Source organism: Tenacibaculum sp. ZH5_bin.1 (assembly GCF_042865525.1).
Classification (GTDB): domain Bacteria; phylum Bacteroidota; class Bacteroidia; order Flavobacteriales; family Flavobacteriaceae; genus Polaribacter; species Polaribacter mesophilus.
In genome coordinates this window covers 1-57,671 of the sequence record NZ_JBEGIO010000002.1, presented here as the reverse complement: position 1 = coordinate 57,671, position 57,671 = coordinate 1, and the positions used below count along the sequence as shown (strand labels likewise).

Below are 57,671 nucleotides of genomic sequence, written 5' to 3'. Positions count from 1 at the left end.
AACTATTAAAAAAAGTAACCATAAACCAGCAGCAGTAATGGCTGTTAATGAAGAATTCTTTTTCAAGCTTATTAAAAGAAACATTAAGGCAAACCAAAAGCTGAAATAACACAAGACTGCTAATAACCATAAACAAGCACTTAAAATACTTACTTTTTCAGCAACCGTAAAGGCTATTATAGACAAAAGGATTCCTAATCCTAAAACTAAAACATAATAAAAAGCAATTCTAATTAAGAGGATTTTTCTTAGCCCTATAGATTGTAACCTTAATAAGGGTAACATTCCGTTTTCCTTCTCCTCTGCATATAATCCATAAGTAAAGGTTATGATAAGCAATGGAAACAAATAAACAAAAACAAACGATAGGTCTAAATTTCCAACATAGAGTTTAAGTGGATTTGCTAATTCATTTTCAAACAATTGATAATATAAGCTCATTCCCGTTAACTTATAGTAATAAGGTTCTATATCTCTTTGTCCTAAAGACATGTGTGCTAAACCATGAGGAGGTAAAATTGCATGATATCCATGTCGATACCATGCATAAGCAGGCTTAGAAGCTATGTCAAATAATTGTTTATCTTTTAACGAAGTATGATTGGTATAAAAACTCTCTTTATACTGTTCAAATTCTTTCTTTTCAATATGTTTAACATTCTCAATTATTTTACGCTGCTCCGTTATTTTTGAATGCCCGTAATAAACAGCATAAATACCCAATAAAAATACGATGGTAAGCAAAATTATTTGAAACGTATTTCTAACGATTGAAATACCTTCACGCCTCCATAATAATATTGTTAATTTCATATCAATTTATTTTTGTGAGAAGAAGGTATTAGTAAGAACATTATTAAAACCCAAAAAATTAATGACATTAATTCTATTCTGTAATTTTTAAAGGTTTTCATTACACTAGGTGTACGATATTCTAGCCCAGAAACCGTTTCCCATAAATTTCTTCCTGCTTTGTATTCATAAAACTCGCCATAACGTGAATTTACAGCCATATCATAATTCATTTTTCTCATTAGTTTAAGACGGTATGCTTTTGTTTTTTCTTGAAAATCATTAAAACTGTACCCGTCTGTTGCAGCAAAAGCCATTGAAAAATTTCTTACTGAAATGTAAGGTGCAACAAACCCTATTATACTTCCTATTCTATTTTGATATTCAAACCTTCTGTTAAGAAGAGAATCATGAACTTTTTGTACTTTATAAGCATATTCTTCTCCTTCTTGCATTCGTATTGCTTCAAAATTTAGTGGTAATTGATGTAAAGAGTCTACTCCATATTCTTTTAAGTACTGTTCCTTTAATTTAACAAGTCTCTCTTCTTTAGAGCCATCCATAGGCAACCCCTTATCTATATCCTTTTTAATTTTCTCTTTATATGCTTTAAGAGATGGTAAAGGATATAAACTCTCTCCTATATTAGCCGAGGTTTTTGGAATAATAATACCAGTCGTAATCCAAAACATTAATAAAGTTAGAAGAGAGTTTCGCGCATTTGAAGACTTAAAAGAAACCCAAACAGAAAAGTTTGTAAAAGCAAATAAATACCCAACGTAAAGAAAAAAGAGAAATAAAACTCGTAAGCCTACATCTTGCATTACTAAGCTATCATCTTCAATTATTCCTACAATATAAAGTCCTGTAAAAAATAATATTAATATAAGTAGGACTATTAAAAAATAAGCCAAAACTTTACCTAAATAAATGGACCTCATTGAAACTCCTTGTCCTATTAACAACTTCAAGGTTCCCGTTTCTTTTTCCTTACTAAAAGTTTGAAAAGTGATGAATATAATAAGAAGTGGTAATAATAACTGAAGTACCAAAGCTGCACTCAATTCTCCAAAACGAGCCATGTTACCATATCCTTGTACAGGTCTAAACATAAACTCATGGGCATAATGTGCTTCTAAATAAACGGAGGTTCCTGTATACGTATCCAATCCAAAATCAAAAAGACTTAAAAGCGTTTTAGGCTTAAAAACATATGTCCCGTAATGAGCCGCAATATGCGGATGCTTATTTCCTTGTTCTAACCACTCAGTTCTTCTTTCTTCTTGAGCCTTTTTCACCATATCCATTTCCTGTTTATAAGCTATATGTCCAGCATAAAGTGAAAAGCCTAAGAGGAACAAAATAATAGGAAACAAAATTTTTAAAGCATTTTGCCTTGCTATACTGGTAAGTTCTTTTTTAGCTATTAAAAATACTTGATGTATCATCTGTTTACATTTTTATTTTTTAGATGTAATAACTTATTACATACTATTCATGCATGTGTTTTAAGTACTTTTGTTCTAAATCATGAAAAGAAACTTGATTTGATTCCATCTTTTCAACCAAAACTCCTTCTTTCATAATACCAATATGTGTTCCTGTATCTTTAGCTCTAAAAAGATCGTGTGTTGCCATTAAAGTGGCTACTTTTTGTTGCTTCATGTTAAGTAGAAGCTCAGAAAACTCATTACTTGCTTTAGGGTCTAACCCAGATGTAGGCTCATCTAAAAGTAATACCTTGGCTCCTTTAGCTCTCGCTAAAGCAATCCCTACTTTTTGTCTCATTCCTTTAGAGTAACTACGAACTCTTTTCTTAATAAAATCTTTTTGTAAACCTGATTGTATTAATAAGTTTTCTAATGCTTCTTTTTCTATATCCACACCTTGTAGACCACAGAAAAAGTGAAGATTCTCCAGTCCTGTCATATATTGATACAACTGGAGATTTTCAGGAATATAAGACAACCATTTTTTTGTTTCTTGTGGGTTCTTTGTTACATCTAAATCATTAACAAAAGCACTACCAGATGTAGGCTCAATAAAATTTAAAAACAAATTAATAGTTGTTGATTTTCCCGCACCGTTAGCTCCGAGCAAGCAAAAAATATCTCCTGCTTTAATATTTAAATTTAAACTATTCAAGGCGGTAAAATCACCATATTTTTTTGTGAGATCTTGTGCTTTTAACATGGTGTATTCTATTCGTTATTAAAATCTTCAAGACCTGATATGTAACCTCCTGTAGACGTAAACATTTTACTAGATGTATTTGAACTAGTGTCAAAACTAAACACAGCATTTTCATCATTCGTTGCTGTTGTAAATAATAATTTTTGGTCTTTATAAGGAAGAATAATCATACTACGAGATCCATATGTGGTAGGAAGTCCTGATACAGCCCCTAAACTCGACTTTTTTTGAACATCAATCTCAAAATATTTAAATTGCGGTTGTCCCGTTTGATACTCATAAAAATCACTTACTTCCTCTACTCTTGCTGTAAAACTTCTTCCATTAGGCGCATGATAAATTCCATAACATACATTTCCTGTTATTTCTTGCATATTCATAAAATAATCTGGGTCAAAAGAAGTTTCTCCATTAGGTATTTTTAGCAAACCACTAGGGCTACTTCCACTACTCATTGTAGTTCCTAAACCTTGTACATAAATATCCCCATTAGTAGTTTTAATCATTCCTGCATTTGCTGCATGTCCGCCAAACACCATTCCTGTTCTTTTATCCGAAATTATTTTTTCTACCTTTTTCTCTTTTAAATCAATTACCGCTACATATGCCCAATCGTTTACTGGAGCAAAATTCTTCTCATAATGCACTCCCATAAACAACTTTCCATCGCGTTCAATCATATCTGTATAATAGGTACGTGTAGCTTCAGGAAATTCTTCTTTAATTAATGTTAAAGCTACTTCGTCTGTAATACGCATCGTAGTTGGATTGAAAATAATAAGCTTTGAAATTCCCCCTGCTACTGAAGCATACGCTACCTCCTCACTTTCAAAATAAAGGGCAGAAAAAGTATTTGCTCCAGGAACAACAATACGTTGATCTTCAACTGCATTTCCTTCTTCATTAAATGAATATTTTGCAAGAGTTGCAGGTGCTCCAAAAGGCAATGCATACAACTCTTTATTATAAGAAACTGTTCTTGTATTTCCAGTTAATTCTAACGCCTTGTCATTTCCTATCGTTGAAAATTCTAAACTTGATTTTCCTTGAATATAAGAGGTCTGATTAGGAAATGCTCCACTTACTGTTGTAATCCCAAAATTAATAGTTACTGGATCGGTTCCAACTGGTGAATTATCATCGCTACTACACCCTATGAATGTAAAAACTAATACAAATGTGTAAAGTGATACTAAACTTATTTTTTTTAAGAATTGTGTTTTCATTTTTTATTTATTGATGTTTATTTTTAATTTATAAATGTTCTAAGTGTTATATAAAATGCTCTTCCAGGACGTTGTACACTAAAGTTATCGAATACTTTTTCGTTACATATATTGGTTGCTTCGGCAGTAACCGTCCATCTATTTTCTGGACGAGAAAGAGTAATCCCTAAATTTTGAGTAAATTGAGATGGAATGGTGTTTTTTAAATCTTTATTACCATCTACAGCCCAAAACAGATAAAATTCATTTACGTAGTTTGCAGACCACCATACTGAAATAGTATTTTTTGTGTGCAAGAAATTTTCTTTGTGATAACGTACTTCTGCATTTCCAAAAAAATAAGGAATGTTAGGTAGTCTTGCATTAAAATAACGATTATCCACAGCACCAGTAATACTTTTCGGTGAACGATTTCGTAAATCTTGATAAGTAGCATTTGTTTTTATATCAAGAAAATCAACCGGACGATAGTGCAGCTCCATATCAACCCCAAGCGTACGTGATTTTAGTAAATTTTGATATTGGGAATAAAACTGTGAGGTTCGCAACCAAATAACATTGTTTGTTCCTCGATAAAAAAGATTCGTATCCCAATTAACCTTTTTTGTTTTTAGCTGAAAACCTAAGTTAAGATTATGACTTTGTTCTGGCTCTAAAAATGGATTGGATTTTATTAAGGTAAAGTCTCCAAAAAGCTCCACTTCATCAGGAAGTCTCGTAGCATACTCGTAAGAAGACTTTACTAAAAAAGATTTTGTAAGATGGTAACGAAGCGATTGTAAAAATCCAAAATTTGATGTTTCTTGCTGGTTAGGAACAAAATCAAGGTTTTTTATTTCATACCCATCCGCATCTAACCAAAAATGTTTTGCTGCTGTATAACTCGTTAAATTTTTTGAAAAACGGTGCTCATAAGCTATTCCTAAAGCATTTTTAAAAAGCTGGGTTGGATTCTTAAAAAAGTCTTCTCCATAAAACTCAGCCGCAATTGAGTCTTCTCCTACTCTTCTGAACCAAGATGAAAAAAGATTCAATGTAAACTTTCCTTTTTTCCAAGGATGGTAGTTTAAATTAACTCGATTTAAAACACTTTGAGAGGTTAATTTTAAAGAATTTCGTGAGGTAGAAATTTCCCCACCATCTGTCCGTTTACGATATATTTTACCATCCCAAGTATAGGCATTCAGGGTAGTATCAATAAAATGTCCTCTGGTACGGTTATAAGCACTATACCATTTCATGTTCATTTTCTTTAAAATATTCTTTTTTTCATATTCTAAAGAAGTTCCAACGGTTGATTCACTATAAGTGGCTTCCCCATAAGGTTGAGCCATAATAGCATTGTGCTGTATATCATCGTCAAGTCCTGAATAACGCGCACTGAGAACCAATCGATCTGCATACTTTTTATCTAAAACTCCTGCATAAATGTTTAAAAGATGGTTAGAGTATTTATCGTGAAAGCGTTTAACTCTTGCTGGTTTTGGGTTTCCTTGTTCGTTTGGTATTTCGACATCTACTTTATAGCTATTGTCAGAGTGATTAAAAAATGAATTTACCCCAAACATCCATTGATTGTCTGAACTCATCAATTGCGCATTTACGCTCATTTTATGGCTATTAAACGATCCTGCTGAATAGGAAACATCTAAATAATCTGAATATGATTTTCTAGGAACTATATTAATCGCTCCTCCAAGAGCATCTGCTCCTAAGTCTACAGGTACTACTCCCTTATAAACTTCAATTTGTTCTATTAAGTTTGAAGGCAATACATTTAACCCTAATCCCGCTCCAAAATATGATAAAGGAATTCCATCTAGAAAAAAGGGCACCGATTTTCCAGTCATCCCATTTACATAGATTTTTGCATCACTACCAAAGCCTCCTGTTTGTCGTACATTTACCCCTGAAATTTGTTTTACAATATCACTTGTATTAATGTTCCTCTCTCGAAACTTTTCCATTTGTAAAACTGACACGTTAGCTGTACTCTCCCTTAATCTTTGAACTGTTGATTTTCCTTCAAGAGTTACCTCATTTAGCTGATTTTGCTCAGGCTTTAATTGAATCGTAAGTTTTATATTCGTTTTTTCATCTAAAACATCTATCGTCTGGTAATTTGTTTTAAAACCTATATAAGATACTTTTAAGCTATATTTTCCTTTCGGAATCTTTTTAAATGTAAATTTCCCATCTTCATTGGTTACTGCATTTTTATTAAGTTCTTGTATTTGGAGATGAGACTGAAATAAAGGAATTCCTAAATTGTCAGTTACTACTCCTGAAACTTTTACTGTTTGCGAATACAAAAAACTACTTGTTAACAGGCTAAAAAATAGTATGCATATAACTTTTTTACTTCCTACTTTTTCAAAGTATAACATCTCTGATTTAAAATAATTTTTAGCCATTATAACCTTACTTGCTTTATCAGTCCTTCTGCTTCCATTTCTTTAAATACCTCTAATTCTTTTTTTGATAAACTGTTTTTAGTGAGTAATCCGTCGGCTTTATCCCATAATTCTTTTGCTTCTGATCTAAGAGAAAAAGCTTCATCAGTATCCTTTTTCATGAGGTAATTAAGTTCTGGTGATTTACTAACTAATAGTATTTCGTGATTCTTTATTAAGTGTGCGGGGTTCTCTTCTAATAAAGGCACTATTTCTCGTTCTTCATTGTAGAGTAAAAAAGTTTTTCCTGTTGAAATTGAAAGTGATTTTGTTTCATTTGGATTCATTTCAAAAGCTTCCATTTCTGTTTTCATACAACCTTCAGAGTTGATAAAGCACCTTACTGTTTTTACTGGAGTTTTCTCTTCTGAATGATTGTAAACCATTGCTATTTTTTCTTCTTTTTTTACATTGATTAGCGAAACTTTTTCTACCCAAAAATGATCGTCTAAGTGAGTTTTTGAGTACTTTATATTTCCATTATTATGTACCTCAGATACGAGAGTATATTTTCCTAAAGGAGCATTATCGGGTATATTATATGTAAAATAATAATGGCGACCCGCCTGTATATTTGTAAGAATTTCTACAAGTTTTTCACGTTTACAAGCTCCTTCTAAATATGAAGCCAACACTAAAAGCGGAGTGTTTTTGTTTAAATATTTTAATTTTTGTGGTACTACTTCCTTGTTTTCATTTTCTTCTGGAAAAGCAACAACATGATTTTCAAAAAGCATTGTTACATTACCTTTGGGATCTTTTACTCCTATTTTTACCAATGGACATAAGTGTTTATCTTTTAAGTGTACTGTATTAAAATTCCAATGTATAGTAATGGTTTTACCTTGAATGGTTCTTTTGGGAAAAATGCTCATCCTTATTTTTTCAATCTTTTAATATTTTCTTTGCTGTATTTTTGAGGATATACTTTAAACCATTTTACCATGGTTTCTTCACCTAAATAGTCGTAGGTTGTAGACAACAAAAATTCCAATTTCTTGAGGTACTCTTCTTTTGCTTCATCTGGTGCAATTCTCATAGCCTCACTTCTTTCATCTTTTTCTTTTTTAGTTGCAGGAAGATGATGAAAGTAAGGGGTGTTTAAGTATTCTTTACTAAACTTATGGTAAAGTGGTGTAAACAGTATAAGGTTGTGCCACATTTCATCTATAATTAATAAATCATCTGGAATGAAGACTCCTGGAATTTGACTTATATACAAAAACTTCAACGTTTCCATTAATATATCTTCAGCTTCAGTTTCTGTAACATCATACATATCTAAAAACCTAGATATTACATTTTCATCACTAAAAGTTAGGAGTTTATGTAATTGTTCTTCTGTAACTTTTCCTTCCATTATATTTAACTGTTTTTACTTTTTAAAAAGCGGTAGGAATTTATCCTACCGCTATAAATTTGCAGACTATAAAGTGTTAACACAGTGCCCACAATTACTACAATGTGTAGTTCCAGCTGCTTGCTTAGACTTATCAGCTAAAATTTCTGAAATCATTGATTCTTTGGTTTTCATAATTAAAAATTTTAAAGTTTGGCCTACTCTATTCTATAAGGTTTTCAGCATTCCCTTTGTTGCAACTTCTTTAATATTATGGTATACAAATCCAATAGAATTCCTAGGCTTTTCAAAATGAGACTTAGTCTTTTGAAAAACTGAAAGATTTCTGTAAAGATTCTTTTGAAATTTAAATTTTAGTAATAACCTATGCTCTAGTATATTTAGGTACTCTTCTTACTTCTTATATTATATCTAATGCCTATAACTGTTTAAAACCCTTAAAAACACGTAAAGACATCTAAGCTGCTATAATATATTTTAGATAAGATAATCCTGCATCTAAATATACTACGAGCTATTCCTTTAAAACAATAAAGAAAATAGGTTATTAAAATAAAAACAAAGCGGTGGTAAGAGCTTTTAAGCTAGTATTTTCTCTCCTCTTTAAAACTGAGATATCACAACAACCTATCCCTTATTCATCACAAGCATTATTTAAGCTAATACACTATAACAGCTCAAATACTTGAATTAAAAAAAGTTAATAAGAAAAAGATTAAATGTAAAAATAAAAACTCTTACACTAAAAAAGGTGGAGGTCTAGAAAAAAGTTGCTCCGCAGTAATAGTACCTGAAATAATAAAATTATAATCTTTAATTACTTCCCTCAAAACAATATATTCATTGCTTTCTATTGAAAAGTCTAAAGTATCAGGAGTAACTAACGGAGTTAAATCACTTGCAACTGCATGATCACATATCGTACAGTGTGATGTATGGTCTTTATCGTCTGTATGGGATAGCACGTGCAACCCGCCTACTTTCATTGATAGAAACAGGACAAGAAATAAATATGCAATGCTATTTTTTAAACGATTACTTTCCATTTGGTTACGAATATAATAAATTAAATTATATAAACACATATTTTTTTACTACTTAAATTTTATTACAAAACTCTCGTAGTTAAACTAACTATATTTATGGAAAACTATGCATAGTGTAAAGCAACATCTTAACAACAATTTTTAATTTACTGAAAACAAACCCACTATCCTCTCTCCTATTTTTTCGTTAATAAAAAGCTAATAAAAACTATTTTTTCACCCGTTGAATATAGTATTTTCGCACCCTTTCTTACAGAAAAAATCACATTTCAAGGGTACGAGAACAACTATGAACGACGAAAAAAACTGGTTACAATATTATAAAAACAGCTTATCTGATAGTGAAAATTTAGCTATCGACATTAGTAAAATAAAAAACCTTTTTCATCAAAAATCATCCGATTTAAGTAACGCACTCATCAACTCTAAACAAGCAGGTCAACTATTAGATGTTGAAGAACGTAGAATTAATCGGTTAAAAGGAATTACTAAAAAAGACAACCCTAAGTGGCATAAGGTAGAAGAAACTAAAATATTAATAGCACCTTTTCATTTAGTATATCAAACCGACAACACTAAATTCAAACAGCGCACCATTCATCCTTTTTGGATTAGTGCTATTGTAAATCGTTCAGGACAATTATCTGCTCCAAAAGATGGCTTTCCTTTAATTGTTCGTAACTATCTAACACCTATGGCAGATGTTAAGAATGATTTTATCTTCTCTTCTATCGACACCGTTTTAGATGCTAAAGACCTAGATGCTCCCGATTTTGAAAACAGCGAAGAGCCTATACCTTGGGATGAATACTGGAACTATATTAACGAAGTATTTTCTGCGATAACTTTTAGCAACCTATACCGTTATCAAGTAGAACGCTATACCACACAATATGAGCTTACTTATTTCGCATTAAGTTCTAAAATTTCTACCGCAAAAAGTATTCTATTTCTGTACGAAAATCTACTTAAAAATACGGATGAGTTACCTGTACTCTCTAAAATCATCAATCCATATACTAGAGAACGACAAGAAGCCATTACCGATAACGGATTTTTAGTGTATAACCATTTGCATTTAGGACAAATGTCGAATAAGTTCCCACTTTCGGTTAGTCAGCGAAAAACATTACTATCGTATTTAGTAGCCGAAGAAAATGCAGTTACCGCTGTAAACGGACCTCCAGGAACTGGAAAAACTACCCTATTACAAAGTTTAGTGGCTACCGAGTTTGTAAAAGCCGCTATTAATGGTGAAGAAGCTCCTATAATTTTAGCCTGCTCAAACAACAACCAAGCAGTAACCAATATTATTGATAGTTTTATCAACTCTGAAAGTACTATGGGAGAATTAGCCAACCGTTGGATTCCTGATTTTAACGGATATGCTACCTACCTCCCATCCAGTTCAAAAAGTGAGAAAAAACTAGCCAATATCAATTACTTAAAAGGAAACTTATTTGGTCATGAAGGAACACTTTGTAATCTGGAAAATGAAAAATATATCTCTGAAGCAGAATATTATTTTTTAACAAACTACTGTCAGTATTTCAATACCCAAACAAATTCACTTGACGATGTATGTAACCATCTACAAGAAGAAATTATAGGTATTCAAAATATTTTAGCTGATGGTGTTGACTTCTCTAGAAACTATATAAATGCTGTAAACTACATCAACAGCATACTTGTACACGAAGAAGATTTTGTTCAAAAAAGTACGTTTAAAATCTCCAAACTACAAGAATGGAGAACTGTTTTAAACGATTTAAAAACAGCTACAAAAGACACTGATTTTATTGATAAAGTAAAACACTATTTTATTGATGAAGCTCAGTTTGAATCAAGAAATGCTGAACACATTTTTAAAGCTAACGCTGAAACATTGTTGAATGCTAAAAAAGCAGCAGCATATATAAAAGAATGTACAAACAATGTAAATCTGCTACTGCAATCACATTTAAGCCTAAAAAATTGGAAGTATGAAAATAACATCAAAGGATTTCCTTTTGTTTCAGAAGAACAAATGTGGGCGTATGAATATGAAAAAATAAACTCTAATGATGCAACACAGCGTTTCTTTTATGATGAATTAGATATTGATTTACGCCATAAAGCATTCTTATTAGCAACCCATTATTGGGAAGCGCGTTGGTTACTAGAAACCAGAGAAATGTTAGAGGAAAACACCGAAAAAGGAACAGGAGAATATGCTATTAAAGCAAAATGGAAACGAAGAGCTATGCTTACCCCTTGTTTTGTAGCTACTTTTTACACAGCTCCAAGTCACTTTTTATACAGTCAATTTCAAGGAGAAAACGAAAACGGAAAACCTATTTTTGAATACTTACCACTATACAACTTTTTGGATTTGTTAATTATTGATGAAGCTGGTCAGGTTACTCCAGAAGTAAGCATCCCTGTATTTTCATTAACTCAAAAAGCCTTTGTAGTAGGTGATTTACAACAAATTGAACCTATTTGGTCTATCCCTAAAAAAATTGACCAAGGAAACTTAACAAGTCTTGATATTATTGAAAATCAAAATGACACACATTTAGATGAGTTAGGTTTTTTAGCGTCTAGCGGAAGTATTATGAAAATGGCTCAAAATGCTTGCGAATTTGAAACACCATTACCCGCTAAAAAAGAACAAGGATTGGTTTTATTGGAACATAGACGATGTAATGATGAAATTATTAGTTTTTGTAACGAATTGGCATACGATGGTATTTTAAAACCTATGAAAGGAAAGGCGAAAGAAAATCAAGCATTTCCATCAATGATGGCATATCATATAGAAGGAGTTAGCGAACGCAAATACAACAGTCGTCAAAACATTAGCGAAGTAAAAGCTATTATTTCTTGGTTACAACAAAACAAAGAAACCATTCAAGAAGCATACGATGTAGACGCTATTGAAAGTGTTTTAGGAATTATTACTCCTTTTGCTAGTCAGAAAGGAGAATTATCAAAAGCCTTAACCGATGCGGGTTATAAAGTAAGCGACATTAAATTAGGTACTGTACACGCATTACAAGGTGCAGAACGAAACATTATCTTGTTCAGCTCCGTATATTCTAATGACGACGAAGGAACCTTGTTTTTTGAAAAAGACAACAAGCCTAACATGCTAAATGTAGCGGTTTCTAGAGCCAAAGAAAGCTTTATTCTTTTTGGAGACACTCGAATTTTTGATGAAACCAAAAACACGCCTTCAGGAATTTTAAAAAGACACTTAAACATTTATGAAATGGCTAACTAACTACATTTTTATACATTATATTTTATTAGTCTTGCCTATAACTTTTCTTTTTTTAGACCTTTTACCTACTTAAAATACGTCTGTAAAATTCTTAACTAAAAATTAATTTGAAGTATTATAATTTATATAATTCACTTCTAAATCTTCTTAAAAATACTTACTTCCCTTTAAAATATCAACTCCTATCCCATTACCCAATACCTTTAACTAATAACCAAAATCCTAACGCTTAAGAGTTTCTTAAAACCAACTCTAACTTATATTCCTTATTTTTAAAGGTATATAATGTCAAACTAAAACTAACCAAAAAATGACAAACCCCTCACAAAATCAATCTTCATCATGCTGGAACTGCGATGGAGACATTACCCAAGTTACACAACGTTTAAAAGAAATGTTTGTAGAAATGGGGCAAAAAACCCGTATTGAAAACGGACAACAACCTGCCGAGAGAGCTGTATTTAGAAAACAACATGGTATCGCTTACGGTCGTTTTGTAGTAAACAAAGACATCGAAGAACAATTCAAAATCGGAATTTTTGCTGGTGATACTTACGAATGTGCTGTTCGCTTTTCAAGTGATACTGGACCAACTTCTCCCGATTTACATTCCACCTTAGGAGTCGGCTTGAAACTCTTTGGTGTGGAAGGTCCTAAATTGTTAGGAGACGGTACCAATACCGATTTTATCTTTCAAAACATCGACCGTTTTTTTGCACGTGATGCACAACAGATGTGTAGCTTTACCACTGCTGGTGTTATTGACCGCGATTATGATTCATACATAGCAAAGCACCCTGAATTAGCCAGTATTCTAAAAGCAATGACCAAAGAAGAAGCTAGTGTACTAAGTGCTAGCTATTGGGCAATTCTTCCTTTTAAATTAGGTGATTCACAAATTGTAAAATATCGTTTAGTTCCTGAAGACACTTATAAAGGAACTCCTTTTAACGATAACAATTACTTAGGTATCGATTTACAACAACGTTTGTTAACCAAAGAAGCGACCTTCCGTTTCGAAATACAATTACGTACTAACGATGCTACCATGCCATTAGATGATGCTCAGGTAGTTTGGAGTACAGAAGAAAGTCCGTATATCTGCATTGCTAAATTACACTTGCCTCAACAAGATGTAGCTAGTATTGGACAAGCCGAGTTTGGAAGCAACTTAGCGTTTAATATTTGGAGAACCTTACCGCAACACGAACCATTGGGGTCGATTGCACAAGCTAGAAAAGTGGTGTATGCGGCAAGTGCCGAAGCACGTCATCAAGCCAACGGACAGCAATTACAAGAACCTAAAGAAATCAATCCACAGTTTGAAGGTAACACCGATGAAAATAGTGACTGTATCGTAAAAGCAGGTATCTACCCTCCTATTGGCGTGATGCGTGTAGGAAATAGTGAAAACGAATACTTTATTGGTCCACTGGTTGACAATCCTGAACCACAAACCGATCCCTATGCATACAGAGATAAAACAGGAGCCTTAAAAAGACAAGCAGCACAATTTAGAATCTACGGATTCAATGCTGCTGGAAAAGCGGTAAAGGAATTAACGGCTGAAAATGCAAAAATTACATGGCATAGCCATTTAGCCAATCAAAAATCGTCTTGGTATCAGTTCAACATTGCCTTAGATATTCCTGAAGCTGCTGATATGCCTCCTTCTATGTTACGTAATATTGATGTAAAAGACCGTAACTCTTTATTAATTGATGGTGGCGCAAAATCTATTACCGGAGCCAATGTTACCAAAGGTCCTTTCTTTGAAGGGGAATTTCTTTCGAAAAAAGTGTACTTAGGTGAAATGCGTACGGATGAAAAAGGACGTCTAATCATGTTAGGTGGACACGGAAAATCGGAAAACATCAACGGCGATATTGCCATTACTTTTGCCAATAACGAAGGTTGGCACGATGATATTTCGGACGGACCTGTTACTGCGGAAGTAGAATACGAAGGAACAAAATTAAAAGTAGATCCAGCCTGGGTTATTTGTGCACCACCAGATTATGCACCAATGCAAAAATCGGTACGTACGATGTGGGATTTAATGCGTGATGTAGCTGTAAAATCTAAAATGTTGGTACGTCCTGTAAGACCATCGTTTACCAAAGATATATTACCAATTTTCCAACGTATGACTGATTTACAATGGGTAAATGCTGGTTTTGCTGGAGCTTTTGGTTTTGGCGGTCAGTTCAACTACACCACTAATGAGTGGATAAAACGATTAGGGAATCCGTCACCTGCCTATATGGAAATGCGTAGAACGATTTCTAACAACTTCCGTCGTTTTGACATATCAGGAGCAGAAGCACCTCAACTATGGCCTTGGTTGTATGGTGATGCAATTAGTATTCCTTCCACAGGCTCTGTACGTCAACATGCTACGTTATCTGATTTACAATTAGAATTTTTAGATCAATGGGTACAAGGTGATTTTGATGCTGATTATGTAGACATGACTGGATGTCCGCACGTACCTAAACCACCAACGATAGACGAACTTCCTGTTTCAGAACAACCAGATATGTTAACTAAAGCAGCTATGGAGTTTTGTTTAGCTGATGCTTTTCACCCTGGTTGTGAAATGACGTGGCCTATGCGTTCATCTGGAATGTACATGGCTCCTTTTAGAATTAAACATGCACCTAAAACACCGCCTGTTAATACTACGTATTATGGTCCAATGATGAATAACGATATATTACCATTGGCAAAAGGACCTATTTTAGGCGGACAAGTAGCTGGGGGAATTACTCGTTGGATGGCGATTCCTTGGCAAACAGATACCGCTAGTTGTAGAGATGGATACACTAGTGAATACGATCCATATTTACCTACGTTTTGGCCTGCTAGAGTACCAAATAACGTTTTAAATGAAGAACGTTATAAAGAAACAATGGATTCGAATTTATCTGAAGAAACCCGTATTCAAGCCTTTAATTTCCGTTCCGATTGGTTAGACAACCTTCCCTTAGATGGTGAAGCACCAACTTATACAAATCAAATTAATAGCATGATTAAGTATTTTGATAAATTAGCCGTGGTTCAAAAGCGTCCAGGAGTTCAGCATGATCCTAATTTCCCTGAAGAAATGCAGGTGGGGATTACTCCTACTCCAGAACAAGAGGCAACATTATTAAAAGCTACCATACAAGAATTACAAAGTGTTTTAACTGCTAAACATGCGTTAAAGAAAGGACTTCAAAATACAATAGATACAGCCGTAGAAAAACTATCACACGATAATTTATTAAACGAGCAATTTGTTTTGGAAGATGCTCAGCGTAGTTTATTAAGCTTAACGGAAGATGAACTAGAAAAAGACTTTAAAGCAACACCAAATGTTATTAAAACCATACATTTAATTGCTTCTAAGTTACATCATATGAAACAGTCTGATTCGCATCAAGAAGCAGCTCCTAAAAGAGTTGAAGTTGGTATTCCTGAGAAGATGACACGTTTTTCAAGATATATTCCTAAATAATATACGAATTGAAAGAATATAATAGTACTACTGACATACTAATTATAGGTGGTGGCATTGCAGGTTGCATTGCCGCCATTTCTTTAGTTAATTATTATAATGTTACATTGCTAGATAAACTAGTTGAACCTGTTGATAGAATTGGAGAATCACTAGCACCTGCTGCACAACGAATTTTAAAAGAGTTAGATTTATTAGAAAATGAATCGGAAGCCATAAAACAAACCATATTTCGTAATAATTTAGGAATGCAATCCTATTGGGGAAATAGTCAACTTCAAATTGTTGACCATATGAGGAACCCCGATGGATTCTCTAGAAGTTTAGACAGAAAGAACTTTGAAGTATATCTAAGAAAGATTGCTGCTAAAAGAGGAGTTAATTGTATTTGGGGAACACGCCTTTCTAATAGCTCTTATGAAAATAATTACTGGAAAGTAACCACAAAGTCTGATGACTTAAAAAACAGAACCACACATACTATTCAGGCAAAATTCGTAATTGACGCCACTGGTAGGCAATCTCATTTCACCAAAAGCTTAGGTATTCAACGTACACAGTACGATAAATTGATTTCTTGTTGGATGAGCTTACCTAATACCCAAGAAAATACCATGAGCACCATTGCTACTGATGATTTAGGTTGGTGGTATAGTGCTGTAGTTCCCGATAATAAAAGGGTCATCGCTTTTCAAACGGATCCTGATTTAGTGGATAGAAACACTTTTAAGCATGTAAATACATTTTTATCCTTTGCCAAAGAACACAAACTCATTCAGCCTTTAATTGAAGGTAACGAAACTACTGTTAACTTTCATGGTACGGTAAGTGCTAACTCTACTCGTTTAGAACAAGTAACAGGTAAACAATGGGTTGCTTTGGGTGATGCAGCTATGAGTTTTGATCCGCTTTCTTCTCAAGGAATGTTCAACGCTATGGCAAATGCAATGCAGCTTCAAAAACTACTTATTAAGTATGATTTTATTAAGGACTTGGACTCCACCAAGGAGGGAAAATTCAATATATTGTATGAAAATCAACTACAACAAGTTTGGAATCATTATCTAAAACATAAAAACTTTTTCTACAGTACTGAGACTAGATGGAAAGAAGCTACTTTTTGGAAAAGACGCAGTAACTATTAACTGTTGATTTCTTAATTTTAGAACCCAAAAAAAGACCGCTTCACTTTTAGAGTAAAGGTTTTTCTGCTAAGTTTTGATCCCTTATGTTATCATTTCTGTAAAAGTTAACTAATTCGTTGACATTTTTGGTTAAAAATATTAGAAGCCACACCATTTAAACTTTGGTGTGGTCTTTATTGATTATAGTAATAAATATATTATAATATTTTTTCTTTTAAATATTCTTTTGATTCAAAATAAGTTCCATGAATTAAATCTTCCTCAATGGTTCTCCATAATCGTTCAATTTTCCATTGATTTGTGGTCTATAAAGCCTTATATATCGATGTTTTATTCCTAATTCACTCAGTATTCTTTCAAATGGATGAAATGACGATTTATCTTAAAAAACTCCTTCAGCAATTTTTTGAATATTGGTTGATCTTCCCATTGAATAATAATGTAAAATAGGTACTCCTTTTTGTTGTAGTTCCTTACTTTGAGCAATGCACCACTCTACTCCTACTTGTCGTACTTCTGCATTACTCTTACAATTCACAACCTCTTTTACCAAAGTATCTGGTAAATCAACTTTAAAACGGTGCGGAATTAAATTCAATTGCTTTTTGGTTGAGATTGGTTTTAATCCCGGAATAATAGGAACCATAATTCCCTCTTCTCTACATTTTTTTACAAACTCAAAATACTTTTGATTATCAAAAAACATTTGTGTTATCACATAATTTGCTCCGTTTTTAATTTTCTTCTTTAAAAAGTGAATATCAGAATCTAAACTTGGTGCTTCCATGTGCTTTTCAGGATACCCAGCTACCCCGATACAGAAATCGGTTTTTGATGAGTTTTGCAAATCATCATCCAAGTATCTTCCTTTATTTAAGTTCTCTATTTGTGTAACTAACTCACTTGCGTATGCATGTCCGTCTTTTTCAGGTTTAAAATAAGTTTCGCTTTTTACTGCATCACCACGTAATGCAACTACGTTATCAATTCCTAAAAAATTGAGATCAATTAAGAAGTTTTCAGTGTCTTCTTTGGTAAATCCTCCACATAAAATATGCGGAATAGCATCTACTTGGTATTTATTTTGAATCGCCGCACAAATACCTACTGTACCTGGACGTTTTTTTACTACTTGCTTTTTTAAGAGTCCGTCTCCTAACTCTTTATACACGTATTCCTCACGGTGATAGGTTACGTCTATAAATGGCGGATTGAACTCCATTAACGGATTAATATTTTTGAATATTGACTCTATTGTATCTCCCTTTAATGGCGGAAGTATTTCAAACGAAAACAACGATGCTCCGTTAGCTTTTTCTAAATGTTCTATTACCTTCATAAGTGTATCTTATAAAGACGTATTTAACTATACCAATGAAGCTGCAATTAACGATATTGCTGCCATTACCAGTAGCTGTATTGCAAATCGAATCTCCAAATTATACTTTTTCATTTGTCTAATTTTATTGATTTTTTCATATGGCAATATTACTACTGTTTTGTAGTTTTTAGTTTACCTAACTTAAAACTTATTGTTAATTAAATACGCTCTTTTGTTTGTTTATTTTAAAGTTATTATTAGTTATCTGATATGTTTGGATGTAACCATTTTCTGGCTTTTTCTAAGGGTATATTTTTTCGTTCTGCAAAATCCCTTACCTGATCGTCTGTTATTTTACCTAAACCGAAGTACTTAGCTTCTTCATTGGCAAAATAATATCCTGAAACTGCTGCTGCTGGCCACATGGCTAAACTTTCTGTTAAACTAACCCCTATATTTTCTTCTACCTGTAAAAGCTGCCAAATCGTTTCTTTTTCTAAATGATCTGGGCATGCAGGATACCCAGGTGCAGGACGAATTCCTTTGTACGCTTCTTTTATCAATTCATCATTCGTTAAGTTTTCTTCGGATGCATAGCCCCAGTGTTTCGTTCTTACTCTATGATGCAAATATTCTGCAAAAGCTTCTGCAAAACGATCAGCAATGGCTTGTGCCATAATTGCATTGTAATCGTCGTGATTTTCTTTGTATTGTAATGCCAATTCATCAGCGCCAAAAATGGCGGTACAGAAAGCTCCTATATAATCCGTTTTATCTGTTTCTTTGGGCGCAATAAAATCTGCTAAAGCAAAACTTGGTTTTCCTTCACGTTTTTTTAATTGCTGACGCAAGGTTCTAAATACTGCGACTTCCTTTCCTTTCTTTTGAACTGAAATATCGTCGTCGTTAATAGAGTTTGCCTCAAACAAACCAAAAATAGCTTTGGGCTTTAATGCTTGTTTTTCTATGATTTGTTGCAACATCTTTTGAGCATCTGCAAACAAATTGGTTGCCTCTACTCCTACTACTTCATCTTCTAAAATATCAGGAAACTTTCCATGTAAATCCCATGAGCGGAAAAACGGACTCCAATCAAAATATGGTACCAAATCTTTTAAACTTACTTGCTCTAGCTTTTGTACTCCTAATTCTTTTGGTTTAGTAATGTTAGTAGTCTCCCAATCTATTCTGAATTTTCGCTCTCTAGCTTCCTCAATTGGTATGTAGTGCTTCTGTTTTCCTCGTTTTAAGAATTTATCTCGAAACTCTTCGTAATCTTTCTTCAACTTGGCAACATACTCGTTTGAGGTTTCTTTATTCAATAAATCTCCTACTACTGTTACTGCTCTTGACGCATCATTTACGTGTACCACTGCATTTTTATACTGCGTATCAATTTTTACAGCAGTATGCGCTTTCGAGGTTGTTGCTCCACCAATCAATAAGGGAATTTCCAAATTTTGACGTTCCATTTCTTTGGCTAAATACACCATTTCATCCAACGAAGGTGTTATCAATCCGCTTAAACCAATAGCATCTACGTTCTCCTTTTTAGCAGTTTCTATGATTTTTTCTGGTGGAACCATCACCCCTAAATCGACAATCTCGTAATTGTTACAACCTAATACTACGGATACAATGTTCTTACCAATATCATGCACATCTCCTTTTACCGTTGCCATCAATATCTTTCCGATAGCTTGTTGTTCCTCGCTTTTCTCTGCTTCAATAAAAGGATTCAAATAGGCTACCGCTTTCTTCATTACTCGGGCAGATTTTACTACTTGCGGTAAAAACATTTTTCCTGCACCAAACAAGTCTCCTACTACATTCATCCCTGTCATTAAATGTCCTTCAATTACATGTAGTGGTTTTGCTACACTCAAACGAGCTTCTTCAGCATCTTCTTCTATAAAAGCATCTATTCCTTTTACTAAAGAATGTGTAATACGGTCTTGTAGTGGTAAACTTCTCCATTCTAAAACTTGCTCACTGCTTTCTTTTTTAGTTCCTTTTACCGTTTCAGCAAATTCTAATAAACGTTCTGTAGCATCGTCTCTTCTATCTAAAACAACATCTTCAATATGTTCTAATAAATCCTTCGGAATATCATCGTAGACTTCTAACATCGTCGGATTCACAATTCCCATATTCATTCCTGCTTTGATAGCATAGTATAGGAATACCGAGTGCATAGCTTCACGTACGACATTATTTCCTCTAAAAGAAAATGATACGTTACTTACTCCACCACTCACACTTACATGCGGTAAATTTTCACGTACCCATCGGGTAGCTTCAATAAAATCCAACGCATTTTTTCGATGTTCTTCCATTCCAGTTGCCACTGGAAAAATATTTAAATCGAAAATGATATCTTCTGGCGGAAAACCGACAATCTCGGTTAATATATTATACGAACGCTCTGCAATTTCAATTCTTCGTTCGTAGGTGTCTGCTTGTCCTACTTCATCAAAAGCCATGATAATTACCGCAGCTCCGTATCGTTTTATCTGAGTTGCTTCCCAAATAAATTTTTCTTCACCTTCTTTTAAAGAAATAGAGTTTACAACCGATTTACCTTGTACTACCTGTAATCCAGCTTCGATGATTTCCCATTTAGAACTATCAATCATAATAGGAACTCTGGCAATATCAGGTTCAGAAGCTATTAAATTTAAAAAGCGTACCATTGCTTCTTTTCCTTCAATCAAACCATCATCCATATTAATGTCGATGATTTGTGCTCCTCCATCCACTTGATGACGCGCAATCGCTAAGGCTTCGTCGAACTTTTCTTCTTTAATCAATCGAAGAAATTTACGCGACCCTGCTACATTTGTACGTTCACCTACATTGATAAAATTACTTTCGGGTGTTATAATTAACGGTTCTAACCCCGATAATTTCATGTATCTTCTTTCCTCACTCATCTACTAACTATTTTGTCCTGCTGCAACAAATTCAGCTTTTCGTGGTTTGTATTTCGCTGCTATTGCTGCGATAGCTGAAATATGTTTTGGCGTGGTACCACAGCATCCTCCTATAATGTTGATTAAGTTTTTCTTTAAATATTCTTCTATTTGCTCCGCTGTTTCTTCTGGAGTTTCGTCATACTCTCCAAAGGCATTCGGTAATCCGGCATTTGGATGTGCAGAAATGGCAAACTCTGTTTTAGAAGCAATCGCTTCTAAGTGTGGTTGTAATAAATTAGCCCCTAAAGCACAATTAAAACCTACGGATAACAACGGAATATGAGAGATGGAAATTAAAAACGCCTCGGCTGTTTGTCCCGACAAGGTTCTACCTGAAGCATCGGTAATGGTTCCAGAAACCATGATAGGTACTTCTATATTACGCTCAGCTTTTACCTCTTCAATGGCAAATAAAGCTGCTTTGGCATTTAGGGTATCAAATACGGTTTCTACCAACAAAATATCTGAACCACCATCAATTAAGGCTTCTACTTGTTGCTTGTAGGCAATACGTAACTCTTCGAAAGTAACTGCTCTGTATCCCGGATCGTTTACATCAGGTGACATACTTGCGGTACGGTTGGTAGGCCCGATAGAACCTGCTACAAAACGAGGTTTATGTGGTTCTTTCGCTGTAAATTCATCGGCCACCTCTTTGGCTATTCTAGCAGACTCGTAATTTAACTCGTATACCAACTCTTCCATTTGGTAGTCTGCCATGGCAATGGTAGTTCCTGAAAAGGTGTTGGTTTCTACAATGTCTGCTCCTGCCGCAAAGTATTTTCTATGTACTTCTTTTACGGCTTCGGGTTGCGTAATGGACAACAAATCATTGTTTCCTTGCAACGGTGTTGGGTAGTCTTTAAAACGTTCTCCACGAAAATCTTCTTCAGTAAATTTATATTCCTGAAGCATGGTTCCCATAGCGCCATCGAGCACAAGGATTCGTTTTTGTATTTCTTGATAAATGTTTGACATTCCTGATATTTAGTGTACTGTTATCAGGAAAAGAGGAAGTAAAATTCTTTTCGTTATCTCTCTGTCGAAGCAGTAGAATGTAGCACCTTCTTTGTTTGCACAAAGGGTTGCTAAGGTTTCAAAGGGTCTATTCCCTCCACCTTTCTTGATAACATCAATACGTTAATGAACGGGACAAAGTTATAGTATTATTTTTAGTTACTAAAAAAAATGAATACTTTTATTAAGTAGATATTTAAATATTTTTTCTAGCTTATAGATATCTCTATCTTTTTTAACATTTTAAGTTGAAATTTATAGCCTTATGGACCACAAATAATAATGGCTAATTTTCCATATTATCTCATTGTTTTTGATTGATTAGATATAAACTGTCTAATTACAATATTTTCTAAACAAGCTATTCGAGTAAGTATAACTCCTCCATCCATTTCCAAATAACAAATCCTTGTTTTTCACTATCATTATCTGAATGGGAGCTTTAATTACTTTTTATTCAGGCTATTTACATGCATTACAACACATTAATCAATATACTTTTGTAAAAGATGTTTGCTATATAGCCATAGAGGTAATTATTAAAAGTATTTTAATTCAAAAAAACTCCTACTCTAACAGAGTGCTAACATAAATAAATATTAATATCTTATTATTCTAGTTAATATTTATCATCGTTTCATATAAACGTTGAAAAACTAAAAAGCTCAAATTGTAAAAACAATTTGAGCTTTTTCACTAATCTCTATAGTTGTCTTAAAACAGTTCTTCTACTTCAATAATTAAATCATTAATGAAGTTTTCTGCTTTCTTAATATCATTATGTAGTACTCTGTCATCATTTACTAAAGGTACATCTTCTCTAAACATTCCTACAAAAGAAGATAAAAACTCAGAAGTATTCTCTTCTCTAAAAGAAAGTCCTTGAGAAGCATTCATTAACTCTATTGCTAGTACAGAACATACATTATCTACTACTTTTTTTGCTTTCACAGCTGCATTGGCTCCCATGCTTACATGATCTTCTTGTCCATTACTAGACACAATAGAATCTACACTAGAAGGAGTACAAAATTGTTTATTTGCACTCACAATACTTGCAGCTGTATATTGTGGAATCATAAACCCACTATTTAAACCTGGGTTCGATACCAAAAAGTCAGGTAGCCCTCTTAAACCAGAAACTAATTGATAGGTTCTTCTTTCAGAAATATTTCCTAATTCTGCAACAGCAATTGCTAAATAATCTAAAGCTAGGGCTAGTGGCTGGCCATGGAAGTTTCCTCCTGAAACAATAATATCTTCATCAACAAATATGTTTGGGTTATCTGTTACTGAATTTATTTCTGTTATGAATGTTTTCTTTACAAACTCTAACGTGTCTTTTGTTGCACCATGAACTTGTGGCATACATCTAAAAGAATAAGGATCTTGTACGTGCTCTTTTGGTTGCTTGATTAATTCACTTCCTTCTAATACTTCTTTAATACGTTTAGCTGTAGCTAACTGTCCGTTATGTGGGCGCACTAAATGAATCAACTCATTAAAAGGCTCAATTCTTCCATCAAAAGCTTCTAAAGAAATTGCACCAATAACATCTGCTAAATAAGAAAGTTTATAAGCCTTTAATAAATTATATACACCATATGCACTCATAAATTGAGTTCCATTTAACAATGCTAATCCTTCTTTAGACTGTAAATTAATTTTCTTCCAACCAAATTTTTCTTTTAAAACATCTCCTGAAACTCGTTCTCCTTCAACATACACTTCTCCCAATCCTATCAATGGTAAAGAAAGATGTGCTAATGGTGCTAAATCACCAGATGCTCCTAACGAACCTTGTGTATATACAACAGGTAAAATGTCTTTATTATAAAACTCAATCAAACGCTCAACAGTGGCCAACTGTACACCAGAATGACCATAACTTAATGATTGTATTTTAAGCAACAACATTAACTTTACAATTTTTTGAGGAACTTCATCTCCAGTTCCACAAGCATGACTCATTACTAAGTTTTCTTGAAGTTGTTGTAAATTATCTCCATTAATTTTGACGTTACATAACGAACCAAATCCTGTGTTAATTCCATAAATAGGATCGTTATGAGTTTTCATTTTCTCATCAAGGTAAGCACGACATTTTAATATCTTTTCTTTTGATTCTTCTGATAAAGAAAGTTTTTTATCTAGTAATACAATACTATGAATATCTTCTAAACCAAGTGGTTGGGAATTTATTATATGTGTAGTATTCATTTTAATATTTTTATGGTGTACAAATAACCAAAAAAAAGAGAAAACTTCAAGCTGATTTTTTATAAAAAATAGAACTAAGTTTAAATAAAATGTTAATTTCTTTGATAAAAAAGTTAAAAAAACTAACTTCGGCGGCTTAAACACCGTTATTCTCACTAAACATTAAAGAATGAAAAAACTAGTACTTTTAGCCCTCATAGGAGTTACCATAATTTCATGTAAAAAGGAAGAAAAACCTGTTAAAGACTACTTGGTTTTAACTGGTAAAATTGATAACCTTAAAAAAAGAACTGTTACCTTGAATGGTTTTCAATTTGAAAAGAAAATAAAATTTGACAGAAAGACTGGTTCTTTTGTTGATACTCTTAAAATTGATAGAGAAGGCTATTATACCTTGGTTTACAATACAAAGCCTATTAAAGCTATCAACTTATATTTAACAAAGACAGATGATACAGGTATTGTATTTGATTACGACAACCCAGATTTTATTAATTTTGAAGGTGCTAACAAAAAAATAAATAGCTATCTTCATGAAAAACAAAAAACTTGGCCTGAAATACTTGTTAGTGCTAATCAATATTTTGCCTTAGAAGAAGGTGAGTTTTTAGCAAAAACTAATGAATATAAAGATGCTGTAACTGAAGCATCTATTTCTAAACAATTGCCTGCTGATTTCTTAAAAAAGGAAGTCAAAAATATTGACTATGAATGTTTAAGAAACCTTTATAATTATCAAGATTATCACAGAACATTAACAGGAAATAAAGACTTTACCGTTTCTGAAAATTTTCCTGATCCATTAGAGAATTTCAACTATAATGGTAACGATTATACAATTTCATACTTCTATAGAGTGATGTTAGAGACCGAGTTAAAAAATTTAGCTCGAGAAAATAATAAAGAAGGTGATGATTATTATTTAACTTATCTAGAAACTGTACAAACTGAGGTTACTGACTCAATCGCTAAAAACGATTTGTTATATAATAGTGCTCAAAATAGTATTACATATGCTAGTGATTTAAAAGAATTCTACAGAAAATTTATGGCGTATTCTACAAATGAAACACATAAAAAAGAGATTACTAAAGACTACAATCTTTTAAAAACAACAGCAAAAGGCCAACCTGCTCCTAAGTTTAAAGACTATGTAAATTATGATGGTGGCACAACTTCTTTAGATGATTTATTAGGCCACGGAAAGTACTTATACATTGATGTTTGGGCTACTTGGTGTGCTTATTGTAAAAGAGAAATTCCTTTATTAAAGCGATTAGAGCAAGAGTACCATGGTAAAAATATTGAGTTTGTAAGCATTAATGTTGATGCTAAAGGTAATGATGAAAAATGGAAAGAAACCATTCAAGATAGGGAGATGACTGGTATACAGCTAATGGCTGGAGATAGTCACTTAAATTTAGAATGGGCTCAAAACTTCTTAATTAAAGGTTTACCGAGATTTATCTTAATCGACCCTGACGGAAATATTGTAAGTCCAAACGCTCCTGCACCATCAGAAGGAGAACGTTTAATCAATATGTTTGAAGAATTAGGTATCTAATTTACCAATAAAATAAAAAAGACCGCTAATAAAAATTAGCGGTCTTTTTTATTTACTTATATTTCTAAAACCTATTATCTCCATCTAAAATATCTCCTAAACCTCCTAAAACACTTCCTTCTCCTCTATCACCTTTTCCAGTTTGTGAAGCCATAGCCAACACTCTACCTGCTAACCTACTAAATGGTAATGATTGGATATATACAGTTCCAGGGCCTCTCAACTTTGCAAAAAACAATCCTTCTCCACCAAAAATGGTATTCTTTATACCTCCTACAAATTCAACATCATAATCAACGTCTTGAGTAAAACCAACAATACAGCCTGTATCTACTTTTAAAACTTCACCAGGTTGCAATACCTTTTTTGCCATTGTACCACCTGCATGCACAAAACCTATACCATCGCCTTCCATTTTTTGCATAATAAATCCTTCTCCTCCAAACAACCCTCTTCCTAAGCGTTTTGAAAACTCAATTCCGATAGATACCCCTTTAGCTGCACATAAAAAAGCATCTTTTTGACAAATAAACTTCCCTCCAAATTCTGTTAAATCAATTGGAATTATTTTTCCTGGATAAGGAGAAGCAAAAGAAACTTGTTTTTTTCCTTGACCATCATTGGTAAAAACCGTCATAAACAGGCTTTCACCTGTTAAGATTCGTTTTCCAGCAGAAAAAATTTTCCCTAACAATCCTTTTTCTTGATTTGAACCGTCTCCAAAAATTGTGTTCATTTTCACATCGGCATCCATCATCATAAAACTACCACTTTCGGCAACTACTCCTTCTTGCGGATCTAATTCTATTTCTACATACTGCATTTCTTCTCCAAAAATGCGATAATCTATTTCGTGTGCATTCATAATTTTTTGTTTTTATATTTATAAGAAGAGTTTTTTACTGTTTTGTTACAAAAGATTCATTTTCGCTTAATACTTTTAACACTTTTAAAGCCTTAAAAGTCACTTCTTTTCTTTCTCTACTAAAAAACTTCATATCAAAATTCTTTTTTGGAACTACATTTGTAGCAAAGAAATAAGCATTTTTTTTAACTAAAACATAGCCTACAAACCAACCATTATTTTCTTCACCTCTTACTGACCAACCTGTTTTACCTCTCAGTACATACTGATTGCTTTTATACATTATCATCATATTTTTCATGATACTATCGGTACGCTCACTAATAAGTAACTCTGAATTATGTAATCGTTTTAAAAAGTCTATTTGCTGAAATTGATTAATCTTAGATTTACCTTCTAACCAAAAATTATCTAAAGTCATTTCATTTACATCCATTGAACCAAAATTTAACTTTGCTAAACTGGATTTCATTCTTTCAACTCCAATTTTTCTAGCTACCTCTTGGTAACATGGAACACAAGAGTAGTGAAAAGCTTCTTTAAACGTTAAATCTTGCTCCCAAATCTTTAGATACCTAGATTCTCCATTCCATTTAAAGATTGCGCTATCATTTTTTACGACTCCAGCTTCTAAAGCAATGATAGAATTCGGAATTTTAAATGTTGACGCTGGTAAATTTCCAACTTTACACCAATCAAAATTATTAGAATAATGCACATCTTTATACAAATCATAAACTAGTATAGCTCCTTCTAATTCTGCCTTATCAAGTATTTCTTGAAACTGATTATTAACTAAAAACTTTGTTTCAACTTTCTCTTTTTTACTCTTTTCTTCACTCTTACAAGAAAATAGCAGTACTATAATTATAAAAATATAATTAAACCTCACCACAAAACTAATTTTTAACCTTTAAACTCCATTCATATTCAAATTTTGAAACAGAAACACCTTCTTCATTAAAACCTTCTGAAGTAACAGTTATTGTTTGCCCTTCACCTGTATCTATTGCTTTTTGTATAGTTTCTCTTATTAATCTACCATCGTTACATTCAAAACGAATTTTCCCTGTAGCCTTTTTAGTAAAAGTTCCATTCATATTAGTAACCAGCATAGAAATTTTTTTATTCGAAGCATCTATTTCTTTCATTACCAAAATACCTGTAGATAATTCTGATGCCATTCCTTGTACTGCCCAAAACATTGATTTAAATGGATTTTGATTTACCCATTTGTGGGTAACTTTAACCTCTGCTCTGTCGTTAGTAAGCGACTTTAATCGCACTCCAGTAAAAAAAGCTGAGGGTAACTTAAATAATAAAAAGGCATTAACTTTTCTTGGTGTAAACTTCATTTTTTCAGTATTTACAGGCAATGTACAGCTTTTTATTTAATTATATCGCTTCATTTAAATGTTAAATTTTGTTAATTTTTAGTACTATGTATTGCATAATACCTTTTAAAAGATATATATTTGCATTGTAAAGTATTATATAAATCATTTCACTATGCAATACAACAACCAAAATACCAATGCTTTTTTAATACATATTTCTGCTTTTGCAGGGTATTTATTTCCTTTAGGAAGTATTATCACCCCGCTTATATTATGGCAAACCTTAAAAGAGAGAAGTCCTTTTTTAGATGAACATGGTAAAGAGGCCGTTAATTTTAACATCAGTTATAGTTTATACATTTTTATACTAGGCCTTTCTTTTATTCCTTTTTTCTTCGGAAGAATTTTCAACGGATTTGATGGTATAGATATCGACTTTGGTGGATACCATGGACACGGAGGATTGTTTGGTATTTTTGGATTCGCTTCTGTTGTAAGTATTGTCGCTCTTATTAAAGTAGCGCTGATAATTATAGCAGCCATGAAAGCTAATAAAGGTGAAATGTATAAATATCCACTTACAATAAAATTTATAAAATAACCCATAAACCGCATTACATGAAGATAGAAAACACAAAAGCACAAATGCGTAAGGGAGTTTTAGAGTACTGTATCTTATCTATTTTACAAAAAGGAGATGCATACACCTCTGAAATACTCTCAAATCTTAAAAGTGCTGAAATGATTGTGGTTGAAGGAACCATATATCCGTTACTTACCCGCTTAAAAAATGCAGGATTATTAAGTTACAGATGGGAAGAATCAACCTCTGGACCTCCAAGAAAATATTACGTACTCACAGAAAATGGCGGAATGTTCTTGAAAGAATTAGACAAAACATGGCATAATTTAGTAAACGCAGTAAACCAAGTAACAAGTACAAAATCAACTAAAGATGAATAAGACAATAAATATAAACCTGGGCGGATTTTTCTTCCACATAGATGAAACTGCCTATCAGAAATTAAAACGATACTTAGATGCCATCGCTCGTTCGTTAAGCGATGATCCGCAAGGAAAAAATGAAATTATTGCAGACATAGAAGCTCGTATTAGTGAGTTACTATCTGAAAGAATTACCGATGCTCGTCAAGTAGTAAATGAAAGTGATATTGAAGAAATTATTGCTATCATGGGGCAACCTGAAGACTATGCGGAAGCTGAAGAAGGGTATAGCGAAAATACTTCTTTCAACTATAAGAGAAATACTTCTAACAAAAAAATGTTTAGAGATGGTGATGACAAGTTTCTAGGAGGAGTATGTTCTGGACTTGGGCATTATTTTAATATCGATGTGGTTTGGATTCGTTTAGCTTTCCTTATTTTAACATTAGCAGGATTTGGTTTTGGAATTATAGGATATATCATTTTATGGGTTATCCTTCCAGAAGCTAAAACTACTTCAGAAAAGTTACAGATGGAGGGTGAAGCTGTAAATATTGACAATATTGAAAAAAAAATTCGTAATGAGTTTGAAAACCTTTCTTCAAAGGTAAAGGAAGGCGCCCATGATTTATCGGATAAAATTTCAAATGCTGATTATCAAAAACTACGTAACCAAACTAAATCTGGTTTTCAGGATTTCATAGACACTATGGGTAAAATTTTACTAGCCGTATTCAAAGTGTTTGGTAAATTCATGGGCGTTTTATTAATATTTATCGCTGGTATTACAATCATTTCATTGCTACTAACCTTATTTTCTGTAGGAAGCTTAGAAATCTTAAATTTTGATGGAGACATGATTCACTACCCTCCTTTCTTTTATGATTCGGCTATGCCTAAATGGTTATTGATGACATTTGTATTTTTCTTAATAGGAATTCCTTTTGCTGTCCTATTTATTTTAGGATTACGAATTTTATCTCCTAATGTTAAAAGACTTGGTATTGCAACAGTTTTAACATTATTCGGGCTTTGGTTAGTATCTTTATTAGCAATCGGATTCTCTGGTATTGAATATTTTACCACACATGCTTACGATGGTGCACATGTTTCAAAACATAGTATTACCTACAATCAAGAAGAGCCTTTAAAAATACGAGTAGTAAACGATGATAATATTTACTATCAACATAGTTTGCGTAATAGAGATAATTCAGTATCTGTTCATGTAAATGATAAAGAAATGAAATACTCTAATGATATAAATATCGATGTCCGTAAGAGTGAAACTGGTAATGCTTATATAGAAATAAAGAAAACTTCTGAAGGAAGAAAGCGAAATGATGCCAACATTAATGCAGAAGCCATTCAATACAACTTTAAAACAGCTAACAACACTATTGTTTTTGATGCCTTTTTTATTAGCGAATACAAGAACATGTGGAAAGATGAAGAAATTGATGCTGTTTTATACATTCCTGAAGGAACAACTATATACTTTGAAGGTTCGTCTCGTAACTTTTTAGATGATGTAAAAAACGTCCAAAATGTATACGACCGTGATATGGCCAACCATCATTTTAAAATGACTTCTAAAGGCTTTAACTGTTTAGATTGTGATGAAGAAGATATTAATAATGAAGATTCTGACGATTGGGATTCTGATAACAATGATGAGGTAAGCTTCTTATTTGACAGCACAATTAATAATACAAAAGCTGAATTTATTATCTCAAAGAAAACTACTGAAAGTGAACTTAACAAATTAATCAATTGGTTTAAAGATCGTAAAAATATAGATATTGATATTGTTAGCGCTAAATTTAATAATGATAAAACAATTGATAATCTAGTTTTAGGAATTGATTGTAACGACGGATATGTAGGTAGTATTAAAATTTCAAACGGTACATTAGATACTATATCAAAAGGATTCCGTAGACTGTATAATGAAGAAGGAGCTTTAAGCTTTAAAACTTGGTAAATGCATAAACTGAAAAACTATGAATGATTTATTTGACTTCTTCTTTAAGGGTAACTTTTTTATGAAAATAGTTACACTTCTATACACACTCTTACTTTCATGGGTAATGAATGGACAAGTACAAGAAATTCCTAACTACAAACCTGTTGATATTGATCTACACAATCAAATTGTAAAAATGGATAGTATATTCTTTAACGCTTATAATACTTGTGACATGAAAACACAAGCAGGTATTTTAAGTGATGATATTGAATTCTTTCATGACAAGGGTGGTTTATCTACCTCTAAAAATGAAATCATAGCTGCCACTAAAAAAAATATTTGCGGTAAGGTTACTCGTACCTTGATAAAGGGTAGCATTGAAGTATACCCTATTAATAAGTATGGAGCCGTTCAAATAGGTTATCATAAGTTTTTTAATAATAGAGAACCTAACGCTAAATCTATTCCTAGCAAGTTTATTGCTATCTGGAGAAAAGAACATGAAAAGTGGTTAATGACAAAAATTATTAGCCTGCATTAAAAATATAGTTGACACTAACAACATTAGTTCATTGGTTAGCTAACTCCGATGAAACTAATACTTGGTTTTATTAGTTAAGTCAAAGCTGTACAGCTTTGGCTTTTTCTTTGCATGAATCTCACTTATTAAAATACTAAAACCTATATCTTTGTTTAAAACATTCCTTGTATGAATTTAACCATTGAGAACATTTTATTAATAGGGTCTTTATTACTTTTAATAAGTATTATTGTAGGAAAAACATCTTATAAATTTGGAGTTCCTACTCTACTCCTTTTTTTAAGTATCGGAATGCTTGCAGGCTCTGATGGTATTGGAGGTATTATTTTTGACGACCCAAAAGCCGCACAATTTATAGGAATTGTTTCTTTAAATTTTATTCTATTTTCTGGTGGTTTAGATACAAATTGGAAAGCTGTTAAACCTATACTTAAAGAAGGGTTAGCACTTTCTACTTTAGGAGTATTGCTTACCGCTGTTTCCTTAGGACTATTTGTTTGGAATGTTACCAACTTTACGATATATGAAAGCTTATTATTAGGTGCTATTGTTTCTTCTACCGATGCTGCAGCTGTATTCTCTATTTTACGCTCTAAAAACTTAGCATTAAGAGAAAACTTGCGCCCTACTTTGGAGCTAGAAAGTGGTAGTAACGACCCCATGGCTTACGTATTAACTATAGCTTTTTTAACACTAGTTATTCATCAAGATCAAAGCTTAACCTCTATAATACCTTTATTTTTACAGCAAATGATATTTGGTGCTATTGCTGGTTTTTTGTTTGGTGTGCTTAGCAAAAAAATAATAAACTCAATAAAACTTGATTTTGAAGGGTTGTATCCTGTTTTGGTTATTGCACTTATGTTTATTACTTTTTCTTTCACTGATTTTATAGGTGGTAATGGCTTTTTAGCTATTTATATTTGTGCTGTTTATTTAGGAAACCAAAACTTAATTCATAAAAAGACTATTTTAAAAATGTTTGATGGATTAGCTTGGTTAATGCAAATAGTACTGTTCTTAACCTTAGGACTACTTGTTTTTCCTTCACAAATTGTTCCTTATATTGGTATTGGACTTATTATTTCACTCTTCTTAATTTTTATTGCTCGACCTGTAGGAGTTTTTATTAGTTTACTTTTTTTTAAAATGAAATTAAGGAGGCGTTTTTATATTTCATGGGTTGGCCTACGTGGGGCCGTTCCTATAGTATTTGCTACCTACCCTCTTTTAGCTGGTATAGATAAAGCTAATATTATTTTTAATATCGTATTTTTTATATCAGTTACTTCTATTATAATACAAGGTACAACACTTAGTATTGTTGCAAAATGGTTAAACGTTGCTTTGCCTGAAGAAACAAAAAAATTAAGTGCCACAGATATGTTGTTAGAAGAAAACCCGAAAGCTTTAATGCAAGAAATTATAATTACAGAATCATGCAAATCGGCAAATAAAAAAATTGTTGAATTAAACTTTCCTAAAAACGCTATTATAGCCATGATAAAAAGAGATGGTAACTATATTACTCCTAATGGTTCAACTACAATAAATAATGCTGATATTTTAATTGTTCTTGCTGATAAAAAAAGTGTTTTTAAAGAAGTTAATAAAAGTCTTAAAAATTAACTTTTTATGAGTTTTAGTATTATTTAATAAAGTAACTTTGCAGTATGAATAAGGTTTTGAAATTTCTAAGTCTACTTTTTATTACAACGGTATATTTTACCGCTATTGGGTATACTCAAGAAGAGCAATCTTTTTCTAATAAGTTACGCAAACCTAATTCTGCTCTTAAAGAATATAAACAAAAGCTTTCTTCTAAGGGGTTACAGCACACTACAGAATCAGAAAATCTTACCAATCACTTTAACAACCTTCCTTCTACTAATGTAAAAAACACATTCTCAGAAGCAGGCATCAATTTTAAATCTGTTGAATTATTTTTCAACAGAAAATATATTCAATACATTTCTTTATCAAGAAATACTATAGTAAACTATAGAAAATCTGATTTAATATTTCCTTTTCATTACCATTGGTGATTTTTTTGAACTTTAATATTCAACTAATCAATTTTATCATAAAAAATATACTCTTAACTAATAATTAATTAAGAGTAAAACCCAATTTAATTAAAAATAAATGGATTTAGGAACCATAATCATTGGTGCTGTACTATTAGTTATATGTATAGTTCCTTTTATACTTGTACGTAAAAAACAATTAACAAAAAAGAAGAAAAAACTTCAAATACTAAATAATATTTCTCTAGAATATAACTGTAATATAGAAGAATATGAATTTTGTAATGATTTTGTTTTAGGAATTGACAAATCTAAAAACTATCTTTTCTATTTTAAACAATCTGAAGAAAACACACAAAAAGAAGTCATAAATCTACAAACAATTGAAGAATGTATTGTTATTAAAAAAACACGAAGCATAAACGATAGAACAATTGAATTAATAAAGCTGAATTTTATAAAAGATAATGAAACTACTTCAATTATTATTTATGATGAAAAAAAAGACCTGTTAATTAGCAACGAATTACTAGTGGCAAATAAATGGGCTCTTCTAATTAATAGTAGTTTAAAAAAACAATAAGCTTTAATATATAATCTAAGCCTTAGAATTACTTAAGGCTTAGATTTTTATTAAACTCTTTTTATACTTGCCTAACATTTTTTTTATGAATATTTTCGACAAAAATTATAGTTATAAATTAACTGCTATGTAAATACAAAAAGAATAAAGTGATTACCAAAAAAGTTTCTTCGTTCTTTCTATTATACAAACAACATTAAATAAGTGAATATGGGAAAAATTAAAATTGAAAGCACTGTTGGTGCTAAAATTTATGCTAATGAAAAAGAACTAGGTTTAATAAAAAAAGAAAACAAAGAATATGTAGTAGAAAACGGCAGATATGAAATCTATGCCAAAGCGTCTTGGTGTGGTAGTCAAAAAATAAATATAAATGTTACCGATGATAAAACCATCACCTTAACTCTTAACAGTTTTAAATACGAGGGAATTATAAGAACAATTATGATGTTACTTGTTGCTTTATTTATGTTTTCAAAAAGTCTCTTTTTTTTAATTCTTGCAGGAATTATTATTCTATATCCTTTATACTATATTTCTTTTGGAAAAGATAATTACTTAGAATTAAATGAGAAGCATGAAAACAACCTAGTTAATACACAAAACATTTAATTTTTACTTTAACAAACCACAACTTGTTTAATTAATACACCTATAAAAAGCTATGAACTACAAAATAATAAAACTACTCTTTGACCCAAGAGAAACGATTAATAAAAAAGAATTTTTATTTGGAATAATAATTTTATTCATTTTAGCCTTCTCTCTAGTTATTAATTTTATCACAAATATTAGTATCACAGCATTTATAAGCCATAAAGGAGTTCAAAAATTAGCTACATATCAAATTATACAGCCATTTACTATCCCTTATTTGCCTATTAACTTTATACTTTTTTACAGTTCTATTATTCTAGCAATTAAAAGAGTTAAAGACCTTAATTCTAAAGTATGGGTAGGTGTACTAACCGGAATATTTATCTTTCTTTTTTTTGATGTTACTTTCTTAAAAACAACTACTAGCACAGGAACACTTTCTAATTTATTAGGAGTAGAAATAAATAATGAAGTAAAAAATTATCATCTATTTAATATGGGGATTTATATACTTTTAGGAGTAAGTTCCATATTCATTCTTTCGATTCTAAAAGGGACAAAACACTATGTAAAAGATGTTTACAATAAAGGAAGATTAACCATCTTTCAATTTATTAATCAATTAGGTTTTTTACTTATTATCATTTTTGTCTTGTCTATACTTTTTATTACTCTTTTTGGTATCGCTAGTAATAACAATACTCTTAATTTCCTTAATCGAAACATGTTTTGGCAATCAATTATTCTTGGTTTTACTAGTCTTTTAATTATTATGTGGTATTTAAAACTGGTTTACATGAGATTAAAAAACACTACTTTTTCTTTCTTGAACTATTTTTTATGTTTTATAGTTTATATTATAAGTTTAGCCTCTTTAATTGTAATAACATATAAAGTTGATAATTTAAATTACATAAATACATATCAAACTTTTTTCTCGCTTATTAATATAGCATTTTCATTTATAAACCTTTCTTTATTTTTGTTAGACAAAGACTCGAAACCACTAGTGCTTGGTATTAAAAAACACAATTAATGAAACAGTTCTTCTGAAATTTTTAAATTCTCCTAGATTGATCATTACTAATCACATGGAAACGATTAACTATTACCCATTAACAAAAAAACTTAAAGTTATACTAACTAAACATAATATATTTAGTAAGACTCGTATTTTTTATAAAGATGGAAATAATAACTATTGAGTAAAAGCCTCTTTATATCAACATTATTGTATATTAACCATTATATGAGCTATATGAAATATAAAACCCTATTCCTTTCTTTTTAATTAATCACAACTTCAACATTTACTTAAAGTACCCCTGTAGAAGTTAGTAAAAATGATTTTCTATCGGTGACTCTATTAAAGTTAAGTCAGCTATTTAAAAAACAGAACACTCAACATTTATTCTCTTGAAAATTAAAAGGTTTTTTCTATAAATATTTTTTTATAAACTCTAAAGTTATTAGTGTTAGCTATAAAACTATGATTGATTACTTATTAAAAATTGAATTGTCCATCTCCAGAGTAAGGAGAGGAGAAGTAATAAAAAAAATACTGTAGCTTTGTAATTATGCAATGTTTCATTTACTCTTTTTCAGCTTCCCAAATTGGCGCAAGATTCCTTTTAAATTCTTTAAACCTATCTGGCATGTTTTTAAAAGGAGTAACAACAAAAGTAAAGCTGTCGTCTGCACTAAATCGCCAATAATTTCCTTTTAATGCTCCATCTTCTGTTTCAACATTCCAATCAGGGATATTAATTAAAGAGAATTCTTTAGCTTCTTTATTAAAATCTAAAGCAAAATCTCTTAATACATTTTCAGAAGGATACTTCAGTATAATTTTTGCGTTTAAATCCCCTTTATCAGTAACATAAAAAGTACATGATTTTGATGGATAGGTTTCTATTTCTTTTCTCCAATTTCTTGCTATCACCTTTTCTAGCTCTGTACTAACTTGCATACTATCTGCTTCATTCGCTATAAGTGCAAATATGTTTTCTTGAACTATGGTTATTGTTTGCTTATTTGGGTTTATGGTAACGGTTGTTTTCTCCGCTCCTATCCTACTGTTTTCTCCAAAGAAAACTCCCAATACAAAAAATGCTATTTTTATTACTTCCATCTTTTAAAAATTACATAGCTGTTATTAATTAAAAAGCCGAAACATATGTTTCGGCTTCAAATATTTTAGTTAAACCAAATAGTAAATGATTTAATTTTGGCTAAATCTGGAATTTGTTCTTTGGTTACTTTTTGAGTACTAAATTCTTTTAAACCTAAATCTTCATTATCAATCGTTATTGTTGCGTTTAAATCATCAATAAATAAGGTTGCTGATGAAAATGATGACTCTACTTTACTTACCTTAGTATTTGCATTAATTTCTTGAAAAGTAGATTTTATATTTACTCCTGATTTTGTTTTAAAACGATCATCAAAAATCTCAATACTCTTAATTGTTGACGTAGAGTCTAATTGTTCTTTTGGAGTAATTGTTAGTAAATGCTTTCCTCCTTTTTCATATACTAAATACTTATCATCTTCTTGAAAAAGATTATTTCCTTTAGCCCCTTCACTTAATACTTTAACTACTGAGTCTTGCTTAAATACGTTTTCTATTTCGTTAACAGTTGTTTTCGTTGTTAACTTTCCTACTTTTCCTTTAGCAATATCAAATTTGCTATTACCACACTGGATAAATAGTACTGATATTACTGCGATAACTAAAGGTTTCATAAATGTTCTCATTTGTCTTCTTTTATATTTAAAACGTCTATTTCTTGTATTTCTTATTTTATTACTTTTTTCAAAATTCCAAAGGCTGCTCTTATAAAGGTAGCACTGGTTAATACCTTTACTATTGGGTTCATACGTGTGCTTCTACTACGTGTTGAAGATTTTCTTCTTGTTTTTTCTTCCTCCTCTTTGCGTGCTTCTTCAGTTTTTTCTTTGTTGACTTTTTCTATCTTCTCGTTTAGCATTTCGTAAGCACTCTCCCTATCAATAGTATCGTTGTATTTCGGGATTAATCTTGAATTATCTAAAACTTGTTTAATTTCCTTATCTGTTAATACATCCATTCTACTCATAGGTGCACGTAACATGGTTCGTGCCAATGGTGTTGGAATTCCTTTTTCATTTAATACAGAAATCAACGCCTCTCCTATTCCCAACTGTGTTAATACTTCTTTAGTATCGTAATATTCAGAATCTGGATAGTTTTCTGCGGCTAATTTAATTGCTTTTCTATCTTTTGCTGTAAAGGCACGTAAGGCATGTTGAATCTTCATTCCTAACTGTGCTAATACGTCTTCCGGAACATCTTTTGGGTTTTGTGTTACAAAGTATAATCCTATTCCTTTAGATCGAATTAATTTTACGATGCTTTCTATTTGACTTAATAACGCTTTTGAAGCTTCATCAAATACTAAATGGGCTTCATCTATAAAAATCACCAATTCTGGTCGACCACTATCTCCTTGTTCTGGAAAAGTTTCATATACCTCAGCTAGTAACTGTAGCATAAAGGTTGAAAACAACTTTGGTCTATCTTGAATATCTGTCAAGCGTAATACAGAAATAACGCCACGTCCGTTTTCATCAATACGAGTTAAATCGTCAACATCAAATGATTTTTCTCCGAAGAATAAATCACCTCCTTGTTGCTCAATTTCAACAATTTTTCTAAGAATAGCCCCAGTACTTGCGGTAGAAATTCGTCCGTATTCTTTTTTAATCTCTTCTTTTCCTTCATTGGTTATGTATTGAAGGATTTTCTTGAAATCTTTTAAGTCTAATAACGGTAATTGGTTATCATCACAATATTTAAAAATAATCGCTACAATTCCAGATTGTGTTTCAGTCAAATCTAAAATACGTGATAATAAAACAGGTCCAAATTCAGAAACTGTAGCACGTAAACGAACTCCGTTTTGTTCTGAAATTGATAAAATTTCTATTGGATATTTTGTTGGAGTAAATGGTATTCCGATTTTTTCATGGCGTTCATCAATCTTAGCATGCCCTGGGCTTGGTTGTGCTAATCCACTTAAGTCTCCTTTTACATCCATTAACAATACAGGTATTCCTTTTTCTGACATGTTTTCTGCCAGCACTTGTAAGGTTTTTGTTTTTCCTGTTCCTGTTGCTCCAGCTATTAATCCGTGACGGTTTAATGTTTTTAAAGGAATATTTACATGAGCGTTTGTTACAGTTTCTTCTCCTAACATTCCTGCTCCTAGCGTAATAAACTCTCCTTTTGTTGTATAGCCCTCTTTGATGTAATTGAAAAACTCTTCGGTTTTACTCATTATTTATGACCTTTTTTGTGATAAAAACACGTAAAAGTAACAAAAATCATTCATTAATTTTTAATGTTGCCTATCTTTGCACTCTTATGTTGAAAAAAGAAGTACAAGAGTTAATTAATACAGGAGAAATGCTTCCGTTAATGGAAGAATTTTACACGATTCAGGGAGAAGGGGCACACACTGGTACTGCTGCTTATTTTATTCGTATTGGTGGTTGCGATGTAGGTTGCCATTGGTGTGATGTAAAAGAAAGCTGGGATGCTAATTTACATCCGCCTACAAAAACGGATATTATTGTTGAAAATGCAAAGAAATATGCCGAAACTGTGGTAATTACAGGTGGAGAGCCTTTAATGTGGAGTTTAGACTATATTACAGGGCAACTTCAAGAAAAAGGTATTAAAACACATATTGAAACTTCTGGAGCGTATGACTTTTCTGGGGTTTGGGATTGGTTTTGTTTATCGCCTAAAAAAACAAAATTACCTTTAGAACGTGCTTATCAAGAAGCAGATGAGTTGAAAATGATTATTCATAATAAAAATGATTTTCAGTTTGCTGAGGAACAGGCTGCTAAAGTTGGTAAAAAATGTAAATTATTTTTACAACCTGAATGGAGTAAAAAGGAAAAAATGACTCCTCTAATTATTGATTATGTGATGGAGCATCCTCAATGGAAAATTTCCTTACAAACACACAAGTATTTAAATATACCATAAACAAAAAAAGCAACCATACTTCGACTACGCTCAGTAAAAAGGTTGCTTTTTTAATATTCATTAGGTTCTATATGAATTAAAACATGCTCCAAGTCTGGGAGTTTTTCTCTTAAATAGTCTTTTAATTTATGAGCAATATCGTGTCCTTCTTTTACTGTAATAGTACTATCTACAATCGCATGTAAATCTACATGATATTTCATTCCTGCTTTACGAACAAAGCATTTTTCTGTTCCTAAAACACCTGTCACTTCCATAGATTTTTCTCTTATTTCTTCTATTAAATCATCATATACATGTTCATCCATTATTTCACCCAGTGCTGGTCTAAAAATTAGGTAACTATTGTATAAAATAAAGAACGAAGCCAATAAAGCTGCCCAATCATCAGCAGTTTCATAACCTTCTTTAAAAATAAGTGCTATTGAAATCCCTATGAATGCCATTACAGAAGTAATTGCATCACTTCTATGATGCCACGCATCTGCTTTTAAAGAAGAACTATTAGTTTCTTTACTCTTTCTGATAACCACTTGAAAGGATATTTCTTTCCAAATAATAATTGCCCCTAAAACGAGTAACGTCCATGGTTTAGGAGTTTTGTGTGGAGTTTGGATATTCTGTATACTTTCATAGGCAATAATTGTAGCCGAAGTTACCAAAAAAGCAACTACTACAAAGGTGATTAAAGGTTCTATTTTTCCGTGTCCGTATGGGTGATTTTTATCTGCAGGTCTTTTCGCATATTTCAACCCTAACAACACTAAAAGAGAAGAAAAAATATCGGTAGTAGATTCAATTGCATCTGCTATTAACGCGTATGAGTTTCCAAAAATACCTGCTAGTCCTTTTATAATTGCTAAACTAGTATTGCTTAGAATACTAAAATAGGTGGTTTTTATAGCTAACTCTTCTTTACTCATTGAATTATGATATTACAATCTCTTTTTATGAGGTTGTACGAAGGTACTTGAAAAGTATTGAAAAAAAAAGACTCACCAATTAGCGAGTCTCTTGGATAGTTTATAAAACTACCACTTTAACAACAATTAATAGTTAATAACGAATGAAAAATTAGTTCCAGCCTCCTCCTAAGGCTTTATATACTTTTACATTTGCTAATAATTGATCTCTTTTCGTTTCTATGATTTCAATTTTAGACTCTAATGCTTCTCTTTGTGTTAACAACACTTCTGTATATTCTGCTCTTGCTGATTTAAACAAACGAACTGAAAGATCTATAGATTCATTTAACGCTTCTACTTGTTGCTTTTTTAAATCGTAACTATTTTTCAAGTTGTCAATTTTTGAAAGCTCATTGGCTACTTCTAAATACGCATTTAAAATAGCTCTTTCGTATTCATAAACAGCTTGTAATTGTTTATTATTGGCTGTTTTATAAGCTGCTTTTATCGCATTTCTATTGATTAAAGGTCCTACAATATCTCCTGCTAAAGAATAGACTAACGATTCTGGTGTTGATGTTAAAAACTTAGGTTTAAATGCTTGTAACCCCACTCCTGCTTTAATTCCTATTGATGGATAAAAATTAGCTCGTGCTATTTTGGTATTCAATTTAGCTGCTGCTAACTCGTATTCAGCTCTCCTTAAATCGGGTCTGTTTTGTAACAGTTGTGATGGAATTCCTGCTTTTACTCCTTCAATAGGTTTGTCTATAAAATTATCTGAGTTTCTTTCTATAGGTTGTGGGTACCTTCCTACTAAAAAGTTAATTTTATTTTCGGTTTCTACAATCTCTTGTTGAAGTTCGTATAGGTGACTTTGGTTTTTAAGTACACTCGCTTCAAACCTACGTACTGCTAATTCTGTTGTTCTTGCGGCTTGCTTTTGAAGCTTTACCATTTGCAATGCATTTTTTTGAATCTCTAAGTTTTGTGAAACCATAGATAATTCATTATCTAATGCTACTAATTCGTAATATGAATTTGCAATTTCTGAAACCAAATTAGTTACCATAAAGTTTTTTCCTTCAACACTAGCTAAGTATTCTAATACTGCTGCTTTCTTCTCATTTCGTAACTTCTTCCATACATCTAGCTCCCAAGAAGCTGAAAGTCCTATTGAAAAATCAGTTAATGGTTCAGGAAATTTTTCACCTTCGCGGATATCTAAATTTTCTTCTACAGCACCATTTCTAGTATACTTCCCAACCTTTTCTAATTCAGCTCCTGCATACATATTTACAAACGGTAAATACTCACCTTTTTTTGCTTTGATGTTATTTTTTGAAATAGCTACTTGTTGTAACATTATGTTCAACTCTTGGTTCTTTGATAAAGCTGTATCTATCAGAGAAATTAAATGTGAATCTGAAAAAAAGTCACGCCATTTAATAGTAGCTGTACTTAATGAGTCTGCTGGTTGATTCTTAAAATTCTCTGGTACTTCTTTGTTCTCCTCTCTTAATACTTGATTTGGCACGCAAGAGCACAAAATTAAGAGGACAAGCACACTTAAAAAGTGTGCTTTTTTTATTACAAATGAACTTCTTCGTTTAGTTTTCATTGTTTTCTCTTTTAATTATTTTCTTTAGAAGTTTTTTAAGCTCTGTTATTTTAACTTTTGTTTTACTTCCTTCAACTTCATTTATTCTTATAAATTCTTCAGAAACTGGTTCATTAGCTTCGTCTTTAATTAAGCTTCTTCCATCACTCATTTTAGCAAATATGTAATAGAGACCTGGTATAATTAAAACTCCGAAAATGGTTCCTATTAACATTCCTCCTAAAGCTGACCCACCAATAGTTCTGTTTCCAATAGCTCCTGCTCCGTGAGCTATAACTAACGGTATTAATCCTGCTATAAATGCAAATGAAGTCATTAAAATTGGCCTGAATCGTTCTTTAGCTCCTTCAATAGCTGCTTCAAAAATTGTAGCTCCCTGACTTCGTTTTAGTACTGCAAATTCTACAATTAACACTGCATTTTTACCTAATAAACCAACCAGCATTATTATTCCGATTTGTGCATATACATCATTCGCTAGGCCCATTAGTTTTAAGAGTGTGAATGACCCGTACACTCCTACTGGAAGTGAGAAAATCACTGCTAATGGCAGTATAAAACTTTCGTATTGTGCTGCTAACACAAAGTATACAAAGGCTAATACAATGATAAAAATATACACCGATTCATTACCTCTTTGTGCTTCATCATAGGTAAGTCCTTCCCAAGCAACATCATACCCTCTTGGTAATTCTTTTGCTGCTACTTCTTTAATTGCGTTAATAGCATCTCCACTTGTGTATCCTGATGCTGGTAACCCTCTAATAGCTGCTGAATTATATAAATTGTATCGTGTTATCTCATTAGGTCCTAGTTTTTTTTCTAAACTCATGAACGCTGAATAAGGCACCATTTTTCCTTCCTCATTTTTAACATATAGCTTTTCTAAATCTGAAGGGATTCTCCTGTATTCTGGCGCTGCTTGTGTATACACTTTAAAAAATCTACCAAAACGAATAAAACCTTGTTCATAGGTACTACCTATTAAAATGTTTAGGTTTTCCATGGCTTTACCAATGGTTACTCCTTTTTGCATCGCTTTTTTATTGTCGATTTTTAATTCGTACTGCGGATAGTTTGCAGAATAAAAAGTAAATAAACCTGTAAGCTCTTTTCGTTTTGATAACGATTCCATGAATTTGTTATTGATACGTTCAAATTCGTGGTAGTCTGTTGAGTTTGTTTTATCTAATAAACGCATTGAGAATCCTCCTGAAGATCCAAAACCTGGTACTGCTGGTGGTTCAAAATATTCTATAACCGCCCCTAAATCTTTGGTTTCTTCTTCTAATTCTTCCATGATTTCGTGAACTGAATGATGACGTTCTGACCATGGTTTTAAGTTAATTAAACAGGTACCTGCATTGGATCCTCTACCTTCGGTCATAATTTCATATCCTGCTAAAGATGAAACTGATTCTACTCCTTCGGTTTCTTCACAAATCTGTTGTAGTTTTCTTGCTACTTCATTTGTACGTTCTAGGGTAGCACCTGGTGGTGTTTGAATAATAGCATAGATCATTCCTTGATCTTCACTAGGGATAAAACCTGCTGGTAATGTTTTATTGGTAATAAATATTCCTGCACAGAAAGCTAGTAATACTCCAAAGGTTAACATTCTTCGTGCTACGATTCTGTTTAACACTTTTACATATTTTCCTGTAAGCTTTTCAAATCCTTTGTTAAACCAATCAATAAATTTATCTATTATTGATTTTTTTCTTTCTTTTCCGTGGTTATTCTTCAACATCATTGCACACAATACTGGTGTTAATGTTAATGCTACCACTGCTGAAATAATGATGGAACCCGCCATTGTTATAGAGAACTGTCTGTAGAAAACTCCTACGGGTCCTGTCATAAATGAAATTGGAACAAATACCGAAACCATAACCAATGTAATTGCTAAAATAGCTCCTCCTATTTCTCCTAATGCAGCCTTAGATGCTTGATAAGGCGTAAGATGCTCTTTCTCCATTTTTAAATGGACTGCTTCTACAACTACAATAGCATCATCTACCACAATACCAATGGCTAATACTAATGCAAACAAGGTAATTAAGTTTATTGAAAGCCCAAAAAGTTGCATTACAAAGAACGCTCCAATTAAAGATACTGGTACTGCTATAATTGGAATTAAGGTTGATCGTAAATCTCCTAAGAAGAGAAACACCACAATTGCCACTAAAACAAAGGCATCTCTAAGTGTATGTATTACTTGTTCTATTGAGGCATCTAAAAAGTTAGAAACGTCATAACTAATTTTAAAATCAATCCCTGGTGGTAGATCTTCTTTTAATTCTTTTAGTTTTTCTTTTACCGATGCTATTACATCACTACCATTACTTCCAAAAGTTTGTTTCAAAACAATAGATGCTGATGGATGCCCATCTAAGTTTGAGTAAATATCGAAGAATTCACTCCCTAATTTTACTTCGGCAACATCTTTTAACTTTAAAATTTCTCCTTCTTCATTTGCTCGAATAATAATGTCTTTATACTGATCTGGTTCATTATACCTGTTTTGATAGGTAAGTACGTATTCTAGTGATTGTGATTTGATTCCTGAACTTCTTCCGAGTCTTCCGGGTCTTGCCAAAATACTTTGGTCTTCCATCGCTTCTAAAATTTCTTCTGCAGAAATATTATAGGCTCTCATTCGGTCTGGTTTTAACCAAACTCTCATCGCATATTTTCTACTTCCTAAAATTTTAGCACTGGCGATACCATTGATTCGTTGAATTTCTGGTATCATTTTGGTATATGCATAGTTGTATAGGAACTTTTCATCGTTATGTTTTTCTTTACTAAAAAGGTTCACATACATTAACATACTTGGTTGTACTGGAGTAATAATTACTCCTTCTCGCTGTACTAATTCAGGTAATAAAGGCATTACTTGATCTACCCTTGTTTTTACCCTTACTACTGCTTGGTTGGGATCTGTACCGGGTTCAAAAATTACACGTAGGGTTCCTTCTCCTGCACTGGTAGCATCAGAAGCGATATAACGCATTCCTTGTACTCCATTGATGGCTGTTTCTAGAGGAATTAGTGTTGAGTTTACCAATACATCTGCACTTGAACCTGGGTATGCTATAAATATGTTTACCGTGGTTGGTGCAATTTGTGGAAACTGTGATATTGGGAGTTGTTTTATTGATAACAACCCCGTAAAAACAACTATTATCGAAATAACAATTGCTAGTACTGGTCTTTTTATAAATTGACTAAACATGTATTGTTGAATTTTAGTTTTTGATTACTCTGCATATAAGTCTAAACTAGACATTACAGCATTTGGCTCTTTAAACTCAACATGTATCTTTTGTTGATCTTTTACCATACGGATTCCTTCTAACAATATTTTATCGTTTTCTGTAAGTCCTTTTTCTACTATAAATAAGTGTGGTAATTCTGCTTCTACAGTAATTTCTCGTTGTTTTACTGTATTGTTTTTATCTACTACAAAAACATATTTTTTATCTAATACTTCAAAAGTGGCTTTTTGTGGAATTATTAAAGCTCCTTCGTACGGAACTTCCATTAAAATACTTCCTGTTTCTCCGTGTCTTAAAATTCCATCTGGATTTGGGAAAGTTGCTCTAAAGGCAATGTTTCCTGTTTCATTGTTAAACTCTCCCTCAATCGTTTCTACAATTCCTTTTTGATTGAATGGTTTGTTATTTGCCATTAAAAGTGTTACTTCTTTTTTCTTGTCTTTATCTTGACTCATTATATAGTCTAGATATTCTGTTTCTGGCACATTAAAATATACCCACATTTTACTGTTGTCTGATAGTGTTGTTAGGAGTTCTCCTTCATCTAACAAACTTCCTTTTCTAACATGTAAGTGGTCCATTATACCATTAAACGGAGCCTTAATACTTGTAAAACCCAGGTGTGTTTGGGCTAGCATTACTTCAGCTTTTGCTTTTTCGTAATTTGCTTTTGCTAAGGCTAATTCGTTTTTAGAAACTACGTTTCCATCTGCTAATAATTCCGTGTTTTTATATTCAATTTCAGCAGCTTTTGCTTCTGCTTTTGCTTTTTGTAAATCTGCCTTATAAACATTTGCTGATATTTGAAACATGTTTTGTCCTTTTTTTACATGCTGTCCTTCATCAACAAATACTTTCTTTAAATATCCTTTTTCAAGCGCCCTCAATTCTATGTGCTGAATGGCATGTATTTGACTTACATAATCTTTGGTTATTGATGTATCTTTTTTAATGGGATTGGTTACAAGGAACTTTGTTTCTGGGTGTTTAGATTCCTTTTTTGATTCGCAGCTAATGTTAATTAATAGCGCAAATAGGCTCATGAAAATGAAGATTTTTTTCATTTTTTGTATGTATTTGTAAAGTTAGAGTGAGTGTGTAACCATTGAAAAACAATGGTTATTCTAAAAATTTAATTAAATTTTTATGTGTGGGTATGTAAAGTAAACTAAATAAAAGCTTTAGGTTTACTTTACCGAAGAGGGTATCAAATTATAAAAACTTGAAATTTAATATGCAATTTTAAAATAGTACTATAAGTGTACTCTTTAAAGCGTTGTGCTTTTTCTTTTACTACACAAAACTGGCACTCAAAAAACTGCGCATGTAAAATGGCTGATAAGTAACTTCCGAATTTTGACAAACTTTCATCTACTTCATTTTCGTCTTGGGTTTTGTCTTCAATTTCACTGATTTCGAAATAACTCTCCCTTTCAGAATCTTGATATTTTTCGCTAAAAACGTAATTACTGATGTGTTGAATAATAAATTGTGGCTCTTCTTTTACGTTTACAGATTTAAAAGTAGCCACTGAGGTAGTTGTATCAAAAGTCTTTTGGTCTGCATATGATGTAGACCATCCTTTTAATAAAAGTATTAATAAAAATAGATATTTATTAAATGTATTACTCATTTCAATCGGCAAAATTATAGATATATATTCATTTAACAAATAATTCGTATTGTAAAATATTTATAAAACAAAAAAAACTCGCCGATTGGCGAGTTTTAATAGTATGTTTTTTAGGATATAAAGCTATTCTTTATAAACTCCCATATTTTCGTATTTCTCCATACGCTGAGCTATCAACTCTTTATCTTTAAGCTTATTAAGTTCTTCGTACGCTTTTATAATTTGCTCTTTAACAGCTTTAAAAGTTCCTTCACGATCAGAGTGTGCACCTCCTAAAGGTTCTTTTATGATATCATCAACTATTTTTAGTTTCATACCATCTTCTGCCGTTAATTTTAATGCTTCTGCTGCTTTTTCTTTTTCTGACCAACTACGCCATAAAATAGAAGAACAGTTTTCAGGTGAGATAACTGAATACCAAGAGTTTTCTAACATATACACTCTATCTCCTACTCCTATTCCTAAAGCTCCCCCTGAAGCTCCTTCTCCAATAATTATGGTAATAATTGGAGTTTTTAAGCGAGTCATTTCAAAGATATTACGAGCAATTGCTTCTCCTTGTCCACGTTCTTCAGCTTCTAATCCTGGGTAAGCACCTGGAGTATCTACTAAAGTTACTACTGGTATTCCAAATTTTTCAGCCATGCGCATTAAACGTAATGCTTTACGGTATCCTTCTGGGTTTGCCATACCAAAGTTACGATATTGACGTGTTTTGGTATTGTATCCCTTTTGCTGACCTATGAACATAAAAGATTGGTCTCCAATCTTACCTAGTCCTCCAATCATAGCTTTATCATCTTTTACACTACGGTCACCGTGTAATTCCATAAATGTATCTCCACAAAGTGCTTTGATATAATCTAAGGTATAAGGACGATTTGGATGACGAGATAACTGTACGCGTTGCCATGCCGTTAAATTCTTATATATATCTTTCTTAGCTTTTTCTAATTTTTTTTCAATCTTCTGACATGTAGCTGTAACGTCTACATCACTTTCTTTTCCTATATCAAAACATTTTGCCAACTGATCTTCTAGCTCTTTTATTGGCATTTCAAAATCTAAATATTCCATTGTATTCTTGTATATAGTTTGATTTTCTAATTTACTAGTTAGTTGTTTGTAAAGGCAAACATACTAAAAAATTGTACAGTTTACCTTCATCACTTTTCTTAAAATATTATTTTTTTATAATTTTCTTTTTTATGGAAGAAACATTTTTGAGTACTCCATTTAATAATACTACTATTAAAACAATACAAGCCCCGTAATAAAACTCTGGATTCATTTGTTCTTTTTCTCCAAATATTAATAATGCTAAAATAATAGCGTATATAGGTTCTAAATTAATCGTGAGCATTACTGTATAAGGTGTTAAATACCTCATTACTTGCACTGAAGCTATAAAAGCATAGGCTGTACAAATACTACTTAAAATGAATAAATATATCCAGTCACTTGTTTGTAATTGAAAAAACTCTATTGAAAATTTTTGTGTAAATAATAAATATATAGTTACTCCTAAAACTCCAAATAATAACTGATAAAATGAAATAGTATTTGCTTCGTGTTTTTTTATAAACAAACCGTTTAGTACTGAAAATAATGCGGAAAGAAATGCTGAAATTAATGCATAAATAATACCTAGTGTATACTGACTTTCAAAATTAAAAATAATGTACAATCCCATTATTACTAACAAGCCTAATACTATTTCTATTGTTTTTATTCTTCTTTTAAAAAAGAAAGGTTCTATAAATGAGGCAAAAAAAGCTCCAGTACTCATCATTACTAAAGCTACAGATACATTTGATACTTTTATTGCTTTGAAAAATGTTATCCAGTGTACTGCTATAATTACTCCTGAAATGGCAAACTTAATTAATGCTTTTTTTTCTACTTTAAATGACTTCTTCCTTATTAAAAAATATAAAGCAATAAAACCTACTGCTAACAACATTCTAAACCAAACTAAAGGTACTGCATCAATTGATATTAATGCGCCTAAAATAGCTGTAAACCCCCAAATAAATACGATTAAATGTAAGAGTAAGTAATTCTTTAATTTATCTCCTTGCATTGAAATATAAATAAACAGCGTATAAACCAAATACCACATTAGGTCCCCAAACATTTAACAATGCATTTGCTCCTGCTACAGCTCCTAATACTTCTGCTACTTTTAAAAAGAATACATAAATAAACATAACGCTTATACCTATTGCCAAATTAACTCCTATGCCTCCTCTAGTTTTCCTATGTGCTAGTCCTACCGCAATTAACGTTAATATGTAGCTCGCAATTGGTAAACTTGTTCTCTTATATAATTCTACTAAATAAGCATTTAAGTTTTTTATTCCTCTTTTTCTAGACACTTCAATAAACTTAATCAACTCTGGTGAGTTCATTTCTTGTGCCATTATATTTTTATAATTAAAATCTTCTGGTGTAAATGTAAATGTAGTATCTAAACTTTTCCCCGAAAAAATACTATCTCTTTCTTTAAAAATTTTTCGTTCTTTCCAGTTATATAATTTAAACGTACTATCTTTTTCCTTCCAATTAATATTATCAGCTATAAGTTTCTTTTTTAATTTAATACCGTCATATAAATCTATTGAAAAATTATAGCCTGAATTTCTTTTTAAATCAAAACTTTGAATGTATACATAAGTACTATCATTCAATTGTAAGCTAAACTCTCGGATGGAATTATCTGCATACTTTTTTTTCTTTAAATACTTCTTTTCAAAAGCTTTTCGTGTTTTACTACTTGAGGGTACAAAAAAATGGTTCATTGAGAGTGCTATTCCACAAACTATAGTTGCTCCTATAAAATATGGAAATAAAAAACGTGTGAATGATACTTGTGAGCTATTGATTGCTACAATTTCTGTGTTACTTGCCAGCTTAGAAGTAAATAGTATAACTGCTATAAACAATGCTAATGGCATAAATGTATTAGCATAGTAAATAATAAAGTTTTTATAGTAATCGTTAACTATTTCAAACAATGTTAAATTTTCTTCTCGTAAAAACTTATCAACTTTTTCTGCAATATCAATAGCTACCGCAATAGGTATTAAAATAAGTAATGTAAACAGAAAAGTTACTAAGTAACGTTTTAATATGTACCAATCTAGTATTTTCAAATTACAAACGTTTATCCATTTGTTTTACCATTTTGTCTTTCCATTCAGTAAAATCTCCTGCTATTATGTGTTTACGTGCTTCACGAACTAACCATAAATAAAACCCTAGGTTATGAATAGAAGCTATCTGCTTTCCTAACATTTCTCTTGCAGCAAATAAGTGACGTAAATAGGCTTTAGAATACATGGTATCTACCCAAGTAATGCCCATTTCATCAATTGGAGAAAAATCGTTTTCCCACTTTTTATTTTTAATATTTATGCTACCGTGTGCTGTAAATAACATTCCGTTACGTGCATTACGAGTTGGCATTACGCAATCGAACATATCAACTCCTAACGCTATGTTTTCTAAAATATTAATTGGTGTACCAACTCCCATTAAATAACGTGGTTTGTCTTCTGGTAAAATTTCAGTAACCACTTCTGTCATTGCATACATTTCTTCAGCAGGTTCTCCTACTGATAATCCTCCTATCGCATTTCCTTCTGCTCCTGAGTTTGCTATATACTCTGCTGATTGCTTACGTAAATCTTTGTATGTACTTCCTTGTACAATTGGAAATAAAGACTGACTATATCCATATTTTGGAGGCGTGTTCTCAAAGTGTTTTATACAACGATCTAACCAACGGTGAGTCATGTGCATAGATCGTTTTGCATAGTTATAATCACAAGGGTATGGCGTACACTCATCAAAAGCCATAATTATATCTGCTCCAATGGTACGCTGTGTTTCCATTACATTTTCTGGTGTAAAAAAATGTGTAGAGCCGTCAATATGACTTTTAAACTTTACTCCTTCTTCATTTATCTTCCTTCTTCCTGACAAAGAGTATACTTGATATCCTCCACTATCAGTTAAAATATTACGATCCCAATTCATGAACTTATGTAAGCCTCCTGCAGCTTCTAAAGTTTCTAATTTTGGACGTAAGTATAAATGATATGTATTTCCTAAAATAATATCAGGATTGATTTCGTCTTTTAATTCTGATTGATGTACTCCTTTAACCGTAGCTACTGTACCTACAGGCATGAATATTGGAGTTTCTATGGTTCCATGATCAGTAGTAATAACGCCTGCGCGTGCTTTACTTTTTGGATCGGTTATTTTTAAGTCAAATTGCATAAGTGGCAAAGATACACATGTAAGTTGAATGTTTAAAAGTAGATAGTTAAAAGTTTCTTATTACTAATTTTTAACTTTTTCTTCTTCTTCCAAACTTGGATTTAAAACTTGCTTCCTTCTTTGGTTGTTTGTTATTTTGAGGAGAGGCTTTTTGATTCTTTTTTTCTGCTTCTTCGTATGTTTTTGACGAACCTGCTACGAGTTTATTAATTTCATCCATTTCTTTAGATGATAATTCACGCCACTCTCCTACTTTTAAACTTCCTAAAGTTACGTTCATAATACGTGTGCGTTTTAATTTCTTTACATCATATCCTAAGTATTCACACATACGTCTTATTTGACGATTTAAGCCTTGTACTAAAATTATTTTAAATGTGGTATCATTTATACGTTCTACCTTGCATTTCTTTGTTACAGTTCCTAAAATAGGAATTCCATTACTCATTCTTTTTATAAAGCGCTCATCAAAAGGTTTGTTTACCGTAACAATGTATTCTTTTTCGTGGTTATTCCCTGCTCGTAATATTTTGTTTACAATATCTCCATCATTGGTTAAAAAAATTAATCCTTCTGAAGGTTTATCTAAGCGACCAATAGGAAATAGTCGTTGTGGATGCCCCACAAATTTCACGATATTTTTACGTTCTTTACTATCAGTAGTACAAACAATGCCTTTAGGTTTGTTTAATGCTATATGTATCGTTTTGGGTTTTGCTTTTAATGGTTTTCCATCAATTTTTACCACATCTCCTTCATGAACTCTGTTTCCTAACTGGGTAGGTTTCCCATTTATCGTTACTCTTCCCTCAGTTATAAATCGTTCTGCTTCACGACGTGAACAAATACCTGTACTACTAATGTACTTGTTAAGATTTATTGATGTATCGTTATTATTATTTTCCATGTAATCAAAAAAAGACAGTCTCAAAAGTACTAAATATTGTCATTTCACGAATTAAGAGAATCAGATTTCTCGACTTCGCTCGAAATGACATACTTTCGAGACTGTCTTGTATGTTTTAGATTTTATCTTTTAAAACATGATCATTTTTTGTGTACAACGTGCTAAACTTGGTCTTCTTTCATAATCAAACCCAAGTGTAATCATGTGTGTTCCGTAATTATAATCTTGTGTTTTATTCATATTGATACTAAAACCATACGACATGTAAAGATTATTTTTCTTTAAACCAAGTAATGGTGCAATAGCATTTGGTTGAAAAAACTGGTCATTTAAGAACGTATAACTTAAACCAGCCCAAACATATCCATCTCTAATTCCTCTTCTTGCTTTAATATTCATATCTGTTCTAGAGCGTTTATCGGCTTCTCTATACTCTACTAGCATTGATGGCTCTAACTCAAAGTTTCTGCTTAATTTCGTAAAGGTGTAAGATGTAAAAAGCACATACTTTCTTAGTACTTCTGGTTCACCGGTTTGAAAATCCTCTATCTCTTTATTTAAGATGTTCATAATGTTTGCACTAATACTAAATCGTTCGTAACGATATAACAAACCTACATCAAAGTTTGAATTGTTTAAAGTTCTGTTTGATACTGTTTGCCCTGAGTTATTTTCTGATGTATCAATACCAAATTGCGTAAAGCTATAACTTAAAGCAAACGATAGAAAACTATCATGAAAGTCACTTAATGTTAAGTGACTTGCAAATGACAATTTTGCTCCTTTTTGAGTGGTATACCCGTTTTTATCATTAAATAACGTGATTCCTCCACCAAAAGTATCTGCGATACGTGCTTCAACTGTTAATGATTGTGTATCGGGTGCGTCTTTAACTCCAATCCACTGGCTTACTCCATTTAATCTAACCTGTAAACCTGTTCCTATACCTGCATAGGTTGGGGAAATTAAAAATGGATTGTCTGCCAAATGACTTACATATTGGGGTAATTCTACTTCTTGTGCAGTAAGTTTTACACTACTAAATACTACACTTAAAATTATTACTATTTTTCTCATTTCTTTTTATCTATATAGTGTAAAGTGTCCCATTATTTTCTTCTCTTGACCTGATAACTCTTTAAAGTAAATAGTATACCAATAATCTCCTGATGGTAATGGTGTACCTTCATAAGTACCATCCCATCCTTCTACAGAACCTTTAAACTCGGCAATGTTACGTGCATATCTGTCGTAAATAAACACTTGAATATCATGATATTCTTCTACTTCACGAGGGTACCAATAATCATTTGTTCCATCTCCGTCTGGAGTAAATAAGTTTGGAACGAAAATAGTAATATACTCTCCTCTTATAGTTACTGTTTCCTCACAGCCTCTAGCATCTCTTACCGTAATAGTGTAATCTTTTGTTTGTAAGATTAAGAACTCATTATCTGATCCAAAATCACCTCCATCTACACTATACTCATAAGGTGGTAATCCAAAATCTGCATTGGCTATTAAAGTATTCTTAACCGAATCATCAATATCTAAGGTTAATGCTTGAATATCTTCAATACTAATTGGACTACTAGTAGAACTTTCAGAACATGAAGTTATTGTATGTGTTGCTGTAACATAGTATCCTGTTCCTGCTGGTACATCAATAAATTCTCCTGTATTATTTGTTACTACAGGGTTTCCTATTCCGTCATATAATGTGTAAGACATATTAGCTCTATATGCTTCATCAACTATTGCTTTAATAATATTTCCTACCTCACAGGTATATGCAAAATCAACTGTTAATTGTAAATCTACTGGTTCAGCCGTAGTTACTCTAATTGGGTCTGCAACATTACAACCTGCTTCATCTCTTACTGTAATGTAGTAAGATGTACCTGCTTGGATGTTTTCTGCTGCTCCTAACACAATTGTATTCGTTGTATATGGTGTAGGTTGTTCTATATTATTAATACTTACGTAGTAAGGTTGTGTTCCTCCTTGTACATCTAACTCTATTGTTGGAGTTGCATTATTAATACAAGTTTGTTCTGTAACTCCTACCAATGTTGCTGTAAATTGTTGTGGTTGATCAATAACTACATCAATAGTATCAATACATCCAACCTTATCTTTAACAGTAATGGTATACGTACCTGCTGTTAAGTTTCTGAACACATTATCGGTAACAAATTTATTTGTTGGGTCTGTACTAATATTGTATTCATATCCTGTTAAGTTTCCTCCTGAGGCTAATACTGTAATAGTACCATCATTTCCTCCAAAACAACTTACATCTGTATGGTTTTCAGCAACTACTAAAGGTTCTGGTTCTACAATAGGATGTGGTGCAGTATCTTCTGTACATACTTCTCCAAATCTATTAGTACTTCTTACTCTAATTTTATATGTACCAACATCTAAACCTCCAAAAGTATTTGATGTTGTCCATGTTCCATCAACTGGATTATTACTACCATCTAACAGTTGGTATTCGTAATTACCGAAACCGCCTGTTACAGTTGCTGATAACACTCCATTAGCATCTCCATTACAGGTAACAAATCCTGAATCGACTACTAAAGTTGGTACTAAAGGTTCGTATGCATTGACTGTTACTACAACTGTATCTTCACAATTATTATCATCACGTACGTAAAATGTTTGAGAACCTGAACTTACAGTTGTAAATGTATTAATAGGCCCAAAATTCACTCCATCGTTACTATATTCATAATTGCCTGTGCCTCCTATTGCACTCACTACTACGGTTGCATAACGGTTATTACAAGTTATATCTGCAGTGATATTTGCCGAAGCTTCTACTTCTGAAGGATCAATTATATCCACCTGCTCTGTATACGTACAGCTATATTTATTATCTCTAACAGTTACTGTGTAATTAGTACCCGCTGGTAAATTGCTAAATGTATTTGATAACTGTTCTACTTGCGTTACTCCGTCAGGATAGGTTAAAATATAACTATAACTTACAGTTGCATCTTGTGTTTGACCTCCTGTTACATTAGTTACTTGAATGGTTGCCGTTCTTTCTCCTTCACATAAGTTTGGAGTAACAGTTACATCTGCTGCCATATTTGTAGTTGGCTGTAATGTAAATGTAAATGTTTCTTCACACCCTGTAACATCTCTAACTGTTGCTGTATAATTACCTGCTATTAACCCAGTAATTCTTCTATTACTATCAAAATTTTGAACTGGTGTAGCTGGTGCTGCATCATTTACTAATTGATACTCATACGGTGCCCAACCTCCTTGAGCTTCTAACAAGATTTCTCCAGAATCAGTAACATTACAATTAATATACGTTGGTGTACCTGTTAATGCTAATGCGTTTGCTGGTTCTTCAATTATAAAGTTTGCACTTTGTGCTTTACAGAATGGTGTATTCGTCATACTTACAACCACATAATATTCACCTGCTACTAAATTAGTAGTAATTGTTTCTGGAGTACCTCCTGTACCATTTCCTGATGTAATAACAGTTGGGTTACCTACTTCAAATACTTCGTAAGTATAAACATCTGTATATGGTGTAGCTGCACTAAAATCTATTGTTGCACTTCCTGTACCACCAAAACAAGCTCTTTGAACATTACTTACTAATATATCAAAGGTAGGTTCTGGTTCTACCGTGTGATATACTTCTAAAGTACATCCTGTTGCTGCATTGTATATCTCAATTGTGTAATCATCAACCGGTACGTTATTAAATACTGCTGCATCTGCATCTGATACCACATTTAATGTTCGTGTATAAGGAGTAGCTCCTGTTCCTGTTATTGTATACTGAATATTTGGTAATGCTGGCACTACTTTTACAGTGATATTCTCTCCTGTATTACAGTCTGTATCTTTAATTACATCGATATCTGCTGCTGTCATTGGAGTAAATGGAGCTATCCTTACTACTCTAGATACAAAACAATCTGTATTTTCATCATATACTTTTACTGTATAATCTCCTCCAGCTAAATTAGTTGATATATATGTAAAGTTACTATCGTCTTGTAATACATCACCTGTTGCATTATCTTCAAACACAACTCGAACATAGTTTCCTGTTCCTCCTATAATCGCTGCCTTATCAACTGTAATTATAGCATTGTTTGTTGTATTAGTTCCTGCCGTACAAGCAAACTGTGTTACAGTAATGGCGTTTGAAATATCAATAATATCATTTTGATTAATACTTACAGTTACATCTGTTGTACATCCATTTACTCCGGTAGCTGTAACTATATAGTCATCTTCTGGTAAGTTCGCAAATACCGTATCACTTCCTGTTAAAACAGCATTATATGTTCCTGATACATTATTAATCTCATAACTTAATGGTAAAATACCATTATCTACTGGTGAAACTGTAACTTCTCCTGTTGATGTTCCAAAACAAATATCTGTTACTGTAGCTACTGCCGTGAAATTAGGAGTTTCAGCATCTTCAATTTCAATTGTTTTAACTACTGAACATTCTGGTGTTGCTCCTGTATCATAAACTGTTACGGTATATACTCCTGCTACCGTAGGATTCAGCGTTAATGTTGTACCTGCTAAATTCGTTCTTCCTACTGCTATACTTGGTCCTGCAACTTCATAAGCATAACTACCAGAGCCTGAAGTTACTTCTAATGCTACAGTTGCTGCCATTGGTGCATTACATGTTAACTTCTTAGTCTCTGTTAATGTAAATACTAAATCTGGTGTTATTGTAACATCCGTTGGGGTACCTTCTGTACATCCATTAGAATCTACAACATTTACTGTATAAGCATCTGCTGCTAAATTGGTAAATGTATAATTTGCAGCATTCAGTATTTGCGTTTCTACTACTCCACTTCCGTTAGATAATGTATAAGTATATGTACCTGTACCTCCTGTTGCTGTTACTGATATACTTCCTCCTATTGAAGAATCGCATGAATTGTCATTCTCAGTTACTGTAAATGTTACCGCTGCTGGATTTGCTATGACTACTTGATCAGTTGACTCACAATATAATCCGACAGCACCATTTTTATCTCGTACTACTACT

Annotated in this window: 44 protein-coding genes and 1 riboswitch (1 of these 45 running past the window's edge); of the genes, 14 read left to right on the top strand and 30 right to left on the bottom strand. The window is 32.2% G+C overall.

Annotated features, from left to right (window positions below; translation table 11 throughout):
- From ABHQ57_RS08270 to ABHQ57_RS08235, 8 genes are all read right to left on the bottom strand, one after another.
- On the bottom strand, positions 1-813 hold the 5' portion of the coding sequence (locus ABHQ57_RS08270; protein WP_167713966.1) for a DUF3526 domain-containing protein. The gene continues 609 nt to the left of window position 1, outside the view; only the first 813 of its 1,422 coding nucleotides appear in the window; the start codon lies at positions 811-813; its stop codon lies beyond the left edge, outside the window.
- Complete coding sequence (locus tag ABHQ57_RS08265) at positions 810-2,240, bottom strand: DUF3526 domain-containing protein (protein ID WP_330488036.1); 1,431 nt, start codon at positions 2,238-2,240, stop codon at positions 810-812. Before ABHQ57_RS08265 ends, ABHQ57_RS08270 begins: the two co-directional genes overlap by 4 nt.
- A 43-nt stretch (positions 2,241-2,283) precedes the next feature.
- Positions 2,284-2,985, bottom strand: a complete 702-nt coding sequence (locus tag ABHQ57_RS08260) for an ABC transporter ATP-binding protein (RefSeq protein WP_349265228.1) — start codon at positions 2,983-2,985, stop codon at positions 2,284-2,286.
- An 8-nt stretch (positions 2,986-2,993) separates the two neighbouring features.
- Positions 2,994-4,211 (bottom strand): DUF4374 domain-containing protein, encoded by a 1,218-nt coding sequence (locus ABHQ57_RS08255; RefSeq protein ID WP_389863251.1) that lies wholly within the window; start codon positions 4,209-4,211, stop codon positions 2,994-2,996.
- 23 nt (positions 4,212-4,234) lie between these two features.
- Entirely contained in the window at positions 4,235-6,523 is a 2,289-nt protein-coding gene (locus ABHQ57_RS08250; protein ID WP_389863248.1) for a TonB-dependent receptor domain-containing protein, read from the bottom strand.
- Between the two features lie 101 nt (positions 6,524-6,624).
- Positions 6,625-7,539 (bottom strand): hypothetical protein, encoded by a 915-nt coding sequence (locus ABHQ57_RS08245; RefSeq protein WP_389863245.1) that lies wholly within the window; start codon positions 7,537-7,539, stop codon positions 6,625-6,627.
- 2 nt (positions 7,540-7,541) lie between these two features.
- Entirely contained in the window at positions 7,542-8,024 is a 483-nt protein-coding gene (locus ABHQ57_RS08240) for a hypothetical protein (protein WP_159611646.1), read from the bottom strand.
- A 737-nt stretch (positions 8,025-8,761) separates the two neighbouring features.
- The gene (locus tag ABHQ57_RS08235; RefSeq protein ID WP_156167047.1) at positions 8,762-9,109 is read right to left on the bottom strand and encodes a hypothetical protein; all 348 of its coding nucleotides are present in this window, start codon (positions 9,107-9,109) and stop codon (positions 8,762-8,764) included.
- A gap of 250 nt (positions 9,110-9,359) precedes the next feature.
- Here ABHQ57_RS08235 and ABHQ57_RS08230 point away from each other — a divergent pair, with 250 nt between their 5' ends.
- The 3 genes from ABHQ57_RS08230 to ABHQ57_RS08220 all read left to right on the top strand — a co-directional run bounded on the left by ABHQ57_RS08230 (position 9,360) and on the right by ABHQ57_RS08220 (position 16,979).
- The gene (locus ABHQ57_RS08230) at positions 9,360-12,335 is read left to right on the top strand and encodes an ATP-binding protein (RefSeq protein WP_167713969.1); all 2,976 of its coding nucleotides are present in this window, start codon (positions 9,360-9,362) and stop codon (positions 12,333-12,335) included.
- 310 nt (positions 12,336-12,645) lie between these two features.
- Positions 12,646-15,834: a LodA/GoxA family CTQ-dependent oxidase gene (locus tag ABHQ57_RS08225; protein WP_389863241.1), complete on the top strand. Its 3,189-nt coding sequence runs from the start codon at positions 12,646-12,648 to the stop codon at positions 15,832-15,834.
- 8 nt (positions 15,835-15,842) lie between these two features.
- Positions 15,843-16,979, top strand: coding sequence for an NAD(P)/FAD-dependent oxidoreductase (locus ABHQ57_RS08220; protein WP_389863238.1), 1,137 nt, complete (start codon positions 15,843-15,845; stop codon positions 16,977-16,979).
- A gap of 382 nt (positions 16,980-17,361) precedes the next feature.
- Here ABHQ57_RS08220 and metF read toward each other — a convergent pair whose 3' ends face one another.
- The 4 genes from metF to hutH all read right to left on the bottom strand — a co-directional run bounded on the left by metF (position 17,362) and on the right by hutH (position 24,512).
- On the bottom strand, positions 17,362-18,318 hold the full coding sequence (gene metF / locus ABHQ57_RS08215) for a methylenetetrahydrofolate reductase [NAD(P)H] (RefSeq protein WP_167713971.1): 957 nt from the start codon (positions 18,316-18,318) through the stop codon (positions 17,362-17,364).
- Between the two features lie 239 nt (positions 18,319-18,557).
- Positions 18,558-21,233, bottom strand: coding sequence for a methionine synthase (metH, locus tag ABHQ57_RS08210; protein WP_167713972.1), 2,676 nt, complete (start codon positions 21,231-21,233; stop codon positions 18,558-18,560).
- Positions 21,234-21,236: 3 nt separating this feature from the next.
- The gene (locus tag ABHQ57_RS08205; protein WP_047789458.1) at positions 21,237-22,253 is read right to left on the bottom strand and encodes a homocysteine S-methyltransferase family protein; all 1,017 of its coding nucleotides are present in this window, start codon (positions 22,251-22,253) and stop codon (positions 21,237-21,239) included.
- 50 nt (positions 22,254-22,303) lie between these two features.
- Positions 22,304-22,408, bottom strand: a riboswitch (SAM riboswitch).
- Positions 22,409-23,006: 598 nt separating this feature from the next.
- On the bottom strand, positions 23,007-24,512 hold the full coding sequence (gene hutH / locus ABHQ57_RS08200; RefSeq protein WP_167713973.1) for a histidine ammonia-lyase: 1,506 nt from the start codon (positions 24,510-24,512) through the stop codon (positions 23,007-23,009).
- Positions 24,513-24,681: 169 nt separating this feature from the next.
- Between hutH and ABHQ57_RS08195 the strand changes: the two genes are divergently transcribed.
- Positions 24,682-26,076 carry a TlpA disulfide reductase family protein gene (locus ABHQ57_RS08195; protein WP_167713974.1) on the top strand — a complete coding sequence of 465 codons (1,395 nt, stop codon included), beginning with the start codon at positions 24,682-24,684 and terminating at the stop codon, positions 26,074-26,076.
- 64 nt (positions 26,077-26,140) lie between these two features.
- Here the strand turns inward: ABHQ57_RS08195 and ABHQ57_RS08190 are convergent, their stop codons facing one another.
- Genes ABHQ57_RS08190 through ABHQ57_RS08180 form a run of 3 tightly spaced genes read right to left on the bottom strand, consistent with a single transcriptional unit; the run spans position 26,141 to position 28,296 of the window.
- Positions 26,141-26,941: a TIGR00266 family protein gene (locus tag ABHQ57_RS08190; protein ID WP_167713975.1), complete on the bottom strand. Its 801-nt coding sequence runs from the start codon at positions 26,939-26,941 to the stop codon at positions 26,141-26,143.
- 34 nt (positions 26,942-26,975) lie between these two features.
- The gene (gene blaOXA / locus ABHQ57_RS08185) at positions 26,976-27,833 is read right to left on the bottom strand and encodes a class D beta-lactamase (RefSeq protein WP_167713976.1); all 858 of its coding nucleotides are present in this window, start codon (positions 27,831-27,833) and stop codon (positions 26,976-26,978) included.
- A 7-nt stretch (positions 27,834-27,840) separates the two neighbouring features.
- Complete coding sequence (locus tag ABHQ57_RS08180; RefSeq protein ID WP_167714299.1) at positions 27,841-28,296, bottom strand: DUF4442 domain-containing protein; 456 nt, start codon at positions 28,294-28,296, stop codon at positions 27,841-27,843.
- Between the two features lie 154 nt (positions 28,297-28,450).
- Between ABHQ57_RS08180 and ABHQ57_RS08175 the strand changes: the two genes are divergently transcribed.
- The 9 genes from ABHQ57_RS08175 to ABHQ57_RS08135 all read left to right on the top strand — a co-directional run bounded on the left by ABHQ57_RS08175 (position 28,451) and on the right by ABHQ57_RS08135 (position 35,976).
- A complete protein-coding gene (locus ABHQ57_RS08175; protein WP_389863233.1) occupies positions 28,451-28,879 on the top strand; it encodes a DUF4870 domain-containing protein in 429 nt (142 codons plus the stop codon).
- Between the two features lie 17 nt (positions 28,880-28,896).
- Entirely contained in the window at positions 28,897-29,241 is a 345-nt protein-coding gene (locus tag ABHQ57_RS08170; RefSeq protein WP_047789417.1) for a PadR family transcriptional regulator, read from the top strand.
- Complete coding sequence (locus ABHQ57_RS08165) at positions 29,234-31,207, top strand: PspC domain-containing protein (protein WP_167713977.1); 1,974 nt, start codon at positions 29,234-29,236, stop codon at positions 31,205-31,207. The genes ABHQ57_RS08170 and ABHQ57_RS08165 overlap by 8 nt, the downstream gene beginning before the upstream one ends.
- Before the next feature lie 19 nt (positions 31,208-31,226).
- Entirely contained in the window at positions 31,227-31,733 is a 507-nt protein-coding gene (locus ABHQ57_RS08160) for a nuclear transport factor 2 family protein (RefSeq protein ID WP_231128419.1), read from the top strand.
- Positions 31,734-31,901: 168 nt separating this feature from the next.
- The gene (locus tag ABHQ57_RS08155; RefSeq protein ID WP_167713978.1) at positions 31,902-33,362 is read left to right on the top strand and encodes a potassium/proton antiporter; all 1,461 of its coding nucleotides are present in this window, start codon (positions 31,902-31,904) and stop codon (positions 33,360-33,362) included.
- A 44-nt stretch (positions 33,363-33,406) separates the two neighbouring features.
- A complete protein-coding gene (locus ABHQ57_RS08150) occupies positions 33,407-33,778 on the top strand; it encodes a hypothetical protein (protein WP_047789415.1) in 372 nt (123 codons plus the stop codon).
- 100 nt (positions 33,779-33,878) lie between these two features.
- The gene (locus ABHQ57_RS08145) at positions 33,879-34,343 is read left to right on the top strand and encodes a hypothetical protein (protein ID WP_159490839.1); all 465 of its coding nucleotides are present in this window, start codon (positions 33,879-33,881) and stop codon (positions 34,341-34,343) included.
- A gap of 210 nt (positions 34,344-34,553) precedes the next feature.
- Positions 34,554-34,955 carry a hypothetical protein gene (locus ABHQ57_RS08140; RefSeq protein ID WP_167713979.1) on the top strand — a complete coding sequence of 134 codons (402 nt, stop codon included), beginning with the start codon at positions 34,554-34,556 and terminating at the stop codon, positions 34,953-34,955.
- 52 nt (positions 34,956-35,007) lie between these two features.
- Entirely contained in the window at positions 35,008-35,976 is a 969-nt protein-coding gene (locus ABHQ57_RS08135) for a hypothetical protein (RefSeq protein WP_167713980.1), read from the top strand.
- 555 nt (positions 35,977-36,531) lie between these two features.
- Here the strand turns inward: ABHQ57_RS08135 and ABHQ57_RS08130 are convergent.
- From ABHQ57_RS08130 to ABHQ57_RS08120, 3 genes are all read right to left on the bottom strand, one after another.
- Positions 36,532-37,071 carry a hypothetical protein gene (locus ABHQ57_RS08130; protein WP_047789410.1) on the bottom strand — a complete coding sequence of 180 codons (540 nt, stop codon included), beginning with the start codon at positions 37,069-37,071 and terminating at the stop codon, positions 36,532-36,534.
- Between the two features lie 65 nt (positions 37,072-37,136).
- Complete coding sequence (locus ABHQ57_RS08125) at positions 37,137-37,697, bottom strand: hypothetical protein (protein WP_047789409.1); 561 nt, start codon at positions 37,695-37,697, stop codon at positions 37,137-37,139.
- 41 nt (positions 37,698-37,738) lie between these two features.
- Entirely contained in the window at positions 37,739-39,259 is a 1,521-nt protein-coding gene (locus ABHQ57_RS08120) for a helicase HerA-like domain-containing protein (protein ID WP_159490833.1), read from the bottom strand.
- A gap of 86 nt (positions 39,260-39,345) precedes the next feature.
- Here ABHQ57_RS08120 and ABHQ57_RS08115 point away from each other — a divergent pair, with 86 nt between their 5' ends.
- Complete coding sequence (locus tag ABHQ57_RS08115; RefSeq protein WP_167713981.1) at positions 39,346-39,978, top strand: 7-carboxy-7-deazaguanine synthase QueE; 633 nt, start codon at positions 39,346-39,348, stop codon at positions 39,976-39,978.
- Positions 39,979-40,028: 50 nt separating this feature from the next.
- Here ABHQ57_RS08115 and ABHQ57_RS08110 read toward each other — a convergent pair whose 3' ends face one another.
- The 12 genes from ABHQ57_RS08110 to ABHQ57_RS08055 form a co-directional block, all read right to left on the bottom strand.
- Positions 40,029-40,901, bottom strand: a complete 873-nt coding sequence (locus ABHQ57_RS08110) for a cation diffusion facilitator family transporter (protein WP_167713982.1) — start codon at positions 40,899-40,901, stop codon at positions 40,029-40,031.
- Between the two features lie 151 nt (positions 40,902-41,052).
- On the bottom strand, positions 41,053-42,504 hold the full coding sequence (locus tag ABHQ57_RS08105; protein ID WP_167713983.1) for a TolC family protein: 1,452 nt from the start codon (positions 42,502-42,504) through the stop codon (positions 41,053-41,055).
- The gene (locus tag ABHQ57_RS08100) at positions 42,494-45,742 is read right to left on the bottom strand and encodes an efflux RND transporter permease subunit (RefSeq protein WP_167713984.1); all 3,249 of its coding nucleotides are present in this window, start codon (positions 45,740-45,742) and stop codon (positions 42,494-42,496) included. Before ABHQ57_RS08100 ends, ABHQ57_RS08105 begins: the two co-directional genes overlap by 11 nt.
- 24 nt (positions 45,743-45,766) lie before the next feature.
- On the bottom strand, positions 45,767-46,849 hold the full coding sequence (locus ABHQ57_RS08095) for an efflux RND transporter periplasmic adaptor subunit (protein ID WP_099216119.1): 1,083 nt from the start codon (positions 46,847-46,849) through the stop codon (positions 45,767-45,769).
- Positions 46,850-46,992: 143 nt separating this feature from the next.
- A complete protein-coding gene (locus tag ABHQ57_RS08090) occupies positions 46,993-47,418 on the bottom strand; it encodes a hypothetical protein (protein ID WP_167713985.1) in 426 nt (141 codons plus the stop codon).
- A 123-nt stretch (positions 47,419-47,541) separates the two neighbouring features.
- Positions 47,542-48,495 carry an acetyl-CoA carboxylase carboxyltransferase subunit alpha gene (locus ABHQ57_RS08085; protein WP_047789401.1) on the bottom strand — a complete coding sequence of 318 codons (954 nt, stop codon included), beginning with the start codon at positions 48,493-48,495 and terminating at the stop codon, positions 47,542-47,544.
- Positions 48,496-48,601: 106 nt separating this feature from the next.
- Positions 48,602-49,501: a DMT family transporter gene (locus tag ABHQ57_RS08080; protein ID WP_047789400.1), complete on the bottom strand. Its 900-nt coding sequence runs from the start codon at positions 49,499-49,501 to the stop codon at positions 48,602-48,604.
- Positions 49,488-50,573 carry an LptF/LptG family permease gene (locus ABHQ57_RS08075; protein WP_389863218.1) on the bottom strand — a complete coding sequence of 362 codons (1,086 nt, stop codon included), beginning with the start codon at positions 50,571-50,573 and terminating at the stop codon, positions 49,488-49,490. The genes ABHQ57_RS08080 and ABHQ57_RS08075 overlap by 14 nt, the downstream gene beginning before the upstream one ends.
- A gap of 1 nt (position 50,574) precedes the next feature.
- The gene (tgt, locus tag ABHQ57_RS08070; protein WP_047789398.1) at positions 50,575-51,705 is read right to left on the bottom strand and encodes a tRNA guanosine(34) transglycosylase Tgt; all 1,131 of its coding nucleotides are present in this window, start codon (positions 51,703-51,705) and stop codon (positions 50,575-50,577) included.
- A 70-nt stretch (positions 51,706-51,775) separates the two neighbouring features.
- Positions 51,776-52,612 carry a 23S rRNA pseudouridine(2604) synthase RluF gene (rluF, locus tag ABHQ57_RS08065; protein WP_159611692.1) on the bottom strand — a complete coding sequence of 279 codons (837 nt, stop codon included), beginning with the start codon at positions 52,610-52,612 and terminating at the stop codon, positions 51,776-51,778.
- Positions 52,613-52,741: 129 nt separating this feature from the next.
- Entirely contained in the window at positions 52,742-53,689 is a 948-nt protein-coding gene (locus ABHQ57_RS08060) for a type IX secretion system membrane protein PorP/SprF (protein ID WP_047789396.1), read from the bottom strand.
- Between the two features lie 6 nt (positions 53,690-53,695).
- Positions 53,696-57,671: T9SS type B sorting domain-containing protein (locus ABHQ57_RS08055; protein ID WP_389863214.1), on the bottom strand; the 3,976-nt coding region annotated here is incomplete at its 5' end.

Bases quoted from the DNA above. Each gene is read 5' to 3' on its own strand.
- ABHQ57_RS08265 (WP_330488036.1), bottom strand. From the start codon at position 2,240: ATGATACATCAAGTATTTTTAATAGCTAAAAAAGAACTTACCAGTATA.
- ABHQ57_RS08260 (WP_349265228.1), bottom strand. From the start codon at position 2,985: ATGTTAAAAGCACAAGATCTCACAAAAAAATATGGTGATTTTACCGCC.
- ABHQ57_RS08255 (WP_389863251.1), bottom strand. From the start codon at position 4,211: ATGAAAACACAATTCTTAAAAAAAATAAGTTTAGTATCACTTTACACA.
- ABHQ57_RS08245 (WP_389863245.1), bottom strand. From the start codon at position 7,539: ATGAGCATTTTTCCCAAAAGAACCATTCAAGGTAAAACCATTACTATA.
- ABHQ57_RS08240 (WP_159611646.1), bottom strand. From the start codon at position 8,024: ATGGAAGGAAAAGTTACAGAAGAACAATTACATAAACTCCTAACTTTT.
- ABHQ57_RS08235 (WP_156167047.1), bottom strand. From the start codon at position 9,109: ATGTGTTTATATAATTTAATTTATTATATTCGTAACCAAATGGAAAGT.
- ABHQ57_RS08230 (WP_167713969.1), top strand. From the start codon at position 9,360: ATGAACGACGAAAAAAACTGGTTACAATATTATAAAAACAGCTTATCT.
- ABHQ57_RS08225 (WP_389863241.1), top strand. From the start codon at position 12,646: ATGACAAACCCCTCACAAAATCAATCTTCATCATGCTGGAACTGCGAT.
- metF (WP_167713971.1), bottom strand. From the start codon at position 18,318: ATGAAGGTAATAGAACATTTAGAAAAAGCTAACGGAGCATCGTTGTTT.
- metH (WP_167713972.1), bottom strand. From the start codon at position 21,233: ATGAGTGAGGAAAGAAGATACATGAAATTATCGGGGTTAGAACCGTTA.
- ABHQ57_RS08205 (WP_047789458.1), bottom strand. From the start codon at position 22,253: ATGTCAAACATTTATCAAGAAATACAAAAACGAATCCTTGTGCTCGAT.
- hutH (WP_167713973.1), bottom strand. From the start codon at position 24,512: ATGAATACTACACATATAATAAATTCCCAACCACTTGGTTTAGAAGAT.
- ABHQ57_RS08195 (WP_167713974.1), top strand. From the start codon at position 24,682: ATGAAAAAACTAGTACTTTTAGCCCTCATAGGAGTTACCATAATTTCA.
- ABHQ57_RS08190 (WP_167713975.1), bottom strand. From the start codon at position 26,941: ATGAATGCACACGAAATAGATTATCGCATTTTTGGAGAAGAAATGCAG.
- ABHQ57_RS08180 (WP_167714299.1), bottom strand. From the start codon at position 28,296: ATGAAGTTTACACCAAGAAAAGTTAATGCCTTTTTATTATTTAAGTTA.
- ABHQ57_RS08175 (WP_389863233.1), top strand. From the start codon at position 28,451: ATGCAATACAACAACCAAAATACCAATGCTTTTTTAATACATATTTCT.
- ABHQ57_RS08170 (WP_047789417.1), top strand. From the start codon at position 28,897: ATGAAGATAGAAAACACAAAAGCACAAATGCGTAAGGGAGTTTTAGAG.
- ABHQ57_RS08165 (WP_167713977.1), top strand. From the start codon at position 29,234: ATGAATAAGACAATAAATATAAACCTGGGCGGATTTTTCTTCCACATA.
- ABHQ57_RS08160 (WP_231128419.1), top strand. From the start codon at position 31,227: ATGAATGATTTATTTGACTTCTTCTTTAAGGGTAACTTTTTTATGAAA.
- ABHQ57_RS08155 (WP_167713978.1), top strand. From the start codon at position 31,902: ATGAATTTAACCATTGAGAACATTTTATTAATAGGGTCTTTATTACTT.
- ABHQ57_RS08150 (WP_047789415.1), top strand. From the start codon at position 33,407: ATGAATAAGGTTTTGAAATTTCTAAGTCTACTTTTTATTACAACGGTA.
- ABHQ57_RS08145 (WP_159490839.1), top strand. From the start codon at position 33,879: ATGGATTTAGGAACCATAATCATTGGTGCTGTACTATTAGTTATATGT.
- ABHQ57_RS08140 (WP_167713979.1), top strand. From the start codon at position 34,554: ATGGGAAAAATTAAAATTGAAAGCACTGTTGGTGCTAAAATTTATGCT.
- ABHQ57_RS08135 (WP_167713980.1), top strand. From the start codon at position 35,008: ATGAACTACAAAATAATAAAACTACTCTTTGACCCAAGAGAAACGATT.
- ABHQ57_RS08130 (WP_047789410.1), bottom strand. From the start codon at position 37,071: ATGGAAGTAATAAAAATAGCATTTTTTGTATTGGGAGTTTTCTTTGGA.
- ABHQ57_RS08125 (WP_047789409.1), bottom strand. From the start codon at position 37,697: ATGAGAACATTTATGAAACCTTTAGTTATCGCAGTAATATCAGTACTA.
- ABHQ57_RS08120 (WP_159490833.1), bottom strand. From the start codon at position 39,259: ATGAGTAAAACCGAAGAGTTTTTCAATTACATCAAAGAGGGCTATACA.
- ABHQ57_RS08115 (WP_167713981.1), top strand. From the start codon at position 39,346: ATGTTGAAAAAAGAAGTACAAGAGTTAATTAATACAGGAGAAATGCTT.
- ABHQ57_RS08110 (WP_167713982.1), bottom strand. From the start codon at position 40,901: ATGAGTAAAGAAGAGTTAGCTATAAAAACCACCTATTTTAGTATTCTA.
- ABHQ57_RS08105 (WP_167713983.1), bottom strand. From the start codon at position 42,504: ATGAAAACTAAACGAAGAAGTTCATTTGTAATAAAAAAAGCACACTTT.
- ABHQ57_RS08100 (WP_167713984.1), bottom strand. From the start codon at position 45,742: ATGTTTAGTCAATTTATAAAAAGACCAGTACTAGCAATTGTTATTTCG.
- ABHQ57_RS08095 (WP_099216119.1), bottom strand. From the start codon at position 46,849: ATGAAAAAAATCTTCATTTTCATGAGCCTATTTGCGCTATTAATTAAC.
- ABHQ57_RS08090 (WP_167713985.1), bottom strand. From the start codon at position 47,418: ATGAGTAATACATTTAATAAATATCTATTTTTATTAATACTTTTATTA.
- ABHQ57_RS08085 (WP_047789401.1), bottom strand. From the start codon at position 48,495: ATGGAATATTTAGATTTTGAAATGCCAATAAAAGAGCTAGAAGATCAG.
- ABHQ57_RS08080 (WP_047789400.1), bottom strand. From the start codon at position 49,501: ATGCAAGGAGATAAATTAAAGAATTACTTACTCTTACATTTAATCGTA.
- tgt (WP_047789398.1), bottom strand. From the start codon at position 51,705: ATGCAATTTGACTTAAAAATAACCGATCCAAAAAGTAAAGCACGCGCA.
- rluF (WP_159611692.1), bottom strand. From the start codon at position 52,612: ATGGAAAATAATAATAACGATACATCAATAAATCTTAACAAGTACATT.
- ABHQ57_RS08060 (WP_047789396.1), bottom strand. From the start codon at position 53,689: ATGAGAAAAATAGTAATAATTTTAAGTGTAGTATTTAGTAGTGTAAAA.